The organism is Kribbella sp. NPDC050470 (genome assembly GCF_044458365.1).
GTDB lineage: Bacteria > Actinomycetota > Actinomycetes > Propionibacteriales > Kribbellaceae > Kribbella.
Genome location: NZ_JBITHV010000002.1, coordinates 1 through 55,759, shown reverse-complemented (window position 1 = coordinate 55,759; position 55,759 = coordinate 1). Strand labels below are relative to the sequence as shown.

The following is a 55,759-nucleotide window of genomic DNA, read 5'->3' as shown; positions in this document are numbered from 1 at the left end:
GGTCGACCACGGCGACGTGCCGGTCCTCGCCGGTGTGGCTGCCGGACGTGATCGCGGACTCCTCACCTTGGAGCGCGGCGCCGGCCACGATGCACCCGACCGCCTGCAGCGGTTTCGTCGTGGATCGCGGGAGCACCACCGCGTCCACGTCCCCGACGGCGACGACCGGCGTACCGGCGGGATCGATCGCGACCGCGATCCCGAAGTGGCGGCTCTCGACGAAGCCGCCACGCACCACCGCCGCCAGTTCGCCCACGGATTCCAGGCCCGGCACACCCTGAGTCATGCCGCGGAGAGTAGCAGCGTCCGTAGGGTGGGCCTATGCGACTCAACTATGCGGAGACCGGTCCCGCCGACGCGCCCGTGGTTCTGCTCGGCTCCTCGCTCGGGACGACGCACGCGATGTGGGCGCCGCAGGTCGGCGTCCTGTCCGAGCGGTTCCGGGTGATCGCCTTCGACCACCGTGGGCACGGGGAGTCCGAGGCGCCGGCCGGGCCGTACACGATCGACGACCTCGGCGGCGACGTACTCGAACTGCTCGACACACTGAGCGTGGAACAGGCGTCGTACGTCGGGATCTCGCTCGGCGGCGCGGTCGGTTTGTGGCTGGCCGAGAACGCACCCGACCGCTTCCACCGCTTCGCGCTCCTCTGCCCGCCGTGCAGCCCGGCCGACAACGCCCAGATGTGGACCGAGCGAGCCGCAACCGTGCGCGCCGAGGGCACCCAGGCGATCACCGACGCCACCCTGGAGCGCTGGTTCCTGACCGACTTCACCGACACCGACGAGGTGCGGCAGCAACTCCTCGACACTCCGGACGAGGGGTACGCCGCGTGCTGCGAGGCGCTCGGTACGACGGACCTGCGCGCCAAGCTCGGCGACATCACGGCACCCGTCCTGCTGGTCACCGCCGAGCAGGACACCTCGATCCCACCCGAGACCGTCATCCCGCTCGCCTCAGCCATCCCCGGCGCCCACCTCGAAATCATCGAACACGCCGCCCACCTCGTCACCTACTCCCACCCCAACACCATCAACCCGCTGCTACTCGCCCACTTGAGCTAGCGCCTGCGTACGCAGCCGGAGATAAGACGTAGTCACGAGTTCCTGCACCGGGCTCCGCAATCCTGCGCCCCGGCCAGCAGCAAGGTGTCGCTGACTCAGTCGAAGGACCAGGCCGGGCAGTCCCTGCCGAGAACGGTGCGGTGGCCCGCCCAGTTGTGCCGGCGAAGTACGGGAGTACGTCGACCGAAACGTCGCCGTCGAACTCCCGGGTGATCACCTGGACCCAGCCCATGATCGCGTTGATGCCGTGGCCGTGATATCGCAGGGTCGCCGTGCAGACTGGGAATCCCCGGATCGATTCGGCGTCCAGGTCTGGAACGACCAGTTGATGCCCGGAGGCCCACGGGTCGTCGTTCGGGACGACCCGGATCGCGATCAGGCCGCGGTGGCCGCGGGTCTCGAACGGGACGGACAGTTCTCGGCGCATTCGCGTACTCCTCTTGATTGTTCAAGCAATTCTTCTACGGGGGTTGGGGAATTGCGGGAAGTTCACTGCCCCGGGGTGAAGCCTTGTGTGGGTGGGCGCGGGGGAGGAAGGTGAACGCAGAGCAGTGGCTTGGGGGCAGGCTGTTCGGTGGGGGAAGGCGGGCAGGACCGTCTTCGATCGAGGGGCGGTCTGGGGGTAAACCTTTTCGGTCCGGGATCGCGCTGATCCCGACCTGCTCGTCGCCCCCGCGGGAGGGGGAGAGATGCCGAGAAAGGCGAACGGGCGCGCGGACAAGCACCGCGACGACGACTACCGGATGCCCGGCGAGGCGCCGGCGACCGGTTCGGCGGCCAACGGGATGCCGCAGGCGAACGGCATGCCCGGTGGCGACCGGATGTCCACGAGTGGGTCGGGCGGCGCCGGTGACATGCCGGCCGGGATGGGCGGACCGGGCGCAGGACCAGGTGCTGGGGCAGGTGGCGGGGCAGGTGGTGGTGGCGCGGCCGGGATGAGCGGCGGCGGCCAGGCCGGTGGAGCCGGGATGAGCGGTGGCGGTCAGGCCGGCGGTGCCGGGATGGGTGGCGGAGCCGGAGCCGGTGGTGCAGGTATGAGCGGCACGGACGGGCGGACCGAGACTCCGAGCAGGCGGCAGTGCGGCGTGATGGACGTGCACCGCAGGCTGCTTTCCACCTCCCCTGAGTACGCCGCCGCCCGATCGGCGCTCGAGAACGCGACGACGCAGTACGTCTCCCGCCAGGAACGTTTTGCCGGTATAGCGCGGATTCCCTGCGTCGTGCACGTGATCTGGAAGACCGCGGCGCAGAACATCTCGCAGGCCCAGATCGACAGCCAGATCGACGTGCTGAACCACGACTTCCGGGCCACCAACGCCGACCTCGGCATCGTGCCGGCGGCGTTCACCGGGCTGATCGCGGACGCGCGGATCGAGTTCTACCTGGCCACCGAGGACCCGGACGGCAACCCGACCACCGGTGTCACCCGGACCCAGACGACCGTCAACGGCTTCGGCTCCGACGACAAGGTCAAGTCGTCGGCGACCGGCGGGCACGACCCGTGGCCGGCCGACCGGTACCTGAACATCTGGGTGTGCCAGCTCAGCGGCGGCCTGCTCGGGTACGCGCAGTTCCCCGGCGGCCCGGCCGACACCGACGGCGTCGTCATCCTGCACAGCGGGTTCGGCACCAACGGTACGGCGGCCGCGCCGTTCGACCTGGGCCGGACCACGACGCACGAGGTCGGGCACTACCTGAACCTGTTCCACATCTGGGGCGACGACGGCACCGGCTGCAGCGGCAGCGACGAGGTCGCCGACACCCCGAACCAGGCCGGCCCGAACTTCGGCGTACCGACGTTCCCGCACGTGACCTGCAGCAACGGGCCGAACGGCGACCTGTTCTACGACTACATGGACTACACCGACGACCGCGGCATGGTGATGTTCACCGACGACCAGGTGGCCCGGATGGAGGCCTGCCTGGACACCGTGCGGTCGAGCCTGATCGCCGGCGCGGTCGGTGCCGGAGCGACGCCGGAACCGGCGGGCTCGGTGGTGGCGTGGGGCGCGAACCGGCTGGACGCGTTCGTGCTCGGCACGGATCTGGCGATGTATCACAAGTGGTGGGACGGATCGTCCTGGGGACCGTCCGTCGGCGGTTACGAATACATGGGTGGTATCTGCATGAGTGCTCCTGAAGTCGCGTCCTGGGGGCCGGACCGGCTGGACGCGTTCGTCCTCGGCACCGACCACGCGCTCTATCACAAGTGGTGGGACGGGTCCGCCTGGGGACCGTCGGTCACCGGCTACGAGTACATGGGCGGCATCTGCATGAGCCCGCCGCGGCTGGCCACCTGGGGACCGGGCCGGCTGGACGCGTTCGTGCTCGGCACCGACCGCGCGCTCTACCACAAGTGGTACGACGGCTCGAGCTGGGGACCGTCGCTGACCGGGTACGAGTACCTCGGCGGGATCTGCATGAGCCCGCCCGAAGTCGTTGCCTGGGGCGAGAACCGGCTCGACGTGTTCGTGCTAGGCACTGACAACGCGGTCTACCACAAGTGGTGGGACGGCTCGGCGTGGGGACCGTCGGTCGACGGCTACGAGTACCTCGGCGGCGTCTGCGCTTCGCCGCCGCGGGTCGTTGCCTGGGGCGAGAACCGGCTGGACATGTTCGTCATCGGCACCGACTCCGCGCTGTACCACAAGTGGTGGGACGGCTCGGCCTGGTCGGGCTGGGAGTACATGGGCGGTGTCTGTACGACGGCGCCGACCGTCGTCTCGTGGGACTCCGACCGGCTCGACGTGTTCGTGCTCGGGACGGATTCCGCGCTGTACCACAAGTGGTGGGACGGGTCCGCCTGGGGACCGTCGGTCACCGGGTACGAGTACATGGGCGGCATCTGCACCGACGAGCCGCGAGTGGTCTCGTGGGGCGCGAACCGGCTCGACGTGTTCGTCACCGGCACCGACAAGCAGCTCTACCACAAGTGGTGGGACGGCTCGGCCTGGGGGCCGTCGGTCACCGGCTACGAGGCGCTCGGCGGCATCATCAGCGACTTCAAGGTGACCGTCCCGGAGACCCCGGCCTCGATCGAACAGGTGGTGCTGAGCTGACCGGGCACGTGAAAGGGCGGTGGACGCATTCCTTCGAGGAGGACCACGACGGGATCAGCGTCTATCGCCCCGACGACTTCGCCTTCCCGCCGGCCCGGGGCCGGCGGGGGGTGGAGTTCCGCCCGGACGGCACATTGGTGGAGTGGGCGATCGGCCGCGGGGACGCGCCCGAGGCCCGCCCGGACGGCCGCTGGGACGCCAGCGGCCGGATCACCGGCGGTCTGCAGGGCGCCGGCCGCATCGTGACGGCCGAGCCCGGCCGGCTCGAGATCATCTGGTCCGAATGACTCTCCTTGGCAGGAACGCATGAGCAAGACGACGAACCCGGTCCGCTACCTAGTGGTGCCGACCACGGGGGCGGCCGAGGCCCAGCAATCCGCGCGCTTCGGTGACCGCACGATCCTGTGGGGCCCGCAGTCGGAACACCTCGGTCGCGCATCGCGGACCGCACCCGGCCTGTTGCTGGTCACGCAGGTGGGCGGGAGCTTCCAGCACGACTACCCGGACGTGAAACCGCTGCTCGACCACGGTCGGCATCTGGTGATCTCGTCCGCCGACCGACCTCGCCGTAGGTCCAACAACTGCTGGCGGGTCGAGACGCTGCGCGCAGGTACGACGGTCGTCGACGTGGCAGCGCCGTCCGCGGCCCGGGTGGATCCCGCGGTTGCGGCGTTGGTGGCCGAGTTGTCGCCGACGTCGTACCAGGCCGATCTGACCTGGTTCGCGAGCCTGCCGACGCGGCACTCGCTGAGTGCGGGGTTCGGCACCGCGGTGGACTTCGCCGCGGCCCGGATGGTTGCCCTCGGCTACGGAGTCACGCGGACGACGGTCACGGTCGGGGCGGGCACGTCGCAGAACCTGATCGGGGACCGGCCCGGGACCGGTGGTGGGGGACTCGTGCTCATCACCGCGCACCTGGACTCGGTGAACCAAGCGGGCGGTCAGGCCGCGAGCGCACCTGGTGCGGACGACAACGCGAGCGGTTCAGCCGGCGTGCTCGAGCTGGGCCGGCTGTTGTCGACGCGGTCGTGGCGGCACGACGTACGGTTGATCCTGTTCGGTGGCGAGGAGCAGGGGCTGTTCGGCAGCAAGCAGTACGTCGCTTCGCTGCCGCAGGCGGAGCGGGCGCGGATTCGCGCCGTACTGAACATGGACATGATCGCGAGCAGGAACACGGCGGTGCCGACGGTGCTGCTCGAAGGTGCACAGGTGTCGTCGGGTCTGATGACCGCCCTGGCGACCGCGGCTGCGACGTACACCGGGCTGAAGGTGGAGACGTCGCTCAACCCGTTCGCGAGCGACCATGTGCCGTTCATCAACGCCGGGATCCCGGCGCTGCTGACGATCGAGGGCGCGGACAGCGCGAACGGGCACATCCACACCTCGACCGACACGCTGAACTTCCTCGACTGGGCGCTGTCCGCCGAGATCCTGCGGATGAACGTCGCCGCCCTGGCCGGCTGGCTCGAGCCAACCGTCACCACCCCTCGCACCCGGCCGCGCCCGGCCGGCTCCGTCGTCTCCTGGGGGCCGGGTCGCATCGACGTCTTCGCGGTCGGCATGGACTCCGCGATGCACCACAAGGCGTACGACGGAACCTGGCACGACTTCGAGTCCCTCGGAGGAGTTGTACTAACTGGCTATAGGTCTGTCAAGTCGGTCGTGTCGGCGTAGGGCATCGGCTCGCCAGCCGGGGTGGCGGGGAGTTGGACTGGGGGTCTTGGCTGGTGTTGGTGGTCTGCTGGTCCGGGTGCCGAACGCCCACGTTGACGTATGCGACCTCGCTGGAAGGGGTCATCTGGCATCGTTCGGGCTGTCGCGATGGGCGAAGGGCCGGGCGCCAAGTTAGTCGCGGCGTCACCGTGGTGCGCCATAACCCATGCGGCGTCTGATCCGGCCCTTCGTCTCGTCCAGCGTGGCACCCACCGGCTGGAGTTGTGAAGGGGTGTGTGTTCCTTTCGCTCGAGTGACGGGGAGCGGTCCTTCCGCGAACGCTGCTGGTTGTACGCCGCGGCGCTCGTCGCGGTCAACGTCGTTCGTCCTCGCTGCGCTGTGGGCGCTCCACGTTGACCGCTCCGCACGCGCACGGCGTCGAGGGCAGCAAGGTCCGGGGAAGGCCCCGGGGTGTGCTCAGGCCCAGCGGCCTGGGTCGTAGCCGACCTGGTCACGCACCAGGGCGTGGGCGATGCGGGTGGCGCGGTGCGCGAGCGCGCAGGCGATGACCCCGCCACGTTTGCCGCGCGCCTTCAGCCCGATGGCGTACTGCTTGGCGGCCGGGTCGTTCAGCCACAACCCAACGCCGAGGTCGATCAGGGCGCGGCGCAACGCCACGCTGCCTTCCCGGCTGATCGCACCGTCGCGGCGGCGCCCGGCGGACTCGTACTGCGCTGGAGACAGCCCGGAGGCCCGGTAGATCTGCGCCGCGCCAGGCCAGCGCTGCGGGTCGCCCAGCGCGCCGGCATAGTTGGCGGCGCGGACCACGCCCCAGCCCGGGACGCTGGTCAACGTCCGGAATGGGCTGTCCGGCAGCAGCGCGGCCAGTTCCTGCTCGGCGGCGCAGACCTGCCGCTCCAGCTCGTACAGCAGGCTCAGATCGGTCACCACGACCCGGCGGGCCACCGCGGCATCGGCGGTCGGCAGCGCGTCACGGGCGGCGGCGACCAGCCGGTCGGCCACCGGCCCGCGGACCTGCAACCCGCGCGCCGCGGCGAACCGGATGAACCGGGCCGTCCCCATCGCGGCCAACCGCGCCGGGTCGGTGAACTCGTCGGCGATCAACCGCCCCACCAGCGTGCCCAGCACGTCCGGCAGCGCCAACGTCAGCCCGGGAAAGGCCCGGTCCAGCTGGCCCAGCAACTGGTTCTTCGTCGCCGTCCGCACCGCCACCCGGCGGGTGCGGTGCGCACTCCACGCCCTCAGTTCGCCCAGCACCCGCTCCCGCGCGGTCACCGCGATCCCGCCACCGGCCAGCAGCAACTCAGTGATCGCTTCCAGGTCGAACGCATCGGTCTTCACCCGCCGCCGGCCCATCACCCGACGCTGCTCACACACGTGCCCCGGGTTCAGCTCGAGCACCTCCCACCCGCGCGGCCACACCGACGGCGCCAGCAGCGGCTGGTGATAGTGCCCACAAGCTTCCACCCCGACCTTCACCGGCACCGCACCATCGGGCAGCACACCACGAACCTGGCCCACCACCGACCCCAACGCAGATCTCGTCAGCTGGAACTCCACCGGCCCCAGCAACCGATGACGCCCCGCGTCGGTCACCGACAACGCGACCGACCTCTTGCCCACATCCACCGCAACCACGACCGTGGACGACGTGACTGGAGCAACATGCACAGACACAACACACCTCCGGCAAGTGTCAGGAGGACCCGGCGCCACCAACGCCAGATCCCCACCCGAAGGAACCCATAACGGACCCCTTCTGACACCTCCGGAGGTGCTTGGGAAGAACTACTCGATCTATATCAACCTGACGCACCGTGTGGAGCGGATGCCTGAATGCGCGTGACATCGGCGGACTACCGACCAAGTACGGCGTACTGACCCGGCACGGGACCGTGTTCCGGACCGACTCACCGGACAACCTGGACACCGAGGGCCGGACCGCGTTCCTGGACGCCGGCGCCGGGCTGGTGCTCGACCTGCGCTCGGACTGGGAGCTGACCCAACCACATCTGCTCGACGGCTCGGCGTCGTACCAGCGGATTCCTTGGATCGACCCGGTGGCCGACGAGGCCCGGGATGCCTCGGCTGAGCGTGTGCTCGCCGACACCTACCGCGGCAGTCTCGACCGCAACAAGGCGCAGGTCGCAAAGGCCTTTCGCGCGCTGATCGACGCACCGGCCGATGCGCCAGTGGTGGTGCACTGCAGGTCGGGCAAGGACCGGACCGGGCTGCTGATCGCGCTGTGGCTGGACCTGGTCGGCGTACCTCGGGACGTGATCGCGGCCGACTACGCGGTGAGTGAGGAACGGCTCGGGCTGGTGGCGCGGCTCGCCGAGCTGCCCGACGACGAGCGGCCGGCCGCCGAGATCCTCTGGCGGACTCTGCCGTCGACGATCCTCGACTCGCTCGACCACGTTGACCGGACCTACGGCGGCGTGCGGTCCTACCTGGCGGCGTGCGGGCTGACGGAGGTGGAGGTCCATCGACTGGTGGTTCGGCTCGTGCCGGTGGACGTGCGGGCTGTGGTGTTCGACTTCGACGGGTTGTTGATGGACACCGAGACGACGATGGTCGAGAGCTGGCGGGCGGAGTGGGCCCATCACGGGCTCGAGCTGGATCTCTCGGACTTCTGGCCCGGTCATGGTGGTGACATCACCGAGACGCGGTACGAGTTGCTGGCCGCGGCGGTCGGGGCCGGCTTCGACCGGGCGGCGAGCCATGCGCGGCGGACTGCTCACCGGGATGCGATGCACCGGGAGCTGGACTTCCGGCCGGGGATCCGGGCGTGGATCTCGGCGGCGCGGGAGCTGGGGTTGAAGGTGGCGATCGCGAGCAGCTCGCCGCGGCCGTGGGTGCACGGTCACCTGGAGCGGGTGGGTGCTCTCGAGTGGTTCGACGAGGTGGTCACCGGTGACGAGGTGGCGGCGCACAAGCCGGACCCGGCGATCTACGAGCTGGCGTTGCGGCGTCTCGCCGTACCTGGTCCTCAGGCGATCGCCGTCGAGGACACCGCCCACGGCGTAGCGGCCGCCCAAGCAACCGGCATGTACGCCGTCGCCATCCCCAACCCCTACGTCACCCCCGCCGCAGTCGAGGCCGCCGACCTGGTCCTGACCACCGCTGCCCAGCTTCCGCTCACCGACCTGCTCCACTCGGCATCGACGCCGCGCAACTGACCACGCCCCGCCGCGCCCCCCGGGCACTGAGCATTCGAGGGGATATCCCCGCGAATCGTGTCTTCTCCCCTGGTACGGGAGGGGAGAACCCGGCGTTCGGGGGGATATCCCCTCGAACGCGCGGACGGGAGGCGGGGGGCTAGACGACTGAGAGGGGGAGGAGTTTCTTGCCGGTGGGGCCGATTTGGATTTCGGTGCCCATTTGGGGGCAGACGCCGCAGTCGAAGCAGGGGGTCCAGCGGCAGTCCTCGACCTCGATGGCGCCGTCCTCCTCCAGCGAGTCCTGCCAGTCCTCCCAGAGCCAGTCGCGGTCCAGGCCGGAGTCGAGGTGGTCCCACGGCAGGACTTCGGCGTACTCGCGCTCGCGGGTGGTGTACCAGGCCAGGTCGACGGGCTCGTCGGCCAGCGCCTTCTCGGTCGCCTCGACCCAGCGGTCGTAGGAGAAGTGCTCGCTCCAGCCGTCGAACCGGCCGCCGTCGCGCCAGACCTGCTCGATCACGCGGCCGACCCGGCGGTCGCCGCGGGACAGCAGGCCCTCGATGATGCCGGGCTTGCCGTCGTGGTACCGGAAGCCGATCGCCTTGGCGTAGTTCTTGTCCGAGCGGATCGCCGCCGCGAGCTTCGACAGCCGCGCGTCGGTCTCCTCGGCGCCGAGCTGGGAGGCCCACTGGAACGGCGTGTGCGGCTTCGGCACGAACCCGCCGATCGACACCGTGCACCGGATGTCCCGCCGACCGGCCGCCTCGCGACCGGTCGCGATCACCTTCTTGGCCAGGTCCGCGATCGCCAGCACGTCCTCGTCGGTCTCGGTCGGCAGGCCGCACATGAAGTACAGCTTCACCTGCCGCCAGCCGTGGCTGTAGGCCGCCGCGACGGTCCGGATCAGGTCCTCCTCGGTGACCATCTTGTTGATCACCTTGCGCATCCGGTCCGACCCGCCCTCCGGGGCGAAGGTCAGGCCGCTGCGCCGGCCGTTGCGGGAGAACTCGTTGGCCAGCGTGATGTTGAACGCGTCGACCCTTGTCGAGGGCAACGACAGCGAGACGTTGGAGCCCTCGTACCGGTCGCCGAGCCCCTTGGCCACGTCGGCGATCTCGCTGTGGTCGGCCGAGGACAGGCTGAGCAGCCCGACCTCCTCGAACCCGGACTGCTTCAGCCCGTTCTCGACCATGTCGCCGATCGTGGTGATGCTGCGCTCCCGCACCGGCCGGGTGATCATGCCGGCCTGGCAGAACCGGCAGCCGCGGGTGCAGCCGCGGAAGATCTCCACCGAGTACCGCTCGTGCACGGTCTCGGCCAGCGGGACCAGCGGCTTCTTCGGGTACGGCCAGGCGTCCAGGTCCATCACCGTGTGCTTCGCGGTCCGCCACGGTACGCCGGGACGGTTCGGCGCGACCCGCTTGATCCGGCCGTCGGCCAGGTACTCGACGGTGAAGAACTTCGGGATGTAGACGCCGCCGGACGCGGCCAGCCGCATCAGCACCTCGTCCCGCCCGCCGGGGCTGCCCTCGTCCTTCCACTCCCGGATGACCTCGGAGATGGCCAGCACGATCTCCTCGCCGTCACCGAGGACGGCGGCGTCGATGAAGTCGGCGATCGGCTCCGGGTTGAACGCGGCGTGCCCGCCGGCCAGCACGATCGGGTCCGCGTCGGTCCGGTCGGCGGCGTACAGCGGGATGCCGGCCAGGTCGAGCGCGGTCAGCATGTTGGTGTAGCCGAGCTCGGTGGAGAACGACAGCCCGAACACGTCGAACGCCCGGACCGGCCGGTGGCTGTCCAGCGTGAACTGCGGGATGCCGTTGTCCCGCATCACCTTCTCCATGTCCGGCCAGACCGAGTAGGTCCGCTCGGCCAGGAGGTGGTCGCGCTCGTTCAGCACCTCGTAGAGGATCTGCACGCCCTGGTTGGGCAGCCCGACTTCGTACGCGTCCGGGTACATCAGCGCCCACCGGACGCTCACCGAGTCCCAGTCCTTGCTGACCGAGTTCAGCTCACCGCCGACGTACTGGATCGGCTTCTGCACCTGCGGCAGCAACGCCTCCAGGCGCGGGAACAGCGATTCGACAGTCATCCCAAACTTCCGGTCAGCGGATCAGAGCGCCTACCAGGTTAACGCCGCAGCCGCCGTACGCCGGAATCGAGCGTGAAATGCGCGCTGTGCCGCCGGACATACAGACAGTGAACCGGCGACGAGAGGGCCGATCACCGGCGTTCAGAGGGTGAGCTCCCACATGGTGCGTTGAGCGACCGGGCGGAAGCCGAGCTTGTCGTTGACTGCGATCATCGGGGCGTTCTCCGGAGCGTTCCAGGTGTGCAGGACCGCGGGCTCGGCCAAGTCCGCTTGGATCGCGCGCAGGTTGGGCGCCTTGACCGCGATGCCGAGGCTGCGGCCGCGGTGCGAGCGCCGGACGTAGGTGTCGTACTGGTTGAGCCGGCCCGGGGTCGCAGGGGTGCCGCCCATCTGGGTGTACGCCGCGAGCTCGCCGGAGTCGGTGTGGACGGCGGCAGTCGTGTAGGTGAAGCGGCCCTGGGCGATCCGGCGTTCGTCGGCTTCCCGCACGAGCTCAGGCGTCCAGCGGATGGCCTCGACCGTTCGGTCGCCGGTCGGGACGTCCTCGGCCATCCCGCTGAGCAGGTCGGCGAACTGCTCGATCCATTCCTCGGGCGTGTGCTCGCGCCACTGCAGGAGCTCGTAGCCCGGCGGGATGGAGCTGGCGAGTTGGTCGTCCGGCATCGTTAGCTCCAGCACCTGATGCAGCTCTGCGTGCTTGCGGACGAACCCGCGCGCTGCGGCGAACGCCGTACCGGCGCTCTCTCCGGTGATCGGGTCGCCGGTCAGGTCGAAGCCGGACAGGACGCGCCGGCCGTCGGCCCGGGCCCGCTCGATCACTGCCTCGAGCAGTTGCGTCGCGATCCCACGCCGCCGGTGCGATCGATCGACCGCGATCTCGACGTCGACTGTCTCGGTGTTGCCGAGCAACCACCAGTCGAGCCAGGCAATCCCGAGCCAGGTATCACCATCGACCAGCCCGAGGCCGTCGGCGCGGACGTCGGAATGCTGCCCGGCCATCAGCACCCGGGCCTCCTCCAGCCCCATGCCGACCGGAAACGCGAGCTCCGCCCGCCGCACGGCCTCCCGCACCTCGAAGAACCGCTTGAAGACGTCTGCATCCCGGCCGTCGACCGTCACAATTTCCACCTGCCGAACCCTAGACGGCCGGCCGGCCCCACGCCCCTGAATTCAGGCGCTCCTGCTTCATGTGTGGGCGTCCCCCGAGCGCGCGGCGCCGGGCGAGCTCGACCAGTCGAATCCGATCGATTCCGGTGCGCAACGCTGCCCAGTCCGGGCCGAAGCTCTCCCCCGCCTCAGAAGCCCGCCAGCCGCGCCCCGCACCAGGCTGGCAGGTGTGGTGGCCTACCCCGGCGGACGTCGTTGGGCGGAGGACAGGGACTGGTAGCCGGGGACTACCGTGAAGGACCGACATACGGACAGGTAGTGCACCGGCGAGACGCCGTACACACCGACCCGACCGCGCTCAACTGCACTACCGGCGGCTCGGCACTACCTGTTGAAATGCACGCCCTCCCGTCTCTGGCCGCCCACCGCAGACTCACCCACGACAATCGGCCCGGCCAGACCAGCGCACCGCGCGCCCGCCATACCAACCACGCACACATCAGTCACAAGAGCCTGAATTCAGGCCCGAACCAGCCCGCGCCCGGCCAGGAACGCCTGCCACTCCTCGGCCTGCTCCGGGGTCAGGTCGTCCTCCGGATCGCTACGGCCTCCGCGCGAGGCGGGCGAGGTCGTTGACGGAGACGCCGGGCGCGGGTTCGGGATGCCAGGGCCGGTGCTCGGTCAGCTGGTCGCGCAGCGGCAGGTTTTGGTGCTGCAGTGCCAGGCAGTACATCAGCGGGTCGCGGCTGGCCCGGATCACATCGCGTGGGTCCGGGCTGGGTATACCCGGACGGGGTATTGGTGGTCGCGGTCGCGGCGGTTGTGGGCGACGAAGACATGCGTCGCGCCGTCGTGTTACGCGTCGAGCGCTTACTGGGTGAGTGCGGTTCGCGTGGGCATCTGCGGCTCCCGAGCATGGTGACCGATTGAGGTGGCGGCAGGCGTTGTGTGCCTGCCGGCAACTGCCGTGAAAGCCGGGCCGCCGCGTGGAGGGGCCGTCGGGTAGGCAGGTCACCACCCGGCACCGAAGGTGCCGGTTACAGCGCGGCCGAAGGTCGCTCCAATCAAGTCGTGACATCGACCGGCGCTGCGGCCTACTCACCCGCAGCCGGGCCCGGGGGAGTGGTGTTGCTGTTCTTCGTGCGCGACTTGCGGGCCTGGCTTCGACGGGCCGTCGCCGAGATCGAAGCTCCGATGGTGGCGAGGCCGCCAATTCGACCGCCCGTAGCCTGATGCGAGACAGGCCGCCGTGACCGCTCAATCCGACTGACGATCCGGCAACGAAAGGGGCCGCCCGACCGGGCGGCCCCTTCCGTTCTTACGCCTAGCCGCGTAGCTGGATGGTGCGCTCCTCGGAGTCGACCCCGCAATCATTGGCCCCGCAGGCGATCGCGTTCGTGACACTTGTCGCCTTGCCCCCGGCGAACTTGCCGCCGTCCGGCAGGATCTCAAGACTCCACGACCGCGGCGTGCCGTCGCACAGAAGGTTGGATACGCCGCTCCCACGCACGGTGAACCGCCCGGCCTGCTGCGTCAGCGTGGTCTCCACGAGCGTGAAGTCCGGCTCACCGGTGCAGGTTGCGGTCCCGCTCACTGTCGCCGAACCGGTTTGACTGTTGAAGCTTGCGACCGGGTGCACGGTGATGTCCACCGTGGGTGGCGGCGGAAGCACATCGATCGTGAGGTTGAGCGTCCCACCGTTGCCTCCTCCGTCGAACTGGTCGTCGAAGATCAGCACGGTGTACGTCGTACCAGCGGTCGCCGTCCACGTCACCGCATTGAACCCACACCTCGCCACGCTCCAGTTCCCCGGGCTGCCGGTCGCCACGATCGCGGCGGCCGAGTACGTCGACGAAGACACATCGGCCTGGAGAATGCCGTCCGCTGTCGGGGTGATCTCGTACCAGACGCTTGCATCGGTCGGCAGGGGCGCGGGTGTTCCACAGAAGTCAGTACTGAGGTCGTCGCTGTCGATGGTCGCCTCGGTGGTGTCGATGGTGTCGGTGAACGGGATGGCCCCGACCGCGGTGCGGCCGCCGTAGGTGTCGTTGCTTGGCGGAGCCGCGAGTGCTGTGCCCGCGGACGTGATCAGGGTGCCGAGCACGAGCGCGGCCAGAGCTGCGCGCCGAAGGTGTCTCATGGTTTCCTCCTCCTACGCCTTGCCACGTAGCAATACGGTGCGCTCCTCGAAGTCGAACGCACACCGGAAGAGGCCGCAGGCGAACGCGTTTGTGACGCTCGCCGCCTTGCCTCCCGCGAACTTGCCGCCGTCCGGCAGCACCTCCACGCTCCAGGACCGCGGCGTGCCGTCGCACAGAATGTCGGAGATGCCGCTGCCGCGCACGGTGAACCGCCCAGCCTGCTGCGACAGCGTGGTCTCCACGACTGCGAAGTCCGGCTCACCGGTGCAGGTCGCGGTCCCGCTCACCGTTGCTGCACCCGTCCTGGAGTTGAAGCCTGCGATCGGGTTCACGGTGATGTCCACCGTGGGTGGCGGCGGGATCACTTCGATCGTGAGGTTGAGCGTCCCACCGTTGCCTCCTCCGTCGAACTGGTCGTCGAAGATCAGCAGGGTGTACGTCGTACCGGCGGTCGCCGTCCACGACACCGCCCCGTGCCCACAGGTCACCAGGCTCCAGTTCCCCGGGCTGCCGGTCGCGACGATCGCGCCGGCCGAGTATGTCGACGACGACACATCGACCGCGAGACCGCCGTCCGCGGCCGCGGTGTGCTCATACCAGACGCTGGCATCGGTCGAGGGTGTTGGGCAGTCCACCCCCTCGATGTCGGTGTCGTCGCTGTCGGTGGTCGCCTCGGTGGTGTCGATGGTGTCGGTGAACGGGATGGCCCCGACCGCGGTGCGGCCGCCGTAGGTGTCGTTGCTTGGCGGAGCCGCGAGTGCTGTGCCCGCGGACGTGATCAGGGTGCCGAGCACGAGCCCGGCCAGAGCTGCGCGCCGAAGATGTCTCATGGTTCCCCCCTTGAGGATGCTCGCGGACGCAAGCCTGCGCGCCCGCAACTGGACGCTGTCCCCGGCGGCCGCCGCCCGGCAGACCTCGATCCCTCCCCGGCCCAGAGCGGCGCCGGCATCCCCCCACCCAGCAGGCCTCCGTCCGCTGGGGCACCGCTCTAGTGGTATTGACGCATCGATGAACCAAATAAGCGAGCGCCGGACGCTGAATGCCCGGGCGCTCGTGCGTCGACAAGTCTCGTGCAGGGACCTCCCATCAGGTAGTGACGTCAGCCACCTGCGGGGGCTGGCTGAGGCAATGAGGTGCCCGGCGCCGGGGGTGTGGAGCCGCTCTTCAGGGGCTTCATCGATGGGGCGCGCCTGCTGGGCCAGGGCGGGCGGCAGCCGGAGGTTGCTGGCGAAACCAGCTATACGAGACCGGCGATCAGCCGGGGGTGTAGGGGCCGACTGCGTGGCACGCGTGGGCGGACCACGGTCTCCGTCAGTGGTGGGGGCGGAGGGCTCGGTTGGCGGCTGGTTCGGCTATTTGGGCGCGGAAGGGGTGGGCCGGGTAGACGCCGAGCAGGCGGACCTCGACGGAGAAGAAGGCGAGCTCTTCCAGGGCGAGGGCGACGTTCGGCTCGTCCGGGTGGCCTTCGATGTCGGCGTAGAACTGGGTGGCGAAGAACATGCCGCCGAGCTGGTAGGACTCCAGCTTGGTCATGTTGACGCCGTTGGTCGCGAACCCGCCGAGCGCCTTGTAGAGCGCGGCCGACACGTTCCGGACGCGGTACACGAAGCTGGTGATGATCGGCCCGGACCCGACCGGCGGTACGTCGGGCTCGCGGGACAGCACCAGGAACCGGGTGGTGTTGTGGTGCTCGTCCTCGACGTCGCCGGCCAGCGTCTCCAGCCCGTACAGGTCGGCGGCGGCCCGCGGCGACAGCGACGCGACGGTCGGGTCGCCGAGCTCGGCGACCTCGCGGGCCGAGCCGGCCGTGTCGTCGGCGACCACGGTCGCCCAGCCGTGCTCGCGGATGATCTTGCGGCACTGGCCGAGCGCGTGGACGTGGCTGCGGACGGTCCGGATCCGGTCGATCGACGTCCCCGGAACGGCGAGCAACTGGAAGTGGATCGGCAGGAAGTACTCGCCGACGATGTGCAGCCCGGACTCCGGCAGCAGGTGGTGGATGTCGGCGACCCGGCCGGCGATCGAGTTGTCCACCGGGATCATCGCCAGCCCGGCCCGGCCGCTGCTGACCGCCTCGAGCGCGTCCTCGAACGTCGTACAGGGCAACTGCTCGCGGTCCGGGTACATGTCGGTGCACGCCATCGCCGAGTTGGCGCCTGGCTCACCCTGGTAAGCGATCGGTCCGTCCACGATCTCCCAGGGTAGACCCCCTCCGTCTCGGCAGACGGATCAGGTGTCCGACTTGCGGACCTTCTTCGGCGCGCCGGTGACCGCGCGGCCCTCCAGCTGCTTGGCCTTGGTGGCGTACATGTCGATGTACTCCTGGCCGGACAGCTCCATGATCTTGTACATGATCTCGTCGGTGACGGCGCGCAGGATCAGCCGGTCGCCCTCCATCCCCTCGTACCGGGAGAAGTCCAGCGGGGCGCCGAACTTGATCGTCGGCGGGGACATCGAGGCGACGATCTTGCCGGGCGGCGCGACCTTGTCGGTGCCGATCACGCCGCACGGGATGACCGGGACCTTGGCCTCCAGCGCCAGCCGGGCGACCCCGGTCCGGCCCTTGTACAGCCGGCCGTCGTGGGAGCGGGTGCCCTCGGGGTAGATGCCGAACAGCTCGCCGCGCTGCAGGACCTTCATCCCGGCCCGCATCGCGCCCTCGGACGCCGAGCCGCCGGAGCGGTCGATCGGCACCTGGCCGGTGCCCTTGAAGAACCCGCGCTGGAACCGGCCCTTGATCCCGGCGCCGGTGAAGTAGTCGGACTTCGCCACGAAAGTGACGCGGCGGCGCAGCACCAGCGGCATGAAGATCCAGTCCGCGTACGACAGGTGGTTGCTGGCGATGATCGCCGGGCCTTCGGCGGGGATGTTCTCGGCGCCGACCACGTTCGGCCGGAAGATGCGCTTGACCGGCGGGCCGATCAGCACGTTCTTCAGCACCCAGTAGATGCCCTTGCCATCGCCGTCCCCGGCCTCCGCCGGGTGTGCCCGGTCCGGCTCGGGCCGCGGCGACTGCGCCGGTTCCGTCATCGATGTCCTTTCCTCACAGTTCCCCGAGTGCTCATGATGCCGCACCGGCGCCCCGATTGGCGTGCACCGCGGCACGCGTGAACTCCTGACACGGGACGTCGCCGCTCCGTAAGCTGCTCACGCCAGTGTCGCCCGGCTGGGGGAGGTCTTGTGAGGACAAGAGGACTGACGGCAGTGCTCGGTGTGGTCGCGGCGGTGTTCGCCGGTCTGCCGGCCGTCGCCGGAGCCAGTACGACGACCGTGCAAGCGAGCACGGCAGGGACCGTGGAAGCGACCGTCGTCCCGCTGCAGGTCACCGGACCGGCGGAATCCCGGTTCAACCTGGTGGTGATGGGGGACGGGTACACCGCGGCCGAGCTGCCGAAGTTCCGCGAGCAGGTCGACAAGCACCTCAACGTGCTCTGGAGCATCGAGCCGTTCAAGTCGTACCGGAACTACCTCAACGTCTACGCGGTCGAGATCCCGTCCCCGCAGAGCGGCGTCGACTGTGACCCGGACCTCGCCTCGCCGAAGGTCGACACGCCGCTGCAGATGGGCTTCTGGGGTGGCTGCAACCCGAACAGCGTCCAGCGCCTGCTGACCGTCAGCTCGACCGCGGCGATCCAGTACGCCGGCCTGGTCGCCGGGACCACCTCGGCCAACCGGCAGATTCTTGCTATCGGCAACAGCGACACGTACGGCGGCGCCGGCGGGACGTACGCGACGGCCTCCGGCGGGAACGCCCTGTCCGCCCTGATCACCCCGCACGAGCTCGGCCACTCGCTCGGCGGCCTGCAGGACGAGTACGACTACTACGCCCGCGGCGAGCGTGGAGCGCCGTACCAGGGTGGTGAACCGTCCTCGATCCACCACACCTTGCTGACGGAGCAGCAAATGCGGGACCAGCAGCGGAAGTGGTTCCGTTGGCTCGGTGAGCCGTCCGAGTCCGGCGGCGTCATCGGCCGCTACGAGGCCGGGATGTACGCCGGATCCGGCGTCTGGCGGCCGAGCCGGCACTCGATGATGAAGACCCTCGGGTACTATTTCGACCAGGTGTCGCGGGAGCGGATGACGCAGCGCATCTCGTCCCGCGCGTCGCTGTTCCAGGGCAGCACGCCGATCGGCCAGGTCGCCGCCGAGCAGGTCGTCTGGCTGCAGACCCTGCACCCGGCCAGCCACGAGCTCGACGTGACGTGGACCTTGGACGGTACGGCGCTACCGACCGCCAACCGCCGCGCCGTCGACCTCTCCACGCTCGACCTGACACCCGGCCTGCACACGCTGATCGCGAAGATCGTCGACCCGACCACGTTCATCCGCGATCCCGCCGTACGGCCAACTGCCTCGCGAACGTGGACGATCGACACCTCGCTGACCGCTCAGGCATCGGCGGAGCCGGTCGAGTTCACCGGGTCGACGTCGACCGAGCACCCGGTGAACGCCGACGAGGTGGTGTACGCCGAGACGACCCAGTCCGACACGGCCGAGGCCGCGATCGAGTGGAAGGTGGACGGCAAGCCGGTCGCGAACCCGGGCAACGACCGGGACTTCGACCTCGGGCCGCTGAAGCTGACCGGGCGGCACACGCTCACGGCGATGGCAGGCGGTCAGACGCTGACGTGGGCGGTCGACGGGACCGAGCCGGTGGTGAAGTCGACGCTGTCGAAGCCTTTGCTGACGGTGCAGAAGCCGACCGGGCCGGAGTACATCTTCAACGACGCGTTCACCATGCAGCTGGCGGCGACGGACGACAGCGACGGGTACGTCGTTCCGGAGTTCCGGGTGAACGGGGACGGTTGGTACAACTACTACGGCTGGCCGACCGACGCGTCTGCGCCGTTCCGGTTCACTGCCGAGGGGACCGAGATCGACCAGCTGGTCTACGGCAAGCTCGGCGTGCCCCGGGTGGTCCCGTGGGACGACGTGCCGTCCGGGTACGGGCGCCACCAGGTCGAGTACCGCGCCATCGATGCCTCCGGCAACATCGGGACCCCGCGGCAGTTCGCAGTCACCCTGCTGCGGCCGGCACCGGCCTGCACGAGCACGGTGACCGGTGTCCACAGCGGCCCGCTGTACTTGCGGTCCGGGGTGACCTGTCTGACCGGGGCCACCATCAACGGCCCCGTCCTGGTCGCCGCAGGCGCGTCCGTAGTCGCCACGGACAGCCAGGTGCTCGGTCCGGTCCGCGCGGACGGCGCAGCCGACGTACACCTCCTTCGGAGCCGCATCGACGGCCCAGTGAGCGCTGACGGCGTCACCAAGAGCCTGGTCGCGGTCGGGAGCACGGTCGACGGCCCGGTCTCGGTCACCAACTCGCGTACGACGGAAGCCGCCGTACTGGCTGGGAACACTGTCGACGGGCCCCTGAGCTGCTCGGGCAACGCCCCGGCACCGGTCAACCTGCAGGCGCCGAACGACGTCTCCGGGCCCCGGACCGGCCAGTGCGCGCGGTTGTGAGTCCCGCAGACATGGGTGTGAGTTTCGGCGACATGTCCGTGGCCGGTTCGGTGCCCTAACTTTTTCGGTGCGGGACAGTCCCGCCGTACTGGAGGGGTGACATGAACGGACTGCGGGTGGCGTCGTTGCTGGCGGCGACGATGACGACCGGGCTGATGGCGGGGATCTATGGGATCTACTCGAACGCCTTCATGCCCGGGCTGGCGACGACCGACGACAAGACGTTCGTCGGCGCGTTCCAGGCGACCGACCGGGCCATCATGAACCCGCTGTTCCTGCTGGTCGGCTTCCTCGGCGCGGCGGTGTTCACGGTGGCCGCGGGCCTGTTCAGCCTGCGGGAGCAGGCGCTGCCCTGGATCGCGATCGCGTTCGTGCTGTACCTGGTCACGATGATCCTCACGGTGGCGGTGAACGTCCCGCTGAACGACGCGCTCAAGGCGGCCGGCGACCCGAACACGATCGACGTCGCCGCCGCCCGGGCGGCCTTCAACGAGAGCCGCTGGCGGGCGTACAACCTGGTCCGCGTCGTGCTCAGCACGGTCGCCTTCGGGCTGCTCGCCTGGGCGCTCTACCTGACCGGCAAGTCGGCCGCCCAGCCCTGACATGACCGGGCCCTGACATGACAGCGCGTGATGCCAGCGGGGCCGGCGACTACCGGATGTTGCTCACGGTGATCGCTGGGATCGCGCTGGGCGTCGCCGCGACCGCCTTGCCGACCCTGATCGAGGGCCCGTACCTGGACTGGACCTACGCGGCCAAGGTCGTGATGTGGGTCACCGGCGTGCTGGCCGGGATCCTCGAGTACCTGGCCGTCTCGTTCGGCTCCCGGCTCTACTTCACCCGGGTCGAGGTGTTCGCGACGACCAGCCTCGCGCTGGTGTTCCTGGCCCAGGCCGGGCTGTTCGTCGTCCTCACGCTGGACCGTGACGACCTGCTGGCGAGCCGGTGGTTCAGCGTGTACGCGATCTTCTGCCTGGCCGCCGCGCTGGAGGCCAACCACGGCCGCCGGATGATCGGCCGGTACGCCGGAAATCGCTTCCCCGCCGACGTGGTCGCGCTGTACGTCCGTTCGCTGCGGGAGATCGTCGGACTGCTCCTGGCCGCCGCGGTGACCGGGCTCGGGTTCGCGATCCTCGGGCAGTGGGCCGCCGACTGGCTCACCTTCGGGTTCGCGGTCGTCGCGCTGATCGTCGTACTGGCGGCCAACGTGCACCAGGAGCGGATCCGGAACGCGCTGGCCACCCACGGCGTCCTGCCCAGGGGCCCGGCCTGAGACAATGCGCGGGTGGCACCAGTTCAAGCTCCGCCGTCGCAGCAACTGCCCGCGGTCCAGAAGTTGCGGGTCCGGTTCGCCAAGCGCGGGCGGCTGAGATTCACCTCACACCGCGACTTCCAGCGGGCCTTCGAGCGCGCCGTCCGACGGGCCGGGCTCCCGGTCGCGTTCTCGCACGGCTTCAGCCCGCACCCGAAGATCTCGTACGCCGGCGCCGCACCGACCGGAGCCGCCTCCGAAGCGGAGTATCTGGAGATTTCGCTCACACACGAGCGGGACGCCGAGCAGGTCCGGGCCGCCCTCGACGAGGCGCTGCCGCCCGGGCTGGACGTCCTCGAGGTGGTGGTCGCCGGGCCAGGGTCGCTGGCCGAGCGACTGGAGGCCAGCGAGTGGCAGATCGCCCTGCCAGGTACGGATCCGGCCGCCGCGGAGGTCGCGGTGGCGGCCTTCCTGGCCCGGGACGAAATTCTGGTCGAGCGCATGACCAAACGGGGCGTTCGCTCGTTCGACTGTCGGGACGCGGTTCTCCGACTCACCGTCGCGAGTGAACCGGCCCAGGTTGCGACGTGTGCGATACTGCAAGTGGTGTTACGGCACGGAACCCCGGCCGTGAGACCCGACGACGTTCTCGCCGGCGTGCTCGACGTAGCGACGCTCCCGGTGACGGGCCCGGCTCTTTTGACCAGGCTCGCCCAGGGCCCGCTCACCGCAGCCGCAGGCACGGTGGACGACCCGCTCGCTCGTGACCGCGACGCCACCCAGGCGACCGCGACCGGCCAGGCGGACGACCACCAGACGCACACAGCGGAGGGCGACGCCGCCGCTCCCTCCGAGCCCTGAGCACGGGCGGAGCGGATCCAGCAGGCTTCCGCCCGTGCCGGCACCGACGCCGGCGCGCGGCGAACCGTGACCGCCTTGTGGCAGCGTCCGGACCCGTGACAGGGGTCGCAGGATGCGCCGGAGGGCTTGAGGAGACCGCACCGCATGCTCGACAACGAGCCGACCACCGAAGCAGCCGACACGGCTGCACCCGCCCAGCAGCAGCCACCCGCTCGACAGCGCACATCGAAGGCGGCCGCGAAGAAGGCGACTGCCGCGAAGAAGACCACGACCACCACGCGCAAGCGGACGGCCAAGAAGGCCGCCGTCGCCGAGGAGGTCCCCACCCAGTCGGACGGCGAGGCCGCCGACCCAGCTCCGGTGAAGAAGGCCGCCGCCAAGAAGGCCGCGGCCGCCAAGAAGACGACGGCCAAGAAGGCCGCCCCGGCGAAGAAGGCCGCGGCCAAGAAGACCGCCACCAAGCGGCCGGCGAAGAAGGCCGCTGCCCAGGACGCGTTCCCGGAGCTGAGCGAGGCGGAGACCTCCACCGCCGACGCCGGCCCGGTCGTCGAGAGCGCCCCGGCGCCGGCGAAGAAGACCACGCGCAAGCGCACCGCGAAGAAGGCGGCTGTCGCTCCGGTGGACGACCTGATCGCCGAGCAGACCCCGGTCACCGACGGCCCGGTCGCCGACGCCGAGACCGACGAGGAAGAGACCACCGAGGTCGCGACCGCCGAGACCGCTGAGACCGCTGAGGCGGGTGCTCCGGCCGAGGTCGCCGTACCCGAGGAGGCTCCGCAGCGGCGGACCCGGCGGCGTGCTCCGGCGGCGGCCGCGGTGCTGTTCCAGGCGCCGACCGACGTACCGAGCACGGCGCCTGCGAAGGCTGCGGCGACCAGCCCGGTCGAGGCGGCGCCGGAGCCCACCGAGACCACCGAGCCGGGTGCCGACGAGCAGCCGACCACCACGCGGCGCCGCCGCAGCCGTCGCGGCCGCGACACCGAGGCCCGCGAGACCGAGGCTCGCGACGCCGAGGAGGTCGCCGCCGACCGCGCCGAGCCGGTGAAGGAGGCGGCCGCGGCCGTCGCCGAGACCACCGAGGACACGAAGGACGCAAAGGCCGCTGAGGCCGAGGTCGACGCCGACTCCGAGGACGGCGACGACAGCGGCGAGGGCACCCGTCGCCGCCGCCGGCGCCGCGGTGGCCGTCGCCGCCGCAAGTCCGGTGACGCCGACGGCGCCGAGGACAGCTCCGACGAGCAGTCCGACGACGACGAGCACGACGAGCAGGACAGCGCAGCGGGCTCCGACGACGAGCAGGACGCCGCGGACGGTGACGACGACGAGGGCTCGGGCAGCTCGTCGCGCCGCCGGCGCCGGCGTCGCCGCCGCCGTGGCGAGGACAGCGCCGCGTCGCCCGACGACCCGGACGAGACCGTCGTCCGCGTCCGCGAGCCGCGCAGCAAGAACACCGCCAGCGAGATCACCGCGGTCGAGGGCTCGACCCGGCTGGAGGCGAAGAAGCAGCGCCGCCGCGAGGGCCGCGCCGCCGGCCGCCGCCGGGCGCCGATCGTCACCGAGGCCGAGTTCCTGGCCCGGCGCGAGTCGGTCGAGCGGACCATGGTGATCCGGTCCCGCGAGGACCTGACCCAGATCGCGGTGTCCGAGGACAACGTCCTGGTCGAGCACTACGTCGCCCAGGCCGAGCAGACCTCGCTGATCGGCAACGTGTACCTCGGCCGGGTGCAGAACGTGCTGCCCAGCATGGAGGCAGCGTTCATCGACATCGGCAAGGGCCGCAACGCCGTCCTCTACGCCGGTGAGGTCGACTGGGCCACGGTCGGCGGGTCCAACGGGCCGCGCAAGATCGAGCAGGTGCTGAAGTCCGGCCAGTCGGTCCTGGTCCAGGTGACCAAGGACCCGATCGGTCACAAGGGCGCCCGGCTCACCAACCAGATCAGCCTGCCCGGCCGGTACGTCGTCTACGTCCCGCGCGGCGGCAACGGCGGCATCAGCCGCAAGCTGCCCGACACCGAGCGGAACCGGCTGAAGACGATCCTCAAGGACATCGTCCCGGACGAGGCCGGCGTGATCGTCCGGACCGCGGCCGAGGGCGCCTCGGAGGAGGAGCTGACCGCCGACGTCAGCCGGCTGCAGTCGTTCTGGGAGGACATCGACAAGAAGTCCAAGAACGGCCAGGCCCCGAACCTGCTGTACGGCGAGCCGGACCTGCTGATCCGCGTCGTACGGGACCTGTTCACCGAGGACTTCGCCAAGCTGGTGATCTCCGGCGACCGGGCCTACGACCAGGTCAGCGAGTACGTGACCAGCGTCGCGCCGCACCTGGCCGACCGGGTCGAGAAGTGGTCCGGCGAGGGCGACGTGTTCGCGAACTACCGGATCGATGAGCAGATCAAGAAGGCGCTGGACCGCAAGGTCTGGCTGCCGTCCGGCGGCTCGCTGATCATCGACCGGACCGAGGCGATGACGGTCGTCGACGTGAACACCGGCAAGTTCACGGGCTCCGGCGGCAACCTCGAGGAGACCGTCACCAAGAACAACCTGGAGGCGGCCGAGGAGATCGTCCGCCAGCTCCGGCTGCGCGACATCGGCGGCATCATCGTGATCGACTTCATCGACATGGTGCTGGAGTCGAACCGCGACCTGGTGCTGCGCCGGCTGGTCGAGTGCCTGGGCCGGGACCGGACCAAGCACCAGGTGGCCGAGGTCACCTCGCTCGGCCTGGTGCAGATGACCCGGAAGCGGATCGGCACCGGCCTGCTCGAGGCGTTCAGCGAGAACTGCGACCACTGCGGCGGCCGCGGCCTGATCCTGCACGACGAGCCGAAGGAGTCCCGCCGGCGCGACAGCCGTGGCGGTGGCGGTGGCAGCCAGGAGCAGAAGCCGGCCGCCCAGGCTGCCGACGAAGGCGGGCGGAAGAGCTCGCGTCGTCGCCGGGGCAAGGGCCGCGCTGAGGAGGAGCAGGCCGAGCCGGAGGCGACGCCGCACAACGGCGACGCCGCCCAGCGGCTGGCCCAGATCGCTGCCGCCTCGGCTGCGAAGAAGGCCGACGGCGACGAGTCCGTGAGCACGGACGCCGAGCCGACGGCGGACGCCGTACCGTCCGCGGCTTCCGGGCCGGACACGTCCGGTACGCCGGAGCCGACCGGCTACCCGGTCTCCGCCGAGGCCGGCGAGCAGGTCAGCCCGGAGGCCACCGGTTTCCCGGCGCCCGCCGAGACGGCCGAGGCGACGACCACCGTCGGTGCGGCGGACGCCGCGCCGGACGAGGCGGCGCAGAACGGCGCACCAAAGACCACCCGGCGCCGGCGCAGCAGCCGGAGCCGGAGCAAGACAGCTACCGAGGGTGACGCGGCCAAGAACGAAACCGAGGCCGTGGAACTGGTCACCACCAGTTGAGTGGCGTGTCCCCGAGCAGACCACCCGGTTTGACCCGTCTGTGAGGGGACCCGTAAACTTGAGCGTCGGCGCGCGTTCCGCGTGCCATGTTTGTGTGGGCCGCCAGGTCTGTGCAGGCCCCCGTAAGTTTTCCGAACCAGCAGAGAGTGAGATCCACGGTGTACGCGATCGTGCGCAGTGGCGGCACCCAGCAGAAGGTCGCCGTCGGCGATGTCATCGAGATCGACAGCCTGACGGACAAGGTGGGCGACACCGTGTCCCTGCCGGCGGTCCTGGTCGTCGATGGCGACACCGTGACGACCGACGCCGAGGCGCTCGCCAAGGTGGCTGTGTCGGCCGAGGTCCTGGGCCGCACCAAGGGCCCCAAGATCAACATCCTCAAGTACAAGAACAAGACCGGTTACCGCAAGCGCCAGGGGCACCGTCAGCACTACACCCAGGTCAAGGTCACCGCGATCGACGCTAAGAAACTGTCTTCCTCTGAGAAGAAGGGGAGCTGATCTGAGATGGCACACAAAAAGGGAGCTGCGTCGACCCGTAACGGTCGCGACTCCAACGCGCAGCGGCTCGGCGTGAAGCGGTACGGCGGTCAGCTGGTCAACGCCGGCGAGATCATCGTCCGCCAGCGTGGCACCCACTTCCACCCGGGCAACCTGGTCGGCCGTGGCGGCGACGACACCCTGTTCGCGCTGGCCGAGGGTACGGTCGAGTTCGGCACCCGGCGCGGTCGCCGCGTCGTCAACATCGTCCCGGCCCCGGCGGAGTAATCCCGCCGCCCGGACGTATTTCAAGCTCTGTCGAAGGGCGGGTCGCGGAATACCGCGGACCCGCCCTTCGGCTGTGTAAGACAAGAAAAGAAAAGAACCGCCCCTCGCTTCGCTCGGGGCGGGGAATGAATCAAAGCCCACCGGCGTGGGCTGGGGTTGAACCCCAACCGGCGTGGGTGGGTTGAACGTCCACCGGCGTGGGTGGGTTGTAAGCCCATCGGCGTGGGTGGGTTGGTTGGAGCTCTCGCTCGGTTGGGCGGGGTGATGGACTACAGGAAGTAGAGAAGGTCGTGGCGATTCCCAGCTTTGTCGATCGGGTCACGGTGCAGGTTGCCGCGGGCCGCGGCGGAAACGGGTGCGCCTCGGTGCACCGGGAGAAGTTCAAGCCGCTCGGCGGCCCGGACGGCGGCAACGGCGGTGACGGCGGCAGCGTGATCCTGCGCGTCGACCCGGACGTGACCACGCTGGTCGACTATCACCGCTCCAGCCACCGCACCGCCACGAACGGTGCCCAGGGCAAGGGTGACCACCAGGCCGGCAGCAATGGCGCCGACGTCGTCCTGCCGGTCCCGGACGGCACCGTCATCAGCACGGTGAACGGCGAGGTCCTCGCCGACCTGGTCGGCCCCGGCGCGCAGTTCGTCGCGGCCCAGGGCGGTAAGGGCGGCCTCGGCAACGCGGCCCTGGCCAGCAGCACCCGCAAGGCTCCCGGCTTCGCACTGCTCGGCGAGGACGGCGAGGAACGCATCCTCGTCCTCGAGCTCAAGGTGGTCGCCGACGTCGGCCTGGTCGGCTTCCCGAGTGCCGGCAAGTCCTCGCTGGTCGCGTCGATCAGCCGGGCCCGGCCGAAGATCGCCGACTACCCGTTCACGACCCTGATCCCGAACCTCGGCGTGGTCGTTGCCGGTGACACCATCTTCACCGTGGCCGACGTACCCGGGCTGATCGAGGGCGCGAGCGAGGGGCGCGGGCTCGGGCACGACTTCCTGCGGCACGTCGAGCGGTGCGCGGCGCTCGTGCACGTGATCGACTGCGCGACGTACGAGCCGGGCCGGGACCCGGTCAGCGACCTCGACACGATCGAGGCCGAGCTACAGGCCCATGGCGGGCTGGACGACCGGCCGCGACTCGTTGCCCTGAACAAGATCGACGTACCGGACGCGCGGGAGATCGCGGAGATGGTGCAGGCCGAGCTGGAGCAGCGCGGACTGCGGGTGTTCCCGATCTCGACCGCGAGCCACGCAGGCCTGGAAGCGCTGAAGTTCGCGATGGCCGAGATCGTCGGCAAGAGCCGGGCCGAGGCGGAGAAGCCCGACACCACGCGGATCGTGATCCGGCCGCAGGCGCAGGGCGGTCCCGAGTTCAAGGTGAAGAAGCTGCCGGAGGACGGCGGCTGGCTGGTGCAGGGCGACAAGCCCGAGCGCTGGGTGAAGCAGACCGACTTCGCGAACGCGGAGGCGACCGGCTACCTGGCCGACCGGCTGAACCGGCTCGGGGTCGAGGAGGAGCTGCTCAAGCTGGGTGCGCTCCCCGGAGACGCGGTCGTGATCGGCGACGGGCCGAACGCGATCGTGTTCGACTTCGCGCCGGACGTCCAGGCCGGCGCCGAGATCCTGGCCCGGCGCGGTGAGGACCACCGGCTCGAGGAGGCCCGCCCGGCGGCCCAGCGGCGCCGGCAGAAGGACACCGAGTACCACGCCCACCGGTCCGGCGAGATCGTCACGGACCGGTCCGAGTACGGGCAGGGCTGGATCGAGGACGAGGTCGACATGTCCCCGGCCGAGGCGAAGCGAGCGGCAGAGAAGGCGGAGAAGCTGGCGCGCAAGGAGGCGCGTGAGCTCGAAGCTCAGAAGGAACTCGACCAGAACGGTTGATTTCGATGAAACATCGCGCGGAGGCCGTGAAGGCCACGCGGATCGTGGTGAAGGTCGGCTCGTCCTCCCTGACCCAGCGCGGCAAGATCGATGTGGCACGCCTGCGGCTGCTCGTCGACGCCATCGCCGCGCGCCGGGTCGAGGGAACCGAGGTCGTGCTCGTGTCGTCCGGTGCGATCGCGGCCGGGCTGGCTCCGATGGGCCTGCGCACGCGACCGCGCGACCTGGCCACGCAGCAGGCGGCGGCGTCGGTCGGGCAGGGCCTGCTGATGGCTCGCTACAGCGACGCGTTCGCGGCACACGGGTTGAAGGTCGGCCAGGTGCTGCTGACGGTCGACGACGTGACCCGGCGAAGCCACTACCGCAACGCGTACCGGACGTTCGCGCGGTTGCTCGAGCTGGGCGTCGTACCGATCGTGAACGAGAACGACACGGTCGCGACGACCGAGATCCGGTTCGGTGACAACGACCGGCTCGCCGCGCTGACCAGTCACTTGGTGCACGCCGATCTGCTGCTTCTGCTGTCGGACGTCGACGGCCTGTACGACGGGGACCCGCGCAAGCCGGGTACGTCGATGGTCGCCGACGTCCGTGGAGCGGCGGATCTCGAGAAGCTGAAGATCGGCCGGACCGGGACGTCGGGAGTCGGCACCGGCGGCATGCAGACGAAGGTGGAAGCGGCCGCAATCGCGACGGAGGCTGGGATTCCGGTCGTCCTGACGTCGGCCGCGCGGGTCGGCGACGCGCTGAAGGGCTTGCCGGTCGGCACGCTCTTCCACCCGACCGGCCGCCGCCGCAAGACCCGCCTGCTCTGGCTCGCCCACGCCACCTCCGGCCAAGGCCGCCTCCGCCTCGACGAAGGTGCGGTCCGCGCGGTGACCGAGCGCCGTACGTCGCTCCTGCCAGCCGGAATCTCCGGTGTCGAGGGGACCTTCTCCGCGGGTGATCCCGTCGACCTGGTCTCACCCGCGGGAGTCGTCGTCGCCCGTGGCCTGGTCAACTACGACGCGACCGAGCTCCCGGACCTGCTGGGTCGCTCGACTCGCGACCTGGCCCGGGAGCTCGGGGCGGCGTACGAACGTGAAGTGGTCCACCGCGACGACCTGGTCCTGCTGTGAGACCTAGGGCTTGACCGCCAGGACCGGGCAGTCGGACTGGAGCAGGATGGTCTGGGCCTGGCTGCCCATCAGGAGTTTGCCGACGGGGGAGCGGCGGCGGAGTCCGATCACGATGAGCTCGGCGTTCAGCTCGTGGGCCAGGGTGAGGATCTGGTCGGCGGCGTCCTTGCCGTCCACGAGTTGTTTGAGCTCGTGCTCGACGCCGGACTCGGCCAGTCGGTGCTCGACCGAGTCCCACTGGTCGTGACTCGCGTACCGCTTGTCGACGAGGGCCTCGCCACGGCTGGAGTTCACCACGACGAGCCGCTGGTCGCGGATCTTGGCCTCCTCGATGGCACTCTCGAGAGCGGCCACGCCCTCCTGGGTCGGCACGTATCCGACGATGATCGCCACGGCTACTCTCCCTTCTCGGCAGGCTGGGGTTTGTCGGCCTTCCTGCGGCTGCGGATCCGGCCGACCAGCGGCGGAACCACGAGCAGCAGCAGGATGACGACGTACACGGTCTTGGAGAACCAGGTGTTGTAGAGACCGCTGATGGCGCCGTCGCTGATCTGCAGCGCACGCCGCATCTGCTCCTCCGCGGTCGGGCCGAGGATGATGCCGATGATCGCCGGCACCACCGGCAGCCCGTAGCGGCGCATCGCGAAGCCGAGCGCGCCGATCACGAACAGCAGCCACAGGTCGAAGGTGGACAGGTTCGCGGCGTAGGCGCCGATGCTGGCGAAGAACAGGATGCCGGCGTACAGGTACGGCCGGGGGATCCGCAGCAGCTTGGCCCACATCGGCGCGAGTGGCAGGTTCAGCGCGAGCAGGATCGCGTTGCCGATGAACAGGCTGGCGACCAGGCCCCAGACCAGCTCCGGCTGCGTGTCCAGCAACCGCGGGCCGGGCTGGATGCCGTAGCCCTGGAAGGCGCCGAGCATCACCGCGGCGGTCGCGGTGGTCGGGATTCCCAGCGTGAGCAGGGGAACCAGACCGCCCGCGGCCGACGCGTTGTTCGTCGCCTCGGGACCGGCGACGCCCTCGATCGCACCCTTGCCGAACTCCTCCGGGTGCTTGCTCAGCTTCTTCTCGGTCACGTACGACAGGAACGTCGGGATCTCCGCGCCACCGGCCGGTACGGCGCCGAACGGGAAGCCGATCGCGGTCCCGCGCAGCCACGGCTTCCAGGACCGGCGCCAGTCGGCGCGGTCCATCCGGGCGGCGCCGACCGGGATGATCTCGGCCGGGGTACGGCGCAGGTGCGCGGCGATCCACAGCGCCTCGCCGACCGCGAACAGGCCGACCGCGACCACCACGACGTCGATGCCGTCGGCAAGTTCCGGGATGCCCAGCGTGAGCCGCTGCTGCCCCGAGGTCGGGTCGATCCCGATCAGGCCGATCAGCAGCCCGATCGCGAGCGAGGCCAGGCCGCGGATCTTCGACGAGCCGAGCACGGTGGTGACGGCGACGAACGCCAGCACCATGACGGCGAAGTAGTCCGGGGCGCCCATCTGGAGGGCCAGCTTGACCACGGCCGGGGCCAGCAACGCGAGACAGAGCGTGCCGATCGTGCCGGCCACGAACGACCCGATGGCCGCGGTTGCCAGGGCGGCGGCCGCGCGGCCTCTTCGGGCCATCTTGTTGCCTTCGATCGCGGTCACCACCGACGCGCTCTCACCTGGTGTGTTCAGCAGGATCGAGGTGGTCGAGCCGCCGTACATGCCGCCGTAGTAGATGCCGGCGAACATGATGAACGCCTGGGTCGGCTCGAGCGAGTAGGTCAGCGGCAGCAGCAGCGCGATGGTCATCGCCGGGCCGATGCCCGGCAGGACGCCGATCGCGGTGCCGAGCAGGACGCCGAGGAAGGCGTACATCAGGTTGGTCGGCTGGGCCGCGGTGGCGAATCCGTTCAGCAGTTCGGAGAATGCGTCCATCAGAGGATTCCCTTGAGGATGCCGACCGGCAGGGGGATGCCCAGCGCGACGTTGAACAGGTACCAGGTGCCGACCGACAGCGCGATCGAGATGATCGCGTTCCGGATCAGGTGCCGGCTGCCGAGCGCGTACGCCGTACCGAAGAACAGCACCGCGCCGGAGACCGGCCAGCCGAGGCGTTCGATCAGCAGGATGTTCGCCACGAAGGCCGCGGCCAGCAGCCCGAGGGTCTTCCAGTCGCTGCCGTGGCCGAGGTCGACGTCCTCGCCGGCCTCCTGCTCACCCCGCCCGCCGCGCAGGATGTCGATCGCGAGCAGTACGGCCGTCACGATCAGCAGCCCGCCGACGGCGAGCGGGACCGTCTTGGCGTCGACCGGCCCGGTCGTCTGCAGTTCGGGGAGCCGCAGCGCGTCGACCACGGCCCAGCCGCCGAGGATCAGGAGCAGGAGGGCCACTCCGAGTTCGGAGCGGCCCTGCTTCGCGCTCGTGGACGGGGTGCTCATGAGGACGTGAGACCCAGTTCCTGCAGCACGCCGGCGACCCGCTCGTTCTCCGCCGTCAGGAAGGTCTTGAACTCGTCACCGGTCTGGAAGGCGTCGGTCCAGCCCTGGTCGGCCAGCGTCTTCTTCCACTGCTCGGAGTCGTGCATCTTGGTGAGCAGGTCGACGTACTCCTGCTTCTTCGCGTCGGACAGCTCCGGCGGCGCGACGATCCCGCGCCAGTTGGTGAAGACCAGGTCGATGCCGAGGCTCTTCAGCGTCGGGGCGTCGACACCCTCGACCGGGTTCTCGGTGGTGACCGCGAGGATCTTCACGTCACCGGCCTTGGCCTGCTCGGCGACCTCGCCGATCCCGGTCGCCGCGAACGCGAGCTTCTTGCCGAGCACCGCGGTCAGCAGCTCGCCGCCGCCGTCGTACGGCACGTAGTTGACCTCCTTCGGCGGCACGCCGACCGCCTTCGCCAGCAGCATCGGGGTCAGGTGGTCCGGCCCGCCGGCGTTGGACGCGCCGCCGACCGGCACCTTGCCCGGGTCGGCCTTCCAGGCCGTGACGAGCTGGTCCAGGCTGGTGTACGGCGATCCCTTCGGCACCACGATCGCCTCCGCCTCCTCGATCAGCTTGGCGACCGGGACGGTGTCCTGCAGGGTGGCCTTCGACTTGTTGGTGTAGACGGCCCCGACGACGCCGAGCCCCATCTGCATCAGGATGTCTTCCTTGCCCTTCTCGTTCACCAGCCGCTGCAGGCCGACGGTGCCACCGGCGCCGGCGGTGTTGAACACCTCGACGGTGTCGGTCAGCTTGGCGTCCTGCATGGCCTTGGCGGCGGCGCGGGCGGTGGTGTCGTAGCCGCTGCCGGGGGAGTTCGGCACGAGGATGCGCAGGCCCTTCACCGGGCCGCTGTCGGTGCCGCCGGAGGCGTTGTCGTCGGCGCTGACGCCACAGCCTGTGGCCGCGACGGCGAGCGCCGCCACGGTGGCGATACTGGTGAACCAGGTCCGTGCTTTCACGGCGGTCTCCTTCGTCTGCAGGGGTCCGGTCGCCGCCAGCGTCCCGCGCACCTGCTCAGGGTGTCACCGTTGTGAACGCAATGTGCGTTGTGTTCATTGTGCTCACGCCAAAGATGGCGCGATCCGGCGCTCCCGAGCACAATCGAGCCGTGAAACCGAGGTGGCGAGCGCTCCTTGGCCGGCGTCGCTGGACGCTGGCCGGGCGGATGCTGGCCATGCAGCTGCTGATCGTGCTGGTCGTCCTGATCGGTGTCGCCGCGGTCTCGGTGGCCCAGTCCAACGCCCGCTTCCGCGAGAACGAGGGCGGGCGGGCGCTCGAGATCGCCGAGTGGCTGGCGGTGACGTCCGGCGTGCGGAAGGCGGCCGCCTCGAACGGCACGGACTTCATGGGCCAGGCACAGACCCAGGTGGAGTCCGGGCGGACGCTGTCCGGCTCGACGTACGTCGTGATCGCGCTCGAGGACCGGCGGGCCATCATCTCCACCGATCCGCTGCCGAAGAACTCCGTGGTGCGGGTGCAGCAGACGGACGCGTTCAGCGGCCGGTCCTGGATCGGGCAGGACGAGGTCACCGGTGCCACGCTCGCGATGGCGCCGATCCTCAACGACCCGAGCGGGGCGACCGATGGCGTGGTGGTGGTCGGGCGGCAGTACCCCTCCGTCATGGCCAGCCTCCGCGAGGCGCTGCCCAACCTGCTCGCCTATCTCGGGATCGCGAGCCTGCTCGGCGTACTCGGGTCGTTGCTGCTGGCAAGGACGGTCAAGCGGCAGACGCTGGGCCTCGAGCCGCGCGAGATCACCGGACTGGTCGAGCAGCGCGAAGCCCTGCTGCACGGCATCAAGGAGGGCGTCCTCGCAGTCGATCTCCAGTGGCGGATCACCATGGTGAACGACCAGGCGGCGCACCTGCTCGGCATCCCGGTGGCGTCGGCCGGGCGGGCGCTGACCGAGGTGGACGAGACCGGCCGGCTGGTGGAGATCTTCGACGGGCCGCAACCCGTCACCGACCGGATCCTGCCGCTGCACGGGCGGGTGCTGACCTCGAGCCGGATGCCGGTCCGCAGTCACGGCCGGCAGATCGGCTGGGTCGCGACCTTCCGCGACCGGACCGAGCTGCTGGAGCTGCAGCGCGAGCTCGACCTGACCCGCAACACGACCGACACTCTGCGTGCCCAGGCTCACGAGTTCAGCAACCGGATGCACATCGTCAGCGGTCTCGTCGAGCTCGGCGAGTACGACGAGGTACTGCGGTACATCCAGCAGGTCGCCGCCGACCAGACCGAGCTGACCGCCGGCGTCACCGCCCGGGTCGCCGATCCGGCCGTCGCGGCGCTGCTGATCGCGAAGTCGTCACAGGCCGGCGAGCGTGGGGTCACCTTCGTGATCGAGCCGAGCAGCCTGCTGCCGCGGCTGGACGAGCGGCTGGCGACCGACGTCTCGACGGTGCTCGGCAACCTGGTGGACAACGCGCTCGACGCCGCCGCGGGAGCGCCCGATCCGTTCGTGTCCGTGGAGGTGCTCGAGCGCGAGGGCGCCGTACGGATCCAGGTCCGGGACTCCGGTCCGGGCGTGGACAGTGCGATGCAGCATCGGGTGTTCGCGCATGGGTACAGCACGAAGAACAGTGAGTCCGGCGAGCACGGGATCGGGCTGGCGCTGGTCCGGGTGATCTGCCGCAAGCGCGGTGGCGACGTGACCGTGCACAACGACGCGGGAGCCGTGTTCGTGGCGACTCTGCCGATGCTTGCCCCGGTGGTGCGGACATGATCCAGGTGCTCGTGGTCGACGACGACTTCATGGTGGCTCGGCTGCACTCGAGCGTGGTGTCGCGCCAGCCCGGGTTCGAGGTCGTCGGTGCCGCGCGCAACGGTCACGAGGCGCTGGCCGCCGTACGCTCGCTGCGGCCGGATCTCGTCCTGCTCGACATCCACCTGCCGGACATGAGCGGGCTGGAGGTGCTACGGCGGTTTCGGGAGTCGTCGGGCGACTACCCGGTCGACGTCATCGTGATCAGTGCGGCGCGTGATCTGGAGAGTGTCCGTACGGCGTTGCGCGGCGGCGTGTTCCAGTACCTGGTGAAGCCGTTCGAGATCGAGTCGCTGCGCGGGAAGCTGACGGAGTACGCCGAGCACCGGGAGGAGCTCCAGCGGTTGACCGACGTCGATCAGGCGGAGGTCGACCGGGTGTTCCGTGCTCAGGGGCGTCGTCCGGTGGCGCCGAAGGGGATCAGCCCGGAGACGACGGATCTGGTGATCAAGGCGCTCGGCGACGCCGCGGAGGACGGGATGTCGGCCAGCGACTGTGCGTCGGTGACCGGGTTGTCCCGCAGCAGCACTCGGCGGTATCTCGAGCACCTCGTGACGATCGGCCGCGCGGAGATGCGGCCGCGGTACGGCGTCGCCGGCCGGCCGGAGCGTCGATACCGGCTGCTCAGGCGCTAGGCGACTGCTCGGGCGCTACGGGGACTCCTCACGCGCTACGGGGACTGCTCACGCGCTGGGTAGGCGCTCGCCGATTGCGGACAGGGCGGTGTCGCGGGCGGTCAGGACGTGCTCCTCGGCGAGCTGACGAGCCCGGGCGGCGTCGCGAGTCACCAGCGCGTCGAGGATGCCGCGGTGCTCCTCCAGCGCGGCGGTCCGGCGGAGCTGCGACTGGTTCGTGAACTCGCGGTACCGCGCCATCTGACCGTCGACCTGCTGGTGCAGCCGGGCCGCCCACCCGTGCGACGCGATCTCGGCGATCTCGAGGTGGAAGTCGTGACCGGCGTTCATCGCGTCCTCGGCGAACTCGACCAGCCGCTCGTTGCGCGCCACCAACCGGGTGAGCGCCTCCGCCCCCTCGTCGGTCATCCGCTCGGCCGCCTCGGCCGCCATCAGCCCCTCCAGCGCGGCCCGGACCGTGTAGAGCTCGTCGATCTCCTGGGCCGAGAGCGACCGCACGACCATCCCGCCGGTGGGCAGCTGGTCCACCAGGTCCTCGGCCAGCAGCAGCCGGAGCGCTTCGCGCAGCGGCGTACGGCTCACCTGCAGCTGCTGGGAGAGCTCAGGCTCGAACAGCCGCCGGCCCGGTGGCAGCTCGAGCGACAGGATCTGCCGCTTCAGCTCGGCGTACACGACCTGGCCGCCGGAGGCGCGCCGCAGTTTGTCCGTCATCTGATCTCTCCCTTTGCACACTTGTATACAAGTATGCTTCCGTAGTCCCAGTCATCGTAACCGCCAGATCGGAGCAACGGATGGCGTCAGCCCAGCGGACCCGCCCGGAGGCGCTGCAGGCGTTCACCGAGGCCGTGCTGCGCGCCGAAGGCGTGCCCGGGCCCGACGCACACCTCCTGGCCGACACCCTGGTGACCGCCGAGCTGTGGGGGCACGCCTCGCACGGCATGCTCCGCCTGCCCTGGTACGTCGCCCGCCTCCGCAGGGGCGCGATGGAGCGGGTCACCCGGACCGAGCGCGTCCGCGACACCGGCGCGCTGGTGGTGCTCGACGGCCGCAACGGCATCGGCCAGGTCATCACCGACGAGGCCGTCACGCTGGGCGTCCAACGGGCCCGTGAGTACGGCGTGAGCGCGATCGGCATCCGGAACTCCGGCCACTTCGGCACAGCGGCGTACTTCACCCGCAAGGCCGCCGACGAGGGCTGCGTCGCGTTCCTCTGCACGAACGCCAGCCCGGCGATGGCTCCGTGGGGCGGCCGGAACAAGAGCGTCGGCACCAACCCCTGGTCGATCGCGGCGCCGGCCGGACGGCACGGGACGGTCGTGATGGACCTGGCCAACACGGCCGTTGCCCGCGGCAAGGTCTATCTCGCCGCCGAGCGCGGTACCGAGATCCCGGAGGGCTGGGCCGCCGACGCCGACGGCAATCCGACCACCGACCCGCGGAGCGCGATCGAGGGCCTGATCCTGCCGATGGCCGGGCCGAAGGGCTACGTGATCTCGTTCATGTTCGACGTCCTCGCCGGCGTGCTGACCGGCAGCGCCTTCGGCACCGACGTGGCCGGGCCGTACCAGCCGGACGCGCCCAGCGGAGTCGGGCATCTGCTACTCACGATCGACGTCGCTGCCATGGGCGACCCGGCGGCGTACGCCGAACGTGCCGAAGCCCTGGTCGACGCCACTCGATCGGCCGAGACCGCCGCGTGGGCGGACCGGATCCTCGTCCCGGGCGAGCTGGAGGACCAGAACCTGGCTGCCAACTCCGTCGCCGGCATCACCCTGACCGCCACCACCTGGACCAGCCTGGTCACCCTCGCCGCCGAGACCCAGGTCGACCTACCACCCACGGAGGAACTCGCCGAATGATCAGCCTCACCGTCTCCCTCCAGGTGGTTCCTGGACACCTCGACAAGTTCGTCGACGCGATCCGGGCCCAGGCCGAGCGCTCGTTCACCGACGAGCCGGGCTGCCTGTACTTCGATGTCAGCCAGGACCAGGCCGACGACCACCACTTCACGCTGTACGAGGTGTACGCCGACGACGCCGCCGTCGAGGCGCACCGCGCGGCCCCGCACTTCCCGGTCTGGCGGGAAGCCGTTGCGGCACACGTCGTACCGGGCAGCCAGGCCAACACCCTGGCCAACCGGCTCTTCCATCACTCTGCTGAGGACAACTGATGAACCTGCTAATCCGTCCGGGCGAGGTCGAGCCGTTCGACCGTGGCAACGGCGTCGTCACGCTGCCGTACGTCGGCCGCTGGAACTCCGAGACCAACCGGATCACCACCGGGCAGACCGTCTTCGCCCCGGGCACCGGGCTGCCGCTGCACAGCCACAACGTCGAGGAGTCGGTCCTGATCCTCGAGGGCGACGCGGTCGCGGTGATCGACGGCGAGGAGTTCGACCTGGTCGCCGGTGACGCGACCTGGGTCCCGGCCGGCGTCCCGCACCGGTTCTACAACCGCGGCACGACCCCGATGCGGATCTACTGGGTGTACGGCGGACGCGACGTGACCCGGACCATGACCGCGACCGGCGAGACCTTCGAGCACCTGTCGGACAACGACCGCGGCGGGTTGAGCGCCCGATGATCACCACGATCAACCCCGCCAACGGGAACACGCTGGCGACGTACGGCGCGATGACGCCGGCCGAGCTCGAGCAGGTCGTCGTACAGGCGGCCGCGGCGGCTGCCGAGTGGGGAGCCGTGCCGGTCGCTGCTCGTTTGGAGGCGTTGACGCGGCTCGCTGCTGAGCTCCGCGGCTCGGCCGACGACTTGGCCGCCGTCGTCACCGCCGAGATGGGCAAGCCGATCGGCGAGGCCGAAGGAGAGATCGAGAAGTCGGCTGTCACCGCTGAGTACTACGCGGCGAAGGGTGCCGAGGTCCTCGCCGACGAGCCGGTCGCGATCGACGGCGTGCGGGCGTGGGTCTCGTACGAGCCGATCGGGCTCGTGCTAGCGGTGATGCCGTGGAACTTCCCGGTCTGGCAGGTGCTGCGGTTCGCTGTACCGACGCTTGCTGCTGGCAACGGTGTGTTGCTGAAGCACTCGCCGAACGTGACCGGGTCCGCGCTGGCGATCGAGGCTGTCTTTCGCGCCGCCGGGTTCCCGGAGCACCTGGTCCGCACGCTGGTCGTGGAGGAGGCCGACGTACCGGAGACGATCGAGCGGCTGATCGCGGATGACCGGATCGCGGCGGTCACGTTGACCGGCAGCAACCGGGCTGGGGCCGCAGTCGGTGCGGCGGCTGGTCGGGTGTCGAAGAAGTCCGTGCTCGAGCTGGGTGGCTCGGACGCGTTCGTCGTACTGGCTGATGCGGATATCGAAGCAGCTGCTGCGGCCGCGGTCCGGGCTCGGTTCACGAACTCCGGGCAGAGTTGTGTCTGTGCGAAGCGGTTCATCGTCGAGGCGGCGGTGGCGGACGAGTTCATCGAGCGGTTCGTGGTCGGTGTGAAGGGGCTTGCAATCGGGGATCCGACGGATCGCTCGATCGCAGTCGGGCCGTTGGCGCGGGACGATCTGCGGGCCGCGTTGCAGCGCCAGGTGGACGCCTCGGTCGCGGCCGGGGCCGTGCTGGTCGCGGGTGGCGCGAGTGTCGACGGGCCCGGGTACTTCTTCGAGCCGACGGTGCTGACCGGGACCGCGCCGGGGATGCCGGCGTTCGACGAGGAGACGTTCGGGCCGGTCGCCGCGGTGGCGGTGGCTCGCGATGGTGATCACGCGGCCGAGCTGGCCGGCGCGACGCCGTACGGGCTGGGGTTGAGTATCTGGACCGGCGATCCGGATCGCGGTGTGCGGCTGGCGCGGCGGATCACGTCCGGCGCGGCCTTCGTCAACGCGGTCGTGGCCTCCGATCCGCGGGTGCCGTTCGGCGGGACCAAGCGGAGCGGCTACGGGCGGGAACTGGCCGCTGCCGGGCTTCGCGAGTTCACCAACACCCGGACCTACTGGGTGGCTTGAGACGGCTGGGCCGGCCGACGGTCGAGCACCCTACGATGGGAGGGTGAGCGAGATCATCGAGCTGGCCAGCCGGGCGCGCGAGGCGTCGTACGCGCTGGCGGAGGCCTCCCGGGCGACCAAGGACGCGGCGCTGCACGCGATGGCGGCGGCGTTGCGGGCGAACACGGACACGATCGTCGCGGCGAACGCCAAGGACGTTGCGGCCGCCCGCGAGGCCGGTACGCCGGAGTCCACGGTCGACCGCCTGGCGCTGAACCCGGCCCGCGTGGACGGGATGGCCGCCGGACTCGAGCAGCTCGCGGGGCTGACCGACCCGGTCGGTGAGGTCGTCCGCGGCTACACCTTGCCGAACGGGCTGGAGCTTCGTCAGGTGCGGGTGCCGTTCGGCGTGGTCGGCATCATCTACGAGGCCCGCCCGAACGTGACCGCCGACGCGGCCGGCATCTGCCTGAAGTCGGGCAACGCCGTGCTGCTGCGCGGGTCGTCCTCGGCGGCGGCGTCCAATGAAGCGATCGTCGCCGTACTGCGGGACGCTGCCACGGAAGCCGGTCTGCCGGCCGATGTGGTGCAGGGTGTGCCGACGGACCGGGCCGCGGTGAAGGAGCTCATGCAGGCGCGCGGGCTGGTCGACGTACTGATCCCACGTGGCGGGGCCGGCCTGATCCAGACCGTGGTGTCCGAGTCGACCGTGCCGGTGATCGAGACCGGGGTCGGCAACTGCCACGTCTACGTGGACTCCGACGCCGATCTGGATCTCGCTCTGGAGATCCTGCTGAACGCCAAGACCCAGCGCCCGAGCGTCTGCAACGCGGCCGAGTCCTTGCTGGTGCACTCGTCGGTCGCCGCCGACTTCCTGGCGAAGGCGCTGCCGGCGCTGGCGTCGGCCGGCGTGACGGTCCACGGCGATCCGACGGTGGTTGCCGCTGGCAAGGATGTGGCCGCGGCGACCGAGGAGGACTTCGGCGCCGAGTACAACTCGCTCGACCTGTCGGCCGCCGTGGTCGACTCGCTGGAGGCGGCGGTGCAGCACATCCGCCGGTACAGCTCCGGTCACACCGACGCGATCATCACCCGCTCCCAGGCCGCGGCCCGGCGGTTCGTCGCCGCAGTCGACTCGGCCGCGGTGGTCGTCAACGCCAGCACCCGCTTCACCGACGGCGGCGAGTTCGGCTTCGGCGCCGAGATCGGCATCTCCACCCAGAAACTCCACGCCCGCGGCCCGATGGGCCTCCCGGAGATGACGTCGACCAAGTACGTCGTGATCGGCGAAGGTCAGATCAGGACCTGAGCCGACCTGGTCTCGATGACGGGCGGCTCGGCGGAAACGACCGCCAGAGCCGCCGAGTAGCTGGGATCCACGGGTAGCTCGATCACCTGCATTCCCTCCGGGACACCGGTGACCGTTCGTAGATCCTCGCGGAGCCCGGCTCCGGTCGCCTTCACGATCGCCTCCTTGCGAGTCCACTGCCGCAGGAACGCTCTCGGCTTGTCGGCTGCTGCCGCCAGTTGCGCGATCTCCGCCTCCGCGAGGCTCAGCCGCGCCAGCCCGTCGACGTCGATCGCCGGATCGACCTTCTCCACGTCCAGCCCGACCGGGTGACTGCTGACCGCGACCCCGACCAGCTCCCCGGAGTGCGTGACCGACAACTCGACCCCGTCGGCCCGCACCTTTCCATGCGGCCGCCCGCAGTCCGGGCAGGTGCGGTCGAGGGAGATGCTTGCTGGAGGCAACGCGAGCCGGCTCGCGAGCACTCGCCGTACGATCGTGCATCCCAGCAGGAACCTCGCCTTGTCCTCCGGGCGCACGTAGGCCTGGTGGCGTTGACGTTCGACCGGATCCAGCTCGGTGGCGAACTCCTCCCGCACCTGCCCGATCCGCCCCCACCAGACCTCGACTTCCGTCACACCGGCCCCGGCTTCCAGGTCAGTGTGCCGTTCTGCAGATCGTCGACAATCGACTCGATCCAGCGCACTTCGGCCTGCGCGATCGCCTTCAGATACTCCGTTTCCAGCAACGCCCACCGCGGCACCGGCTGTCCGTCGTTCTCCGCGCTCAGGTCCGCGTCGTAGTCCCTGATCCGTTGGTCGAGCCGCTCTCGCCGTTCCGCGAGCAGCTCGCCGGCCGTCTCCGGCGGCAGCAGCATCACGAACGACAGCGCCGCCGGGAACTCGGGGAACTCGTTGCGCGGCGTGGTGATGATCTCGGTCAGCCATTGCCGGCAGACCGCCCGCCCTTCCTCGGTCAGGTGGTACGTCGTCCGCTCCGGGTAGCGCTCGTCCCGCTCGGTCGCGCCGACCGCGATCAGCCCGCCGTCCTCCAGCCGCTCGATCATCCGGTACAGGCTGGTGCGCTGGCCGACGTTCACGACCTGGTCCTTGCCCCACTGCTTGATCAGCCGCTGCATCCCGTACGGGTGCAGCGGCCCGTTCTCGAGCAGGCCGAGGATCGCGAGCGCGAGCGGGGAGCGGCGGTGGGTCATGGGTTCAGCGTACGTGTTCTGGATACTAGTTGCAATGTAACTAGATCGTGTGTGACTATCGAGCCATGATGACAACTGAGCTGACACCGGGCGCGGTGGAATCCTGCGACGGCACCCGGATCGGGTATTGGAAGACCGGCCACGGTCCCGCGGTCGTCCTCGTGCACGGGAGCATGGAGTCGAGTCGCAGTCATACGCTCCTCGCCCAGGCGCTGGCCGACGACTTCACCGTGTACCTGCCGGATCGACGTGGGCGCGGGCTGTCCGGTCCACATCGGCCTGACCACTCCGTGCGTACTGAGGTGGAAGACCTCTCCGCCGTGTTGGCCGACGCCGACGCCTCGATGGCGTTCGGGGTGAGTGCCGGGGGAGCAGTCGTGATGGAGGCGGCGCGGGCGTTGCCGGCGCTCCGCAAGGTCGCGGTCTACGAGCCCGCGTTGGTCGCGGACGGCGTGGCGCATCGGGCGTGGCTGGCTCGCTTCGATGACGAGATCGCCCGCGGGGACATCCCGGCCGCGATGGTGACGAGCATGTTCGGGCTGCAGTTGGCGCCGGCGTTCCTGAAGGTGTTCCCGCGGCGGATGCTGGCGCGGATGACCGAGAAGATGCTGCTCAAGGAGGAGCGTGGCGCCGAGGCGGACGCGGTCACCATGCGGAAGCTGGCGCCGACGATCCATCAGGAAGGCGTGATCATCGCCGAGTTGGCCGGCAGCTTCGACAAGATGCGCGCGGTCGACGCTGAGGTCCTGTTGATGGGTGGGAGCAAGGGGCTGCCGATTCTGAAGCCCGGCCGGGACGCGTTGGAAAAGGCGCTGCCGCACTGCCGGCGGGTCGAGTTCGAAGGTCTCGACCACGGTTCGTCCAGCGACCCGGGTGGGACGAACCCGCGCGGGAGCGCTCAGGCGGTCGGCCGGGTCGCGGCTGAGATCAAGGCGTTCTTCAAGCAGTCGTGAAGGCCCAGTCGACGGCCTCCGCGATGTCGGTGACCGGGTATTTGACCGCTTGTACGACGCGATCCGGGCCGACCACGAGTACTACGCGCTTCAATCGCTCGTACCCACCGGCGCGGAAGGTCGGCAGCCGGAGCGCGGCGGCCAGCTCGAGGTCCTGGTCGGACAGCAGTGTGTGCGGGATCTCCTCCGACGCCGCGAATGCGCGCTGTTCGTCCGGGCGCTGGGTGCTGACGCCGCGGATGGCGATCCGTTGGGCGGTGAACTCGTCGTACCTCGCTCCGAAGAGGCGGTTCTCCAGCGTGCAGCCGCTGGCGCCGGCGATCTCGCTCCAGGCGTCCGGCAGCGGGGTCGGCCGGCCGGTCGCGGGATAGCCGAAGAGGACGGTCGCTCGGGCGTCCGGGTCGACGACGTCGAGCGCCGTACCGGTTGTGGATGGCAGCTCGATCTTCGGGATGTGCTGGCCTTCGAGTTGATGGATCCGGTGAGCGGGCGGCTCGTCGTCCTCGTTGGTGCCGGTGAGTGAGCCGTCGCCGAGCAGCCAGCGGTCGCCCCAGTCCTGGAGCGCGACCAGCACGGGGAGCAGCGCGCGGCCGCGCGGAGTGAGCCGGTAGGCGTAGCGGGTCGGTCGGTCCTGGTACGGCGACCGCTCGACGATCCCGCTGTCGAGCAGGTCGGTCAGTCGCTCGGTCAGCACCTTGCGGGAGATGTGCAGGGATTCCGCGAGGTGGTCGAAGCGATCGACGCCGCGGGCCAGGTCGCGGACGATCAGCAGCTCCCAGCCGTCGCCGATCACGCCGAGGGACTGCGCGATCGCACAGTCGGGCTCGGGTTCGAAACTGCTTCGACGCACCACGGACTCCAGATTAGAGTAAGTTCCTGTTGGGAACTCACTCTACCTGTGTCCTGGGGGTGTGCCATGTACTGGCGACGGATCACGGAACTGCCGGGCTGGCTCAAGGCGGTGATGGTGGGCCAGCTGGTGAGCTCGGCCGGGGCGCTGGCCTGGATCTACCTGACGCTCTACCTGGTCGAGGACCGCGGCATGTCCGCGCAGCAGGCCGGCTTCGCGGCGGCGGCGTACGGCGTCGGTCTGCTCGGCGGGAACCTGGGCGGCGGCTGGTTCGGCGACCGCTTCGGATTGCGAAGCGCTGCGGTGGCCAGTCAGCTCCTCTGGGCTGTCAGTTGTACGGCGATGCCTCTGGTGCCTACCGCGGCTCTCGGTCTGGTTGCCGTGCTGGCCGGGCTGTTCGGTGGAGCGAGTCGCCCCAATCTCAGTGCACTGGTCGCGACCGCGCTGCCTGACGAGCGCCGGCGGGAAGGCATCGCGTTGTCGCGTACGGCGAGCAACGCGGGCTTCACCATCGGACCACCGTTGGGTGGACTGCTGGCGGCGTACGACTTCTCGCTGGTCTTCGTGCTCGATGCGGTGTCGAGTCTCGTGCTGGCTGCGATCGTCTGGCGATTCGTGCCGGGTGGGCGTCGTACGGCTGGGGTTGCGTCGTCCGGGATGTGGCGGGTGCTGCTGCGGGACCGGGCGGTGTTGGTGCTGTTGGCAACGATCGTGGTGGTGGACACGGTGTACCGGCAGGTGTTCGCCACGATGCCGCTACTGCTGCGGGATGCGGGCTCGCCTGCGGTGGCGTATGGCGTGCTGATCGGCCTGAGCTCGGTCGTGATCGTGTGCTGTGAGGCGCCGCTCGCCGTAAGGCTGCGGGGTCATCGGGCGTTGCGCGTGATCGCGGTCGGATTCGGGTTGGTGGGCGTTGGGCTGGCCGTGCTCGGGGTGTGGCCGGCGCTGGCTGGTGCGACGGTCGCGATCGTGGGGATCACGGCGGGGGAGATGCTGTACAAGCCGACCGCCACCGCTCATGTCGCCGACGCTGCGCCCGAGGGGATGGTCGGCCGGTACTCGAGTCTGTACGCCGCCGCGTCGATCAGCGGGATGTTTCTCGCGCCGGCCCTTGGTGGGTCGGCGTACGAGCATGCGCCGACGTTGCTCTTCCCCGTCGCGGCCGCGCTCGCGCTTGCGGCCGGCGTCGTACTAGTCCTGCTCGGGGAGCGGCGCGGGGCGGCTCTCCCAGCGGGTCGACAGGACGACCGTCGTTCGGGTGCGGACCACGCCGTTGACGCGGCGCAGTGAGCCGACCACCGCTTCGAGCTGGGTGACGTCGGGCACCCGGACCTTCACGACGAGCTCCTGGTCGCCGGCGACGAACCAGCAGTCCTCGACCGCGGCGATCTCGCGGACCTGGTCGACGATGTCGTCGGTCTCCACGTCGTCACGCTGGAACAGTCCGATCAGGGCGCTGGTGCCGAGCCCGACCTGCTCCGGCGCGACCACCGCACGGTACCCGAGCAGCACGCCGCGCTCCTCGAGCCGGCGGACCCGTTCCTGCACGCTCGGGCCGGACAGGCCGACCACGCGGCCGAGCTCGGCCCAGCTGGAGCGGCCGTTCTCCCGGAGTGCCTCGAGCAACTGGCGGTCGATTGCGTCCATCGGCGTGAACCTCCCCATTCACCGCAGATTCATAGGCCCACAGCCTATTCTACCTTCAATTCGTTTGTCCGACCTGCGTGCGCGACGTAGAATATGTGGTATCGGGACTTGCTCGTCCCGCTACCGTCCTACCTACCCAGTGAAGGAATCATGATCACCCCCGAAGTCGCCCGTGCCCACATCGACGAGCTGCACCGCGTCGCCGCGGAGCGCCGTCGCGCCGCTGCGGTGCCGTCCGCCTGGCGCCGGCTGCTGACCCGTCACATCCGCCACAGCTGACCCTCCCTCCGCGCGACCGGTGCCCCGCCCGGGTGCCCGGTCGCGCTCGTGTGTGCGATCACGAGATAGGCTCTGCGTCATGCAAACGCACCTCCTGCCGCTGCTGGCGGCCGTCGAAGAGGCCGCCTCCGAGGCTTCGCACATCTCGCCGTGGTGGTACGGCGGGTTCGCTCTGTTCGTGCTGGTCCTGCTGCTCGCCATCACGGTGATCATGGGCAAGGGCCGGCCGCACAGCTGAGCGGCGTGACGAAGGGCTGATGTGGCTTCTGTGGAGCGGGTACGGCGCCTCGGGGTGATGGGCGGCACGTTCGACCCGATCCACCATGGGCACCTGGTCGCGGCCAGCGAGGTGCAGTCGTACTTCGACCTGGACGAGGTGATCTTCGTCCCGACCGGCCAGCCGTGGCAGAAGTCCGAGCGGAAGGTCTCACCCGCCGAGGACCGCTACCTGATGACGGTGATCGCCACCGCCTCGAACCCACGGTTCTCGGTCAGCCGGGTCGACATCGACCGGCCGGGACCGACGTACACGATCGACACCCTGCGCGACCTGTCCAAGCTGTACCCGGACGCCGAGCTGTTCTTCATCACCGGCGCCGACGCGCTCGCCCAGATCCTGACCTGGCGCGACGTGGACGAGATGTTCAAACTGGCCCAGTTCGTCGGCTGCACCCGGCCCGGGACCGAGAGTCTCGAGCTGCCGCTCGACAAGCTGCCGATGGACCGGATCACGCTGCTCGAGGTGCCGGCGCTGGCGATCTCGTCGACCGAGTGCCGGCAGCGGGTCGCGAAGGGGAACCCGACCTGGTACCTCGTGCCGGACGGGATCGTGCAGTACATCGCCAAGCGTGAGCTCTACACCAACCGTTAGAAGGAACCAGATGCCAGCCAGCGAACGTGCCATCGAGCTGCTCACCGCAGCCGCGGAGGCGGCCCACGACAAGAAGGCCGAGAACGTGCTCGCCTTCGACGTCTCCGAACAGCTCGCCATCACCGACGCCTTCCTGGTCGCGTCCGCCTCCAACGACCGCCAGGTCCGCGCCATCGTCGACGCCGTCGAGGAGAAGCTCCGGGTCGACTTCGACGCCAAGCCGGTCCGCCGCGAAGGCGCGCGCGAAGGCCGCTGGGTGCTGCTCGACTACCTCGAGATCGTCATCCACGTCCAGCACTCCGAGGAGCGCAGCTTCTACTCCCTCGAGCGACTCTGGCGCGACTGCCCCACGATCCCGCTGCCCTCGCCCGTCCCGGGACCCGCCGCCGAATGACCGCCGGGCGACTGATCGTCTGGCGCCACGGCCGGACCGAGTGGAACCTGCAGGACAAGATCCAGGGCCAGGCCGACATCCCCCTCGACGACGTCGGCGTCTCCCAGGCCCGCTCCGCTGCCGCACGCCTGGCCTCGCTCGCCCCGACCCGGCTCTTCGCCAGCGACCTCCAGCGCGCCGCCGCGACCGCCGGTGAGCTCGCCGCCCTGACCGGCCTCAAGATCGAGTACGACGAGGCCCTCCGCGAGATCGACGTCGACGACTGGGCCGGCATGACCATGGCCGAGCTCGCCGCCATCCACCCCGAAGCCGCCGCCCGCATCCGCGCCGGCGAACCCCAGCGCCGCGGCACCGCCGGCGAAACCGTCGAAGAAGTAGCCCTTCGCTTCTCCGAGTCCCTGAGCCGGATCGCGGCCCAGGGCTCCTCGGAAGACACCATCGTCGTCGCCACCCACGGCCTCGCCGCCCGCGTCGGCATCTGCGTCTTCCTCGGCATCCCCCCAGCCCACTGGCCCGCCTTCGGCGGCCTCGCCAACTGCAACTGGGTCTCTCTGCTGCCGAGCCGCAACCTCCGCTGGCGCATCGAGGAATGGAACGCCGGCTCCCTCCCCGAACCAGTAATGAGCGACGACCCCCAACGCTGACGGACCCCGCTCAACGGACACCGCCCAAAGGACACCGCCCAAAGGACACCGCTCATAGGACACCGCTCCGCGGAGGCTGTCTCTTGGCGCCTCCGGCGCGGCCGCCAACCGTCATCCCACGACCTGCCCCCGGCGAACCAACTGGGTTGGTGGTGGACGCCAAGCGGACACCGCTGCGCGGCGGCAGTCCTATGGGCGCCTCCGGCGCCGCCACGAACCGTCATTCCGCGACCTGAACTCGGCGAACCACCTGCGGTGGTGATGGAAGCTGAGCGGTCACCGCTGCACGGCGGCTGTTCGGTGGGCGCGTGCGGCGCTGGACACCGCTCTGCGGCGGCAGTTCTCGGCGCGGCCGCGAACCGGGCATCCGACGTATTGCGTTCGGCGAACCATTCGCACCAGTTGGCACAGTGCCGTTGCGCGGTCTGCTGTTTGTGGTGCCGGCGGCGCTGCCGGCCCGAGTGAGCCGGCGCTGCGGTGGCTTGTGCTTCGGACGTGCCTGCTCGCTGGGAGATCTGTGGATACTGGGGCAGGTGTGGTCAAGGACACGTCGCGGTGGGCTCCTGGCCTTGCCGTTCAAGGCTGACGCAGACTGGCGCCCGCCGTACCCAGCAGGGCTTGCGCGCGTGCTGGGGAACGGTGTCTAAAGGCAGCCTCGACGCTTCAGGGACCCCTCGGCAGCCGCCCCCGGAGCCCGCGCGCGCAGGCGCTTATCCGATTTTTCTTTGGAGCCACTCATCCGCTAAACTTCCGGAGTCGCAAGACACCGCGGGGCTTTGGCGCAGTTGGTAGCGCGCTTCCATGGCATGGAAGAGGTCAGGGGTTCGAATCCCCTAAGCTCCACCGCAGCTCAGAGGCCGGTTTCCCTCTCGGGAGACCGGCCTCTTTCATGACCTGAGTGTCTAACTGAGTGACTATCGGTCCGCAGGCAGCAGCCCGTCCATCGCCTCAAGACCGGCCGGAGCTGGTGACGGTAGACCGTCTCGGTGACCTGGGTGCTCTTGTGGCCGACTAGGAGCGAGATCTGCTCGATGCTCAGACCGCTCTCGCTGAGCAGTGACACGAAGCCGTGGCGCAGATTGTGGTGCTGCCAGCGATGGCCGGCTGTCTGACGCATGACCACTTGCCTCTGCAGGTGTCCAGCGAGTGCAGCGACACAGCGATCGGGAAGTCGAAGGGTTCGACGCGAGCGGCGGGCGCAGATGATGCTGCACCGAATCGCTATCTTGTAGCGGGTGATGCCGGTCTGTACGAGCTGCAGGGTGAGCGATATTGCTCCGTGGCGGAGACCTACCACCCGACGGACTCAAAGGGCTGCCAATGACTCTGGACCGTGCGGCGGGACGCCAAGGTGACTTCCTGACCACACGTAAGCGAGCTGGTTCAAGGACCTGAGAGCCCGCTCGCCCGGAATACCCGCTCGTGACCTGTGCATGGGATGGCATCGGCCTGCTTGGGGGTCACAAAACCTCCCCCGACGTACACCTCGTCGCCCAACCGGGCGGCTGTCTGCCCCACGGCATCAATCAAGGCAACCTCGCCGTCACGGATCGCGATGCTCCAGCCTGTCGGCCAAGCGACGTCGACGAGCTGATAGCTGGTCTCGAAGCGCACCCGGCGCTGGCCGTCGACGACTGGGGTGCTGACTTCCATGCGAACTACCAAGCAGTCTGTCGAGGCGTCGACCTCTAGTGTTCCGATCAACTGAGCCTGCAGGTCGATGGCCGGAGTTGCACGCTGAATCGTGAGGCCGGGTAATCGACCACCAGCATGCTGTCGCGGGTCCCACCGGTCGCTCGGGTAGGGCGGGGTCATGTAGGCACGATAGGCGCCCCGCGACTCGGGAGGTAGGGAATCTGTCGACCGTTGGGTCTACGTTGAGATGCGAGCCAGGGTTAGGTGATCGGCTGCTGCGGGAGCCGACAGTTGAGTGTCTAACTGAGTGACAACAGCCTCGCTCTGGCGTGCACGCCAGAGGACCCCATGGACATCCGGCCGGGCCCGTCACACGAGAGCTTGGGGACCACCCGTGAATGGCATGGAAGAGGTCAGGGGGTCGAATCCCCTAAGCTCCACCCAGGTCAGAGGCCGGTTTCCCTCTCGGGAGGCCGGCCTCTTGCATGACCTGAGTGTCTAACTGTCTGCGGGCAGCAGGTCGTCCATCGCCTCGGCTTCCTCGGCCAGCATCGGCCGGAGCTGGTGTTGGTAGACGATCTCCGTGACCTGCGTGCTCTTGTGACCGACTAGGAGCGAGATCTGTCCGATGTTAGATCGCTCTCGCTGAGCAGCGACACGGAGCTGTGCCGCAACTCCCGCCGTCCAGTCCGCTTTGCCTAGAACGCCCCGTCAGGTCGAATAAGCATCCGATTCAAGCTGGGAGACGCCCTGCGCGAGGCCAAGATCCACGGAGACAGCGGGACGTTCGTGAGCCTTGCTGGGCGCACGCCAGCGAGGGATGACACACCGGGCGGCATGGAAATCGCGGGATGGCGGGTGGCGGGCACACTATGAGCGTGGATGATCTCCGGAGTCCTACGCCGCCCCGTCTCGACCGCTTCCTGACCTATTGGTATGGGCCGGCGGACCGAGAGCCCTCGGACCCTGCGAGCGGCGACCGACGGCTTCCCCGTCCGCTTCGCGAGTGGTTCGAGGTCACGCCCCAGTGGTCGGCGTCCCTGGCGCAGCAGAACACCGTCCTGGACGGCGAAAGCGTATGGATCGAGGACGGCAAGCTTGTCTTCTGGGTGGAAACCAGGGTGTCTGGACCTGGGCGGTGGACCCCGACGTTGACGACGGCCAGGTCTACGACCGGGAGCCCGAGGCCGATCAGTCATGGCAACTCGCGGGTGTTCGGCTGTCCGTGTTCCTGGTTCACGTTGCGGCCTTCGAGGCGATCTTCAATGCGCGACTCGGCGGGACCTCGGCTCAGATCAGGCCTGAGCATCCGAGCGAGGTTCTGGCGCCACTCGCTCCGATACCCGGTCCTGCCTGGCGCTGGCCCTCTCCGGGACACGACCTGTACTCCGGCGACGGTCTGCTCGCTATGGCAGGTCCGAACTACGGGCCGGGGGAGACACCGGAGACAGCCGAGTACCGAGAGGTTTTCATTGCCGGACGAGACCGATCAGCGCTGGATTACCTCGCGGGCATCGATGGCATCGAGTGGAACTGGTCGTCGTGGCGTGACGAGGCAGAAGCAGCGCGGAGGTCCGAGCCTGTTGAGCGCCCAAACCAGGGTCAATAGCCGCCAACATGAGCGTAATCGGATGGGCTGCGTGTAGGTCCGGGTGCGGGGGGAGCGAGTGACTAGGTGAGTGACAACCGCCGCGCATCGGTCCTTGGAGAACCCAGGGTCGCGCAACCGTCCCCGGGGGTCGGGCTCGAGGTATGGCGTGCTCACGTCGTACCGCACCATTGATGCCAGACCCAGCACCGCGTGCTTGGCGCACGCCGCCTCAAGGCCTCGCCGCCACGACTGTTCGGCACCGGCCGGCATCACGGTGGTCCGTGACGCGGTTAAACAAGTGTCGTCGTACCGGCCGGGGACCCGGCGTGGGCGCAAGGTGCTGGGCCGCGCTGACAGGGGTACAGACTCGCTCGTCAGTGCTGTTGTGACCAGGTTCGTTCGAGGTGCCGCATGAGTGCCGGATAGACGATCGCATAGCGGAATGGCTTGATGAAGGCCATGTACGCCTTGCCGAAGGTGCCGCGGGGTTTGACGTAGACGGTCATCTGCGCGCGGTAGCGGCCGCTTCCCTGGTCCGCCCACGCCAGGTGCATCACGCCGTACATGGTCCGGTTCGAGATTTCCTGGGCGAGTTCGGTGCCGGTGCGGTACAGCGGCCGGAACGGCTTGTCGGTGAACTGCGATGCCGAGGACTTGTCGCAGAGGTCCTCGGGGAGCCGCACGAGCAGCGATGGTTCGCCGGTGCCGGGAACGGGTGGCCAGACGCCGGCGGCGTCTGCGGAGGTCGAAATCCGCCCGAGTCCGAACGCGCGTCCGAGCAGGTCGCGAATGCCCCACAGCAAGCGCACCGGCAGCGGCGCGGACGCCGGAAAGTCGAGGGATTGCTGCGTCTCGATGACGGCAGGAAAATCGAGCGCGCCGCCCTCGATGGGAAGGGCCCAGACGTCCTCGACGTCGAAGTCGGGCACGATGTCGTCGATGATCCAGTCCTGGGTCTTCAGCACGTCGTTGGGGAGTTTCATCGGTCTTGCGCTCCTTTCGCGCAGAGGGCGCGGATGGGGCGGATCAGCGGGCGGTAGAACGGCCGGATCAGCCGTCCCGGGATGTGGCCGTGGCGCTCCTCGTGCCAGACCCGAGCCCGGGGATGGCCCTCGATCAGCCGGCCGATGATGCTTCGATCGAGGCGATGTGCCGGCAGCGTGGAACACACCTCGACCTGGCACAGGTGCTTGATGCTCATGTAGCCGTACTGGGCCGGGCTGACCAACCGGATCGGCGCGCCGTGATCGCCGCCGAGTGGGCCCCCGTTCACCCGGTCCGCGAGTAGGACGTCGTCCGCCAGCGCGTCCTGCAGCTCGACCACGGAGCTGATCCCGTCCAGACCCACGAACGCCAGGTGGCTGACGCAGACCTCCGCGTCGAGCGCCGGCTCGACGAAGGCGCGAAAGAAATCGGCGAACCGCACCCCTTCCCACCGCAGGTCGGTCGCCGTCCAGCCGGAGACGCAGTGGAAGTCGGCGACGATCTTGCGCCGCGGCAGCGTGGCGAGCTCCGGCAGCCGCACCTCCGACGGCTTGCGCATGACGCCGCTGATCGCGATCACCGGATCGTCTGGCACCGCGGGCGGCGGCCGGTGCAGGTGCGTGCCAAATCGCGGGAACCCCTCGACGCTCCGTTGTCCGGGCGGAAGTGGCAACATCACAAACCTCCTTTTACCGACCGACGGTCGGTCACCGACTAGCAGTCAGTCTTTTATGCTTGCCGGGTGACTGTCAAGAGGCTGCGGGAACGGCAGGCGGAGGCAACCCGTGAGCTGCTGGTCGGGATAGCGCGCGAGCGGTTCGTCGAGCAGGGCTACAAAGCGACCGCGATGGACGACATCGTCCAGCGTGCGGGTCTCGCGAAGGGCGCTCTCTATCACCACTTCAGCGGCAAGGATGCGCTGTTCAAGGCGGTGTACGACGTGGTGCTGGACGAGACCGCTGACGCGGTGATGGCCGCGGCCTTGGCCGAGGAGGATCCGTGGGCCGCGGTACGAGCGGGCCTGTCCGCGTTCCTCGACGCTTGTCTGCGACCGGCGTTCAGGCGGATCGTGATCATCGACAGTGTGACCGTGCTGGCCGCCCGTGCGTGGGACAGCGGCACAGAAGGCGTCGAGCTGCCAATGCTGCGGACCGTGTTGACGCCGCTGGTGGACAGCGGGGCGTTGCCCGGTGTCGCACTCGATGCGCTGGCGCACGTCGCACTGGGTGGTCTCTACGGCTCAGCCCTCTACATTGCCCGTGCCGCCGACCCCGAGGCCGCCCGTGTCGAGGCTGACGTGGTGCTGGACGTCGTCCTGCGCGGCGTGCGGGAGGCGACCACCTGATTAGTGCGCAAATCGAGACAGCCCAACCACCAAACCCCAGGTCACAGGGCTACGCCCGCGCCAACCCCGCCTCGTGACAAAAGTCAGGTCGCAGATCACCTGGCGGACGAGCCCGTCTTGAAGACGTCGAGAAACTCGTCAGGCTCCGGTGGGCGACCACCGTGTCCGCCGTCGGGTGATGCGCGACACTCGTCCGCCAGGTGATCTGCGACAGTCGAAAGCACGGTTGCGGCAGATCCGGTTGTTCATTGCGCTCGTGCGTCGGGCTGATTCAGGGGATAGGGTCCCCGTCCATGGACATGCTGAAGGGCGAACAGATCGCCGAGGCGAACCTGACCGACTGGCGCAAGCTGGCCCAGGGACTGCATGCGCGCTACGTGATCGACGACTTCGGCACCGGCGCACGGTTTGTCGCCGCGGTGGGCGAGGCGGGCGACGCGCTCGGCCACCACCCGCGCGTGTCCATCGGTAAGGGGTATATCGACTTCAAGTTGGTCAGCGACGACGCCATCTACCGTGACGACGAAGGCACCGAACACGTTGTTGAATGGGTGACCCAGCAGGACGTCGACCTGGCGCGACGGATCACCGAGATCGCCGTTGAGCACGAGGTCGACGCCGATCCGGCTTCGGTCAGCGATATCGAGCTCGGCCTCGACACGGCGCGCTCCGCGACCATCGCCCCGGTGTGGGCCGCGCTACTGACCGGGAGCGCCGATGCCCAGGGCCGCGGGACCCCCGGGGACGAGATCCGGGATGCCACGGGACGGGTGCCAAACCTGTGGTTCGGGGACGCCGACGAAAACCAGGCCCCGGGTCAGCGGTTCCACATCGAGGTCTATGTGGCGCCCGAGGTGGCTGAGCAACGGATCGCCGCTGCCGTCGCCGCGGGTGGGACCGTCGTCGATGACAGTGATGCGCCCTCGCTCACCGTGATCGCCGACCAGGACGGCAACAGGGGAATCGTCTGCGTCGACGCGTCCGCTGCGAAGAAGGATTGAACCGGCAAGTCGGGTCACCCGTGGCCTGGCCGCGGGTCACCTCTGCCCGCGGGATCGCTCATCGGCAGTTCGCGCCGCACCGTCAGCGGCATGAGCGTGCGGCTGAGGCGCAGGTTATCTGCTCATGGCTGTCGCAAGCAGTGGCCCCGCGTGCTCCTCAACGAGAGGCACCCACTCTGGCCACTCCAACGTCCGACCAAGGAGGCGTGCTGCAGTCCAGTAGTCGATCATGCTGTCAGTGGACAGCAGCAATCGCTCAATCCAGGCGAAGACATCGCGCAGGGCAGCCGGGTCGCCAATGGCGTGAGGCATCACATCGTGGCGGAACACCCAGTCGACGCGCCCCGCGGGATCTGCGCCGGCGTCGGCCTCAAGAGCGGCGGCTGCCTGCGGAAAGCTCCTTAGGAACTCCTCTTGGATGTTGTCGCTTGTGAGCAACACGCCGACACGCTAGCTCAGGTCGGAGTCCACTCATCGTGAGTGCACCGGACAGCGGCAGATCCGGACGTTGCGAGGGTCAGCCACAGTTCGGGTCGTTGACGGCTCGGGAGCTTACGCACGCTCGGGCGTGCCAGCCCTCAAACGCCGTACTCGTCTGCCTGGATCTCCGCGCCCATGCTCGCAAGGAGCCCGACTTGCTCCGGCGAGAGCGCCCAGCCCAACGCGCCGCCTCCGCCCTCTTCGTCGTCGAAGTAGCGGACGAGCATCAGGCCAGCTTGGACGTCACCTCGATCAACGAGCTGACGCACCTTGTCGGCAACCGGTTCGATCCGTCGGAGGACTTCGCCGGCCTGCTCGTCGATGCGGGCGTGTCGATCGCAGCCAATCTTCCAGGCATGCTCCACGGGAACCGACGTTGGCGACGTTCGTCGGCTACCCATCACGGTCGCCTGATCGGCGGCAAGCCCAAGAACCTCCGTGACCTCAGCCGCCGAAACGACTTGACTGGCGATCCAGAAGTAGCACGACTGCCGCACCTTCCACGGCTCATCCGACATACTGCCGAACCCTATGCGGCCGAAGTTCAGGCGGCACCCTGAATTCGGCCTGCCGGCGCGGATCGCGGCAGAAGAGGATGAGTCTTCCGACGTGCTGCATGTTGAGGATGGGTGCCCGCTTGTGGAAGCAGCACGGCGACCAGATGGCGTCCCCTTCCGCGGTCGTGTTCCTGCTTCCAACAGCAGCAGCGGCCGGTCCGAGCCGGCGCCCGCCAGGGCGCATCCTTGGAGGAGAAGTGTTGTCGATTGCGGCTGACACACGCTGCGATGCGCGATCCCGGAGCTGACAGCCCGTCTGGCATCCGAGAAGTACGCTTGGCCGGTGTTCTCGCCTCAAGGCCCGTCTCTGCGTGAACTGGCGATCCAGGCGATGTCCTCGGTCGAGCGCGGCTACGACCTGCTCGCTCCGAAGTTCGACCACACGCCTTTTCGCACCCCCGAGAGCATTCTTGACGCGGCCGCCGACGCGCTGCGTCCGCTCGGGCCGTTCGGCCGAGGACTGGACGTGTGCTGCGGCACCGGTGCGGGCATGCGGGTCCTGCAACCCCTGTGCCAAGGACGGATCACGGGCGTCGACTTCAGCACTGGCATGCTCGCGCAGGCGCGCAGTGCGCACCCGGAAGCCGAGTGGGTACGCGCCGACGTCCGGGCCCTGCCCTTCGCCGAGGCCTTCGACCTGGCGGTCAGCTTCGGAGCGCTCGGGCACCTCCTGCCCGCCGAGCGGCCCGCGCTGTTCGCCGGGGTGTACCGCGCGCTACGGCCCGGCGGGCTATTCGCGTTCCCGATCGGCGCGCCGCCATCCATCACCTCGGCCTGGTACTGGGCGCTGCTCGGATTCGATCTGGCGATGCGGGTCCGCAATGCCGTGTGGCGTCCCCGGTTCGTCATGTACTACCGCACATGCCCGCTGCACGCGGTCCGCAACGACCTGACAGCAGCCGGATTCATCGTGACGACGGTCCCCTTGGCGGCTCTGGGGCGACGCGAGGACGGCAGCCCGCGGTGCCGGCTTGTCCTCGCGCGCAGAACCAGCACGCCCTGACTGATACTCACGCCGCAAAGCTCAGGACCGCAACTCGGCATGCGGGGGCGCAATCTGCGGCTACCGGGCGACTGCGAGTCAGGCTAACTGGCCGGAACGGCAGTTGAGTCCCCGATAGTGGTGTAGCGCGGTCGCCGAGCTCGTCGACGAGGAAGCGGTCACCGCGTGATCCTTCGAGTCAACCTTCCACAGAATC

55 protein-coding genes and 1 tRNA gene (1 of these 56 cut by a window edge) are annotated in these 55,759 nt (G+C 69.4%); 32 read left to right on the top strand and 24 right to left on the bottom strand.

Going from position 1 to position 55,759, the window contains the following annotated elements; translation table 11 throughout:
- Window positions 1-286: the start of an asparaginase gene (locus ACIBGM_RS04810; RefSeq protein ID WP_360519592.1), read on the bottom strand. 668 nt of this gene lie to the left of the window's left edge; only the first 286 of its 954 coding nucleotides appear in the window; it begins with the start codon at window positions 284-286; the stop codon falls past the left edge of the window.
- 35 nt (window positions 287-321) lie between these two features.
- On the opposite strand from ACIBGM_RS04810, the gene pcaD reads away from it, so the two are divergent.
- The 4 genes from pcaD to ACIBGM_RS04790 all read left to right on the top strand — a co-directional run bounded on the left by pcaD (window position 322) and on the right by ACIBGM_RS04790 (window position 5,798).
- Window positions 322-1,065 (top strand): 3-oxoadipate enol-lactonase, encoded by a 744-nt coding sequence (pcaD, locus tag ACIBGM_RS04805; RefSeq protein WP_360519590.1) that lies wholly within the window; start codon window positions 322-324, stop codon window positions 1,063-1,065.
- Window positions 1,066-1,754: 689 nt separating this feature from the next.
- On the top strand, window positions 1,755-4,124 hold the full coding sequence (locus ACIBGM_RS04800; RefSeq protein WP_360519586.1) for a M43 family zinc metalloprotease: 2,370 nt from the start codon (window positions 1,755-1,757) through the stop codon (window positions 4,122-4,124).
- 8 nt (window positions 4,125-4,132) lie between these two features.
- The gene (locus ACIBGM_RS04795) at window positions 4,133-4,411 is read left to right on the top strand and encodes a hypothetical protein (RefSeq protein ID WP_360519583.1); all 279 of its coding nucleotides are present in this window, start codon (window positions 4,133-4,135) and stop codon (window positions 4,409-4,411) included.
- A gap of 19 nt (window positions 4,412-4,430) precedes the next feature.
- Window positions 4,431-5,798 carry a M20/M25/M40 family metallo-hydrolase gene (locus tag ACIBGM_RS04790; RefSeq protein ID WP_396384513.1) on the top strand — a complete coding sequence of 456 codons (1,368 nt, stop codon included), beginning with the start codon at window positions 4,431-4,433 and terminating at the stop codon, window positions 5,796-5,798.
- Between the two features lie 456 nt (window positions 5,799-6,254).
- On the opposite strand, the gene ACIBGM_RS04785 is transcribed toward ACIBGM_RS04790, so the two are convergent.
- Window positions 6,255-7,475, bottom strand: coding sequence for an IS110 family transposase (locus ACIBGM_RS04785; protein WP_396384512.1), 1,221 nt, complete (start codon window positions 7,473-7,475; stop codon window positions 6,255-6,257).
- A 140-nt stretch (window positions 7,476-7,615) separates the two neighbouring features.
- On the opposite strand from ACIBGM_RS04785, the gene ACIBGM_RS04780 reads away from it, so the two are divergent.
- Window positions 7,616-8,977 (top strand): HAD-IA family hydrolase, encoded by a 1,362-nt coding sequence (locus tag ACIBGM_RS04780; protein WP_396384511.1) that lies wholly within the window; start codon window positions 7,616-7,618, stop codon window positions 8,975-8,977.
- Window positions 8,978-9,116: 139 nt separating this feature from the next.
- On the opposite strand, the gene ACIBGM_RS04775 is transcribed toward ACIBGM_RS04780, so the two are convergent.
- The 7 genes from ACIBGM_RS04775 to ACIBGM_RS04745 all read right to left on the bottom strand — a co-directional run bounded on the left by ACIBGM_RS04775 (window position 9,117) and on the right by ACIBGM_RS04745 (window position 17,326).
- Window positions 9,117-11,048: a TIGR03960 family B12-binding radical SAM protein gene (locus tag ACIBGM_RS04775; RefSeq protein ID WP_396384510.1), complete on the bottom strand. Its 1,932-nt coding sequence runs from the start codon at window positions 11,046-11,048 to the stop codon at window positions 9,117-9,119.
- A 141-nt stretch (window positions 11,049-11,189) separates the two neighbouring features.
- A complete protein-coding gene (locus ACIBGM_RS04770; protein ID WP_396384509.1) occupies window positions 11,190-12,176 on the bottom strand; it encodes a GNAT family N-acetyltransferase in 987 nt (328 codons plus the stop codon).
- 580 nt (window positions 12,177-12,756) lie between these two features.
- Window positions 12,757-12,915: a hypothetical protein gene (locus ACIBGM_RS04765; RefSeq protein WP_360519569.1), complete on the bottom strand. Its 159-nt coding sequence runs from the start codon at window positions 12,913-12,915 to the stop codon at window positions 12,757-12,759.
- Between the two features lie 564 nt (window positions 12,916-13,479).
- Entirely contained in the window at window positions 13,480-14,295 is an 816-nt protein-coding gene (locus ACIBGM_RS04760; protein WP_396384508.1) for a hypothetical protein, read from the bottom strand.
- A 12-nt stretch (window positions 14,296-14,307) separates the two neighbouring features.
- Window positions 14,308-15,126, bottom strand: coding sequence for a DUF6299 family protein (locus ACIBGM_RS04755; protein WP_360519563.1), 819 nt, complete (start codon window positions 15,124-15,126; stop codon window positions 14,308-14,310).
- 481 nt (window positions 15,127-15,607) lie between these two features.
- Window positions 15,608-16,486, bottom strand: coding sequence for a prephenate dehydratase (locus ACIBGM_RS04750; protein ID WP_360519560.1), 879 nt, complete (start codon window positions 16,484-16,486; stop codon window positions 15,608-15,610).
- Window positions 16,487-16,525: 39 nt separating this feature from the next.
- Window positions 16,526-17,326, bottom strand: coding sequence for a lysophospholipid acyltransferase family protein (locus ACIBGM_RS04745; protein ID WP_360519557.1), 801 nt, complete (start codon window positions 17,324-17,326; stop codon window positions 16,526-16,528).
- Between the two features lie 150 nt (window positions 17,327-17,476).
- Here ACIBGM_RS04745 and ACIBGM_RS04740 point away from each other — a divergent pair, with 150 nt between their 5' ends.
- The 9 genes from ACIBGM_RS04740 to proB all read left to right on the top strand — a co-directional run bounded on the left by ACIBGM_RS04740 (window position 17,477) and on the right by proB (window position 29,033).
- A complete protein-coding gene (locus tag ACIBGM_RS04740) occupies window positions 17,477-19,762 on the top strand; it encodes a M64 family metallopeptidase (protein WP_396384507.1) in 2,286 nt (761 codons plus the stop codon).
- 101 nt (window positions 19,763-19,863) lie between these two features.
- Window positions 19,864-20,364, top strand: coding sequence for an anthrone oxygenase family protein (locus ACIBGM_RS04735; RefSeq protein WP_360519551.1), 501 nt, complete (start codon window positions 19,864-19,866; stop codon window positions 20,362-20,364).
- Between the two features lie 17 nt (window positions 20,365-20,381).
- A complete protein-coding gene (locus ACIBGM_RS04730) occupies window positions 20,382-21,035 on the top strand; it encodes a hypothetical protein (protein WP_396384506.1) in 654 nt (217 codons plus the stop codon).
- A gap of 12 nt (window positions 21,036-21,047) precedes the next feature.
- Entirely contained in the window at window positions 21,048-21,875 is an 828-nt protein-coding gene (locus ACIBGM_RS04725; protein WP_396384505.1) for a TIGR03936 family radical SAM-associated protein, read from the top strand.
- A 144-nt stretch (window positions 21,876-22,019) separates the two neighbouring features.
- Window positions 22,020-25,274, top strand: a complete 3,255-nt coding sequence (locus tag ACIBGM_RS04720) for a ribonuclease E/G (RefSeq protein ID WP_396384504.1) — start codon at window positions 22,020-22,022, stop codon at window positions 25,272-25,274.
- 158 nt (window positions 25,275-25,432) lie between these two features.
- Window positions 25,433-25,774, top strand: coding sequence for a 50S ribosomal protein L21 (gene rplU, locus ACIBGM_RS04715; protein ID WP_360519540.1), 342 nt, complete (start codon window positions 25,433-25,435; stop codon window positions 25,772-25,774).
- 6 nt (window positions 25,775-25,780) lie between these two features.
- Window positions 25,781-26,041, top strand: coding sequence for a 50S ribosomal protein L27 (rpmA, locus tag ACIBGM_RS04710; RefSeq protein ID WP_132152713.1), 261 nt, complete (start codon window positions 25,781-25,783; stop codon window positions 26,039-26,041).
- Between the two features lie 290 nt (window positions 26,042-26,331).
- Window positions 26,332-27,915, top strand: a complete 1,584-nt coding sequence (gene obgE, locus ACIBGM_RS04705) for a GTPase ObgE (protein ID WP_360519537.1) — start codon at window positions 26,332-26,334, stop codon at window positions 27,913-27,915.
- A gap of 5 nt (window positions 27,916-27,920) precedes the next feature.
- Complete coding sequence (gene proB, locus ACIBGM_RS04700; RefSeq protein WP_360519534.1) at window positions 27,921-29,033, top strand: glutamate 5-kinase; 1,113 nt, start codon at window positions 27,921-27,923, stop codon at window positions 29,031-29,033.
- Between the two features lie 3 nt (window positions 29,034-29,036).
- Here the strand turns inward: proB and ACIBGM_RS04695 are convergent, their stop codons facing one another.
- Genes ACIBGM_RS04695 through ACIBGM_RS04680 form a run of 4 tightly spaced genes read right to left on the bottom strand, consistent with a single transcriptional unit; the run spans window position 29,037 to window position 32,507 of the window.
- On the bottom strand, window positions 29,037-29,426 hold the full coding sequence (locus ACIBGM_RS04695; RefSeq protein ID WP_360519531.1) for a universal stress protein: 390 nt from the start codon (window positions 29,424-29,426) through the stop codon (window positions 29,037-29,039).
- 2 nt (window positions 29,427-29,428) lie between these two features.
- A complete protein-coding gene (locus tag ACIBGM_RS04690; protein WP_360519528.1) occupies window positions 29,429-30,949 on the bottom strand; it encodes a tripartite tricarboxylate transporter permease in 1,521 nt (506 codons plus the stop codon).
- A complete protein-coding gene (locus tag ACIBGM_RS04685; RefSeq protein WP_360519525.1) occupies window positions 30,949-31,452 on the bottom strand; it encodes a tripartite tricarboxylate transporter TctB family protein in 504 nt (167 codons plus the stop codon). The genes ACIBGM_RS04690 and ACIBGM_RS04685 overlap by 1 nt, the downstream gene beginning before the upstream one ends.
- The gene (locus ACIBGM_RS04680) at window positions 31,449-32,507 is read right to left on the bottom strand and encodes a tripartite tricarboxylate transporter substrate binding protein (protein WP_360519522.1); all 1,059 of its coding nucleotides are present in this window, start codon (window positions 32,505-32,507) and stop codon (window positions 31,449-31,451) included. The genes ACIBGM_RS04685 and ACIBGM_RS04680 overlap by 4 nt, the downstream gene beginning before the upstream one ends.
- A gap of 98 nt (window positions 32,508-32,605) precedes the next feature.
- Here ACIBGM_RS04680 and ACIBGM_RS04675 point away from each other — a divergent pair, with 98 nt between their 5' ends.
- Entirely contained in the window at window positions 32,606-34,222 is a 1,617-nt protein-coding gene (locus ACIBGM_RS04675; RefSeq protein WP_396384503.1) for an ATP-binding protein, read from the top strand.
- On the top strand, window positions 34,219-34,896 hold the full coding sequence (locus ACIBGM_RS04670) for a response regulator (RefSeq protein WP_360519516.1): 678 nt from the start codon (window positions 34,219-34,221) through the stop codon (window positions 34,894-34,896). Before ACIBGM_RS04675 ends, ACIBGM_RS04670 begins: the two co-directional genes overlap by 4 nt.
- A gap of 48 nt (window positions 34,897-34,944) precedes the next feature.
- On the opposite strand, the gene ACIBGM_RS04665 is transcribed toward ACIBGM_RS04670, so the two are convergent.
- Window positions 34,945-35,607, bottom strand: coding sequence for a GntR family transcriptional regulator (locus ACIBGM_RS04665; protein WP_396384502.1), 663 nt, complete (start codon window positions 35,605-35,607; stop codon window positions 34,945-34,947).
- 80 nt (window positions 35,608-35,687) lie between these two features.
- Between ACIBGM_RS04665 and ACIBGM_RS04660 the strand changes: the two genes are divergently transcribed.
- The 5 genes from ACIBGM_RS04660 to ACIBGM_RS04640 are packed head-to-tail and all read left to right on the top strand — an operon-like array spanning window position 35,688 to window position 40,137.
- A complete protein-coding gene (locus ACIBGM_RS04660) occupies window positions 35,688-36,755 on the top strand; it encodes an Ldh family oxidoreductase (RefSeq protein WP_396384501.1) in 1,068 nt (355 codons plus the stop codon).
- Window positions 36,752-37,066: a putative quinol monooxygenase gene (locus ACIBGM_RS04655; protein WP_396384500.1), complete on the top strand. Its 315-nt coding sequence runs from the start codon at window positions 36,752-36,754 to the stop codon at window positions 37,064-37,066. The genes ACIBGM_RS04660 and ACIBGM_RS04655 overlap by 4 nt, the downstream gene beginning before the upstream one ends.
- The gene (locus ACIBGM_RS04650) at window positions 37,066-37,479 is read left to right on the top strand and encodes a cupin domain-containing protein (RefSeq protein ID WP_360519504.1); all 414 of its coding nucleotides are present in this window, start codon (window positions 37,066-37,068) and stop codon (window positions 37,477-37,479) included. The genes ACIBGM_RS04655 and ACIBGM_RS04650 overlap by 1 nt, the downstream gene beginning before the upstream one ends.
- Complete coding sequence (locus tag ACIBGM_RS04645) at window positions 37,476-38,849, top strand: aldehyde dehydrogenase family protein (RefSeq protein ID WP_396384499.1); 1,374 nt, start codon at window positions 37,476-37,478, stop codon at window positions 38,847-38,849. The genes ACIBGM_RS04650 and ACIBGM_RS04645 overlap by 4 nt, the downstream gene beginning before the upstream one ends.
- A gap of 43 nt (window positions 38,850-38,892) precedes the next feature.
- Window positions 38,893-40,137 carry a glutamate-5-semialdehyde dehydrogenase gene (locus ACIBGM_RS04640; protein ID WP_396384498.1) on the top strand — a complete coding sequence of 415 codons (1,245 nt, stop codon included), beginning with the start codon at window positions 38,893-38,895 and terminating at the stop codon, window positions 40,135-40,137.
- Here the strand turns inward: ACIBGM_RS04640 and ACIBGM_RS04635 are convergent.
- Entirely contained in the window at window positions 40,122-40,754 is a 633-nt protein-coding gene (locus tag ACIBGM_RS04635) for a 4'-phosphopantetheinyl transferase family protein (protein ID WP_396384497.1), read from the bottom strand. The genes ACIBGM_RS04640 and ACIBGM_RS04635 overlap by 16 nt on opposite strands.
- Window positions 40,751-41,329 carry a helix-turn-helix transcriptional regulator gene (locus tag ACIBGM_RS04630; protein WP_396384496.1) on the bottom strand — a complete coding sequence of 193 codons (579 nt, stop codon included), beginning with the start codon at window positions 41,327-41,329 and terminating at the stop codon, window positions 40,751-40,753. The genes ACIBGM_RS04635 and ACIBGM_RS04630 overlap by 4 nt, the downstream gene beginning before the upstream one ends.
- 65 nt (window positions 41,330-41,394) lie before the next feature.
- Between ACIBGM_RS04630 and ACIBGM_RS04625 the strand changes: the two genes are divergently transcribed.
- The gene (locus ACIBGM_RS04625; RefSeq protein ID WP_396384495.1) at window positions 41,395-42,282 is read left to right on the top strand and encodes an alpha/beta fold hydrolase; all 888 of its coding nucleotides are present in this window, start codon (window positions 41,395-41,397) and stop codon (window positions 42,280-42,282) included.
- Here the strand turns inward: ACIBGM_RS04625 and ACIBGM_RS04620 are convergent.
- The gene (locus ACIBGM_RS04620; protein WP_396384494.1) at window positions 42,269-43,135 is read right to left on the bottom strand and encodes a winged helix-turn-helix transcriptional regulator; all 867 of its coding nucleotides are present in this window, start codon (window positions 43,133-43,135) and stop codon (window positions 42,269-42,271) included. The two genes, ACIBGM_RS04625 and ACIBGM_RS04620, sit on opposite strands and share 14 nt — an antisense overlap.
- 63 nt (window positions 43,136-43,198) lie before the next feature.
- On the opposite strand from ACIBGM_RS04620, the gene ACIBGM_RS04615 reads away from it, so the two are divergent.
- Complete coding sequence (locus ACIBGM_RS04615; RefSeq protein WP_396384493.1) at window positions 43,199-44,422, top strand: MFS transporter; 1,224 nt, start codon at window positions 43,199-43,201, stop codon at window positions 44,420-44,422.
- On the opposite strand, the gene ACIBGM_RS04610 is transcribed toward ACIBGM_RS04615, so the two are convergent.
- Window positions 44,324-44,779: an Lrp/AsnC family transcriptional regulator gene (locus tag ACIBGM_RS04610; protein WP_360519480.1), complete on the bottom strand. Its 456-nt coding sequence runs from the start codon at window positions 44,777-44,779 to the stop codon at window positions 44,324-44,326. The two genes, ACIBGM_RS04615 and ACIBGM_RS04610, sit on opposite strands and share 99 nt — an antisense overlap.
- Window positions 44,780-44,929: 150 nt before the next feature.
- On the opposite strand from ACIBGM_RS04610, the gene ACIBGM_RS04605 reads away from it, so the two are divergent.
- The 6 genes from ACIBGM_RS04605 to ACIBGM_RS04580 all read left to right on the top strand — a co-directional run bounded on the left by ACIBGM_RS04605 (window position 44,930) and on the right by ACIBGM_RS04580 (window position 47,810).
- Window positions 44,930-45,058 (top strand): hypothetical protein, encoded by a 129-nt coding sequence (locus ACIBGM_RS04605; RefSeq protein WP_360519477.1) that lies wholly within the window; start codon window positions 44,930-44,932, stop codon window positions 45,056-45,058.
- Between the two features lie 79 nt (window positions 45,059-45,137).
- Entirely contained in the window at window positions 45,138-45,296 is a 159-nt protein-coding gene (locus ACIBGM_RS04600) for a hypothetical protein (protein WP_360519474.1), read from the top strand.
- A 21-nt stretch (window positions 45,297-45,317) separates the two neighbouring features.
- On the top strand, window positions 45,318-45,929 hold the full coding sequence (gene nadD, locus ACIBGM_RS04595) for a nicotinate-nucleotide adenylyltransferase (protein ID WP_360519471.1): 612 nt from the start codon (window positions 45,318-45,320) through the stop codon (window positions 45,927-45,929).
- A gap of 10 nt (window positions 45,930-45,939) precedes the next feature.
- Window positions 45,940-46,323, top strand: a complete 384-nt coding sequence (rsfS, locus tag ACIBGM_RS04590; protein ID WP_360519468.1) for a ribosome silencing factor — start codon at window positions 45,940-45,942, stop codon at window positions 46,321-46,323.
- Window positions 46,320-46,967 (top strand): histidine phosphatase family protein, encoded by a 648-nt coding sequence (locus tag ACIBGM_RS04585; protein WP_396384492.1) that lies wholly within the window; start codon window positions 46,320-46,322, stop codon window positions 46,965-46,967. Before rsfS ends, ACIBGM_RS04585 begins: the two co-directional genes overlap by 4 nt.
- Window positions 46,968-47,737: 770 nt before the next feature.
- A tRNA-Ala gene (locus tag ACIBGM_RS04580) sits at window positions 47,738-47,810 on the top strand.
- A gap of 7 nt (window positions 47,811-47,817) precedes the next feature.
- On the opposite strand, the gene ACIBGM_RS04575 is transcribed toward ACIBGM_RS04580, so the two are convergent.
- From ACIBGM_RS04575 to ACIBGM_RS04560, 4 genes are all read right to left on the bottom strand, one after another.
- Window positions 47,818-48,084: a tyrosine-type recombinase/integrase gene (locus tag ACIBGM_RS04575; RefSeq protein WP_396384491.1), complete on the bottom strand. Its 267-nt coding sequence runs from the start codon at window positions 48,082-48,084 to the stop codon at window positions 47,818-47,820.
- Between the two features lie 266 nt (window positions 48,085-48,350).
- Window positions 48,351-48,782, bottom strand: a complete 432-nt coding sequence (locus ACIBGM_RS04570; protein ID WP_360519459.1) for a hypothetical protein — start codon at window positions 48,780-48,782, stop codon at window positions 48,351-48,353.
- 1,785 nt (window positions 48,783-50,567) lie between these two features.
- Entirely contained in the window at window positions 50,568-51,176 is a 609-nt protein-coding gene (locus ACIBGM_RS04565) for a DUF2867 domain-containing protein (RefSeq protein WP_360519456.1), read from the bottom strand.
- On the bottom strand, window positions 51,173-51,853 hold the full coding sequence (locus ACIBGM_RS04560) for a molybdopterin-dependent oxidoreductase (RefSeq protein WP_360519454.1): 681 nt from the start codon (window positions 51,851-51,853) through the stop codon (window positions 51,173-51,175). The genes ACIBGM_RS04565 and ACIBGM_RS04560 overlap by 4 nt, the downstream gene beginning before the upstream one ends.
- 66 nt (window positions 51,854-51,919) lie before the next feature.
- Here ACIBGM_RS04560 and ACIBGM_RS04555 point away from each other — a divergent pair, with 66 nt between their 5' ends.
- Window positions 51,920-52,522 carry a TetR/AcrR family transcriptional regulator gene (locus tag ACIBGM_RS04555; RefSeq protein ID WP_360519451.1) on the top strand — a complete coding sequence of 201 codons (603 nt, stop codon included), beginning with the start codon at window positions 51,920-51,922 and terminating at the stop codon, window positions 52,520-52,522.
- A 293-nt stretch (window positions 52,523-52,815) separates the two neighbouring features.
- On the top strand, window positions 52,816-53,523 hold the full coding sequence (locus tag ACIBGM_RS04550; RefSeq protein ID WP_360519448.1) for a 4a-hydroxytetrahydrobiopterin dehydratase: 708 nt from the start codon (window positions 52,816-52,818) through the stop codon (window positions 53,521-53,523).
- A gap of 114 nt (window positions 53,524-53,637) precedes the next feature.
- Here ACIBGM_RS04550 and ACIBGM_RS04545 read toward each other — a convergent pair whose 3' ends face one another.
- Window positions 53,638-53,964, bottom strand: a complete 327-nt coding sequence (locus ACIBGM_RS04545) for a hypothetical protein (RefSeq protein ID WP_360519445.1) — start codon at window positions 53,962-53,964, stop codon at window positions 53,638-53,640.
- A 137-nt stretch (window positions 53,965-54,101) separates the two neighbouring features.
- Window positions 54,102-54,521, bottom strand: coding sequence for a DUF4279 domain-containing protein (locus tag ACIBGM_RS04540; RefSeq protein ID WP_360519443.1), 420 nt, complete (start codon window positions 54,519-54,521; stop codon window positions 54,102-54,104).
- 322 nt (window positions 54,522-54,843) lie between these two features.
- Here ACIBGM_RS04540 and ACIBGM_RS04535 point away from each other — a divergent pair, with 322 nt between their 5' ends.
- The gene (locus tag ACIBGM_RS04535) at window positions 54,844-55,563 is read left to right on the top strand and encodes a class I SAM-dependent methyltransferase (protein ID WP_360519440.1); all 720 of its coding nucleotides are present in this window, start codon (window positions 54,844-54,846) and stop codon (window positions 55,561-55,563) included.
- The last annotated feature ends 196 nt before the right edge of the window (window positions 55,564-55,759 follow it).

What these genes read in the sequence shown, in the direction of transcription:
- pcaD (WP_360519590.1), top strand. Translation starts at nt 322, where the DNA reads ATGCGACTCAACTATGCGGAGACCGGTCCCGCCGACGCGCCCGTGGTT.
- ACIBGM_RS04800 (WP_360519586.1), top strand. Translation starts at nt 1,755, where the DNA reads ATGCCGAGAAAGGCGAACGGGCGCGCGGACAAGCACCGCGACGACGAC.
- ACIBGM_RS04790 (WP_396384513.1), top strand. Translation starts at nt 4,431, where the DNA reads ATGAGCAAGACGACGAACCCGGTCCGCTACCTAGTGGTGCCGACCACG.
- ACIBGM_RS04775 (WP_396384510.1), bottom strand. Translation starts at nt 11,048, where the DNA reads ATGACTGTCGAATCGCTGTTCCCGCGCCTGGAGGCGTTGCTGCCGCAG.
- ACIBGM_RS04760 (WP_396384508.1), bottom strand. Translation starts at nt 14,295, where the DNA reads ATGAGACACCTTCGGCGCGCAGCTCTGGCCGCGCTCGTGCTCGGCACC.
- ACIBGM_RS04755 (WP_360519563.1), bottom strand. Translation starts at nt 15,126, where the DNA reads ATGAGACATCTTCGGCGCGCAGCTCTGGCCGGGCTCGTGCTCGGCACC.
- ACIBGM_RS04745 (WP_360519557.1), bottom strand. Translation starts at nt 17,326, where the DNA reads ATGACGGAACCGGCGCAGTCGCCGCGGCCCGAGCCGGACCGGGCACAC.
- ACIBGM_RS04735 (WP_360519551.1), top strand. Translation starts at nt 19,864, where the DNA reads ATGAACGGACTGCGGGTGGCGTCGTTGCTGGCGGCGACGATGACGACC.
- ACIBGM_RS04730 (WP_396384506.1), top strand. Translation starts at nt 20,382, where the DNA reads ATGACAGCGCGTGATGCCAGCGGGGCCGGCGACTACCGGATGTTGCTC.
- ACIBGM_RS04720 (WP_396384504.1), top strand. Translation starts at nt 22,020, where the DNA reads ATGCTCGACAACGAGCCGACCACCGAAGCAGCCGACACGGCTGCACCC.
- rpmA (WP_132152713.1), top strand. Translation starts at nt 25,781, where the DNA reads ATGGCACACAAAAAGGGAGCTGCGTCGACCCGTAACGGTCGCGACTCC.
- proB (WP_360519534.1), top strand. Translation starts at nt 27,921, where the DNA reads ATGAAACATCGCGCGGAGGCCGTGAAGGCCACGCGGATCGTGGTGAAG.
- ACIBGM_RS04690 (WP_360519528.1), bottom strand. Translation starts at nt 30,949, where the DNA reads ATGGACGCATTCTCCGAACTGCTGAACGGATTCGCCACCGCGGCCCAG.
- ACIBGM_RS04685 (WP_360519525.1), bottom strand. Translation starts at nt 31,452, where the DNA reads ATGAGCACCCCGTCCACGAGCGCGAAGCAGGGCCGCTCCGAACTCGGA.
- ACIBGM_RS04670 (WP_360519516.1), top strand. Translation starts at nt 34,219, where the DNA reads ATGATCCAGGTGCTCGTGGTCGACGACGACTTCATGGTGGCTCGGCTG.
- ACIBGM_RS04665 (WP_396384502.1), bottom strand. Translation starts at nt 35,607, where the DNA reads ATGACGGACAAACTGCGGCGCGCCTCCGGCGGCCAGGTCGTGTACGCC.
- ACIBGM_RS04660 (WP_396384501.1), top strand. Translation starts at nt 35,688, where the DNA reads ATGGCGTCAGCCCAGCGGACCCGCCCGGAGGCGCTGCAGGCGTTCACC.
- ACIBGM_RS04655 (WP_396384500.1), top strand. Translation starts at nt 36,752, where the DNA reads ATGATCAGCCTCACCGTCTCCCTCCAGGTGGTTCCTGGACACCTCGAC.
- ACIBGM_RS04650 (WP_360519504.1), top strand. Translation starts at nt 37,066, where the DNA reads ATGAACCTGCTAATCCGTCCGGGCGAGGTCGAGCCGTTCGACCGTGGC.
- ACIBGM_RS04645 (WP_396384499.1), top strand. Translation starts at nt 37,476, where the DNA reads ATGATCACCACGATCAACCCCGCCAACGGGAACACGCTGGCGACGTAC.
- ACIBGM_RS04630 (WP_396384496.1), bottom strand. Translation starts at nt 41,329, where the DNA reads ATGACCCACCGCCGCTCCCCGCTCGCGCTCGCGATCCTCGGCCTGCTC.
- ACIBGM_RS04625 (WP_396384495.1), top strand. Translation starts at nt 41,395, where the DNA reads ATGATGACAACTGAGCTGACACCGGGCGCGGTGGAATCCTGCGACGGC.
- ACIBGM_RS04615 (WP_396384493.1), top strand. Translation starts at nt 43,199, where the DNA reads ATGTACTGGCGACGGATCACGGAACTGCCGGGCTGGCTCAAGGCGGTG.
- ACIBGM_RS04610 (WP_360519480.1), bottom strand. Translation starts at nt 44,779, where the DNA reads ATGGACGCAATCGACCGCCAGTTGCTCGAGGCACTCCGGGAGAACGGC.
- ACIBGM_RS04605 (WP_360519477.1), top strand. Translation starts at nt 44,930, where the DNA reads ATGATCACCCCCGAAGTCGCCCGTGCCCACATCGACGAGCTGCACCGC.
- ACIBGM_RS04600 (WP_360519474.1), top strand. Translation starts at nt 45,138, where the DNA reads ATGCAAACGCACCTCCTGCCGCTGCTGGCGGCCGTCGAAGAGGCCGCC.
- rsfS (WP_360519468.1), top strand. Translation starts at nt 45,940, where the DNA reads ATGCCAGCCAGCGAACGTGCCATCGAGCTGCTCACCGCAGCCGCGGAG.
- ACIBGM_RS04585 (WP_396384492.1), top strand. Translation starts at nt 46,320, where the DNA reads ATGACCGCCGGGCGACTGATCGTCTGGCGCCACGGCCGGACCGAGTGG.
- ACIBGM_RS04575 (WP_396384491.1), bottom strand. Translation starts at nt 48,084, where the DNA reads ATGCGTCAGACAGCCGGCCATCGCTGGCAGCACCACAATCTGCGCCAC.
- ACIBGM_RS04570 (WP_360519459.1), bottom strand. Translation starts at nt 48,782, where the DNA reads ATGACCCCGCCCTACCCGAGCGACCGGTGGGACCCGCGACAGCATGCT.
- ACIBGM_RS04565 (WP_360519456.1), bottom strand. Translation starts at nt 51,176, where the DNA reads ATGAAACTCCCCAACGACGTGCTGAAGACCCAGGACTGGATCATCGAC.
- ACIBGM_RS04560 (WP_360519454.1), bottom strand. Translation starts at nt 51,853, where the DNA reads ATGTTGCCACTTCCGCCCGGACAACGGAGCGTCGAGGGGTTCCCGCGA.
- ACIBGM_RS04550 (WP_360519448.1), top strand. Translation starts at nt 52,816, where the DNA reads ATGGACATGCTGAAGGGCGAACAGATCGCCGAGGCGAACCTGACCGAC.
- ACIBGM_RS04540 (WP_360519443.1), bottom strand. Translation starts at nt 54,521, where the DNA reads ATGTCGGATGAGCCGTGGAAGGTGCGGCAGTCGTGCTACTTCTGGATC.